Genomic DNA, 57,671 nt, shown 5'->3' on the forward strand with positions numbered 1-57,671 from the left:
GGCGGTGGCGAGCCAGCGGGCCACGTGCCCGCCCAGCGCAACCGTGGCACCGGTGATCGGCACCGTGCCGCGCGGCGGCCAGCCCTGTCCGGCCTCGGCGGCGCGGCCGGCCCGGACGAGCCGGCGCCCGAAGACGCCCGAGGCGCGGACCGCCACCTGGTCCTCGGCCGACTGGCCGAGGACGGCGGCCACGCGGGCCGCGGTGCGGGCGTCGAGCAGCTCGGGGAGGTCGAGGAGACCGCCCCAGCGCTGCGGGTACTCCAGCGCCGCCGCCCGGCCGAAGCCCCACACCTGCGCCTGCAGCGGCCGGTCCACGCGGTCGGAGCGGCCGGTGGCCACCGCGCCGCGGGTGGCGCACCACAGCGGCCCGTCGATGCCCGCGTCACCGAGCGCCTGCACCAGGCAAAGCGTCGCGGCGAGGCCGTGCGACAGGCCGGGGTGGCCGGCCGAGGCGCTCTCGTCCTCGGCGAGCAGCGACAGCACGCCGGCGACGGGGCCGGTGCCGGCCAGGTCGCGGGCCAGCGTCCCGCGGTCGGTGCCGGGCCCGGCGACGAGCGTCACCAGCTCCAGGCCACGCTCGGCGAGCGCGGTGCGCACGGAGCCGGCCCACTCGCTCTCCCCGGCCGTCACGAGCAGCCAAGTGCCGGACGCGTTCGGCTCCGGGAGCGTGCCGAGCGGCTTCCAGGTGACGCGGTAGCGCCAGCCGTCGACCACGGACTGCTCGCGGCGCTGCCGGCGCCACGCGGACAGCCGGGGCAGGATCGCGCTGAGCGAGGCGTCGGCGCCGACGCCCAGGGTCGCGGCGAGGGACTCCACGTCCTCCCGCTCCACGGTGTCCCAGAACCCTGAGTCCGCCGGGTCGGCCGCGGTGCCGCCGGCGGCGGCCAGGTCCTCGTCCCCCTCCAGCCAGAAGCGCTCGCGCTGGAAGGCGTAGGTGGGCAGGGCGACGCGGTGGGCGCCGGGGAAGAGCGCCCGCCAGTCCGGGGAGACGCCGTGCACGTGCAGTTCGGCGAGCGCGGCGGTGAGGGCCTGCCGCTCGGGCCGGTCGGCGCGCAGGACGGGCACGGCGGCCACGCCGTCCGCGCAGGCCTGCGCCAGGGCACTGAGGACGCCGCCGGGGCCGATCTCGACGAAAGTCGTCACGCCCAGGCCGTGCAGGGTCTGCACGCCGTCGGCGAAGCGGACGGCCTCGCGGACGTGGCGGACCCAGTACTCGGGGGTGTACGGGTCGGCCAGGCGGCCGGTGAGGTTGGAGACGACGGGGAGCTGCGGCTCGCTGAAGGTCAAGGCGCGGACGACCTGCGCGAACTCCTCCAGCATCGGGTCCATCAACGGCGAGTGGAACGCATGGCTGACCTTCAGACGGGACGTCTTACGACCCTGCTGTGCGAAGACCTCGGCGATCTCCAGCACGGCAGCCTCGGCCCCGGAAATCACCACGGACTGCGGACCGTTGATCGCCGCGATGCCGACGCCGTCGGTCAGGTGCGGCAGCACCTCGTCCTCGGTCGCCTGCACGGCGACCATCGCGCCACCGACGGGCAGAGCCTGCATCAGCGCGGCACGCGCCGACACCAGCTTCGCCGCGTCGTCGAGCGACAGCACGCCCGCCACATGAGCAGCCGCGATCTCGCCTACGGAGTGACCCGCCACGTAATCAGGCCGGATGCCCCACGATTCGAGCAGCCGGAACAGCGCCACCTCGATGGCGAAGAGCGCGGGCTGCGTCGCCCCGGTCCGGTGCAGCGCCTCCGAGTCGACGTCGACCGGCGCGTCCAGACGCGCGCACACCTCGTCGTACGCGTCGGCGAAGACAGGGAACGCCTCGTACAGCTCACGGCCCATGCCGATGCGCTGCGAGCCCTGACCGGAGAACAGGAACCCGGTCTTGCCCTCGGATCCGGCGCGACCCAGCGTCACGTTCGCCGCCGGCTCGCCGGCCGCGAGCGCGGCGAGTGCCTGCCGGAACTCGTCCGGGCTCTGCGCCAGGAGCACGGCGCGGTCCTCGAACGTCTCGCGGGAGGCCAGGGAGAGGCCGACGTCGGCGGCCGTCCAGCCGTCCGTCGCGTCGAGGTGGCCGGCCAGCCGGGTCGCCTGCGCGCGCAGCGCCGCCTCGCCCTTGCCCGAGAGCACCCACGGCACGACCGCGCCGGAGTCAGGCGTGGAGGGCAGCTCGGCTGCTTCGGGGGCCTGTTCGATGATGGTGTGGGCGTTGGTGCCGCTGACGCCGAACGACGAGATCGCGGCGCGGCGCGGGCGGTCCGACTCCGGCCAGTCGACGGCCTCGGTCAGCAGGCGCACCTCGCCCGCGGACCAGTCCACGTGCGGCGTCGGCTCGTCCGCGTGCAGCGTCCTCGGCAGCACGCCGTGGCGCATGGCCATGACCATCTTGATGATGCCGGCGACACCGGCGGCGGCCTGGGTGTGGCCGATGTTCGACTTCAGCGAGCCCAGCCACAGCGGCTGCCCCTCGGGACGCTCCTGCCCGTACGTGGCGAGCAGCGCCTGCGCCTCGATCGGGTCGCCCAGCGTCGTACCGGTGCCGTGCGCCTCGACGGCGTCGACGTCGGCCGGCGCGAGTCCGGCCGAGGCGAGGGCCTGGCGGATCACGCGCTGCTGCGCCGGGCCGTTGGGGGCGGTCAGGCCGTTGGACGCGCCGTCCTGGTTCACGGCGCTGCCGCGCACGACCGCCAGGATTTCGTGGCCGTTGCGCACGGCGTCGGAGAGGCGCTCGACGAGCACCACGCCCACGCCCTCGGACCAGCCGGTGCCGTCCGCGTCCGCGCCGAACGCCCGGCAGCGGCCGTCGGGCGACAGGCCGCGCTGGCGGCTGAACTCGACGAAGACGTTCGGGCTGGCCATGACGGTGACGCCGCCGGCCAGGGCCATGGTGCACTCGCCGTTGCGCAGCGACTGGATGGCCAAGTGGAGGGCCACCAGCGACGACGAGCAGGCCGTGTCGATCGTGACGGCCGGGCCTTCGAGGCCGAAGGTGTAGGCCACCCGGCCGGAGACGACGCTGGACGCGCCGCCGACCAGCCGGTGTCCTTCGACGCCTTCCGGCGTGCGGCGCACGTCGGCTCCGTAGCCCTGGTAGGCCATGCCGACGAAGACGCCGGTCCGGCTGCCGCGCAGCTGTGCGGGGGTGATCCCGGCCCGCTCGAAGGCCTCCCACGAGGTCTCCAGCAGGAGCCGCTGCTGCGGGTCCATGGCGAGGGCCTCGCGGGGGCTGATGCCGAAGAAGCCGGCGTCGAAGCCGGTGGCGCCGTAGAGGAAGCCGCCGTCGCGCGCGTAGGTCTTGCCGGGGCGGTCGGGGTCGGGGTCGTAGAGTCCGTCGACGTCCCAGCCGCGGTCGGCCGGGAATGCGGAGATGGCGTCGCCGCCGGACGTCACCAGGTCCCACAGGGCCTCGGGCGAGTCGACGCCGCCGGGCAGGTGGCAGCTCATCGCCACGATCGCGATGGGCTCGTCGTCGGCGGCCGCGTGCTGCTCCTGCAGGGCGGCGGCCTGCGAGCCGAGGAGCTCGCTCTGCAGGAAGCGGGCGAGCGCCGTGGCGTTGGGGTAGTCGAAGACGAGGGTGGGCGGCAGCGAGAGGCCGGTCGCCGCGTTGACCTTGTTGCGGAGTTCGACGGCGGTCAGGGAGTCGAAGCCGAGGTCCTTGAACGCCCGTCCGGGCTCGATCTCCGCGGCGGAGGAGTGGCCGAGGACGGCCGCGACGTGCCCGCGGACCAGGTCGACCAGGGTCTCCGTGCGCTTGGCCTCCGGCAGGGCGGCGAGCTGAGCCGCCAGGGGCGTGGCGCCGCCGGTGGCATCGGCCGGTGCGGCGGCGGCCCCGGCGCGGAGCACCTCGGGCAGCTCGGACAGCAGGGCGCTCGGGCGGCCGAGGGTGAACGGTCCGATGAACCGCTCCCAGTCGATGTCGGCCACGACGGCCGCGGTGTCGCCGCAGTCGAGGGCGCGCTGGACCGCGGTCACGGCGAGCGCGGCGGGCAGGGTGACGACGCCGCGGCGGCGCAGGTGCTCCTCGTCGGCGTCGGTGACCATGCCGCCGTCGGCCCAGGGGCCCCAGGCGATGGCGGTGGCGGTCAGGCCCCGCGCCCTGCGCCGGGCGGCGAGACCGTCGAGGAAGGCGTTGGCGGCGGCGTAGGCGGTCTGCATGCCGCTGCCCCACACGCCGGCGATGGAGGAGAAGAGGACGAAGGCGTCCAGCTCGCGGTCGCCCAGCAGCTCGTCCAGGTGCGCGGCGCCGCCGGCCTTCGCCGCGAGGGTGCGGGCGAAGTCGGCCGGGGTCAGCTCGTCGAAGGCGGCGAACTGCTCCACGCCCGCGGCGTGGAAGACCGAGGTGAAGGCGTGCTCGGCGAGCAGCGCCGCCACCGCGTCGCGGTCGGCGACGTCGCACGCGGCGAGGGTGACGCGCGCGCCCAGCTCCTCCAGTTCGGCCTTGAGCGCGGCCGCGCCGGGCGTATCGGCGCCGCGGCGGCCGGCGAGCACCAGGTGCTCGGCGCCCGCGCCGGCGAGCCAGCGGGCGACGTGCCCGCCCAGCGCACCCGTACCACCGGTGATCAGCACCGTGCCGCGCGCCGTCCAGGGCCGGCCGGTGCCGCTGCGGGCGTGGGTGAGCCGGGCGGTGAACACGCCGGAGGCGCGGACGGCGACCTGGTCCTCCGGGGTGCCGGTGTCCTGGTTCAGCACGGCGGCGATGCGGCCGGCGGCGCGCTCGTCGACCGTCGTGGGCAGGTCGATCAGGCCGCCCCAGCGCCGGGCGTGCTCCAGGGCCAGGGCGCGGCCGAGGCCCCACACCTGGTGCTGCACCGCGCTGAGCGGCGCGTCGTCCGAGCGGCCGGTGGCGGCCGCGCCGCGGGTGGCGCACCACAGCGGCGCGTCGATGTCCGCGTCGCCCAGAGCCTGGGCCAGGGCGATGGTCTGTGCGAGGCCCTGGGAGAGCTCCGGGTGCTCCGGTGCGGCGCTCTCGTCGGTCGCGAGCAGCGACAGGACGCCGTCGACGGCGCCGTTTTCGGCGGCGATCCGGGTCAGCTCGCCGGCCAGGGACGCGCGGTCGGCGTCCGCGCCGGCCGTCAGCGGGATCAGGTGCGCGCCGCGTCCGGCGAGGGCCGCGCGGACCGTCCCGGCCCACTCGTCGCCCTCGGGTGCGGCGAACAGCCAGGTGCTGCCGGTGAGGTCACCGGCGGGCAGGCCGTTCAGCGGCTGCCAGGTCAGCTGGTAGCGCCAGCCGTCGACGACGGACTGCTCGCGGCGCTGCCGCCGCCAGGCGGACAGCTTCGGGACCACGACGTCCAGCTCTTCGGGGCTCAGGCCCAGCGTGGCGGCGAGCGACTGGGCGTCCTCGCGCTCGACGCTCGCCCAGAACTCGGCGTCGACCGCGTCCACGACGGCGGCCTCGGCCTCGGGGGCCTCCAGCCAGTAGCGCTGCTGCTGGAACGCGTAGGTGGGCAGGTCCACCTTCCGCGCGCCGGGGAAGAGCGTCTGCCAGTCCGGGGAGACGCCGTGCACGTGCAGTTCGCCGAGCGCGGTCACGACGGCCTGCTGCTCGGGGCGGTCGGCACGCAGCAGCGGGACGGTGACGGCCTCGTCGACGCAGCCCTGTGCCATGCCGCTCAGGACCCCGCCGGGGCCGATCTCCACGAAGGTCGTCACGCCCAGGCCGCTGAGGGTCCGGATGCCGTCGGCGAAGCGGACGGCCTCGCGGACGTGACGGACCCAGTAGTCGGGGGTGTAGGGCTCGGCGAGACGGCCGGTGAGGTTGGAGACCACGGGGATCCGCGGCTCGCTGAAGGTGAGACCGCGGACGACCTCGGCGAAGTCCTCCAGCATCGGGTCCATGAGCGGCGAGTGGAACGCGTGGCTGACCTTCAGCCGGGACGTCTTACGGCCCTGCTGCTTGAAGATCTCGGCGATCTCCAGAACGGCAGCCTCAGCACCGGAAATCACCACGGACCGCGGGCCGTTGATAGCCGCGATGCCGACGCCGTCGGTCAGATGCGGCAACACCTCGTCCTCGGTCGCCTGGACGGCGACCATCGCACCGCCCGCGGGCAGCGCCTGCATCAGCGCGGCGCGCGCCGACACCAGCTTCGCCGCATCCTCAAGGGACAGCACGCCCGCCACATGAGCGGCAGCGATCTCGCCCACCGAATGACCGGCCACGTAATCGGGCCGGACGCCCCAGGACTCCAGGAGCCGGAACAGCGCCACCTCGATGGCGAAGAGCGCGGGCTGGGTGCAGCCGGTCTGGTCAAGCTGCTCCGCGTCGGCGTCGAGCGTGACGTCGAGGTGGGCGCGGACCTCGTCGTAGGCGGCGGCGAAGGCCGGGAAGGCGGCGTACAGTTCGCGCCCCATGCCGGCCCGCTGCGAGCCCTGGCCGGAGAACAGGAACCCGGTCTTGTCACCGAGGTGCGCGGCGCTCCGGACCACGGCCGCGGACGGGGTGTCCGACGCCAGGGCCCGTACGCCCTCGGCGAGTTCCTCCAGGCTCTCGCCGATGACGGCCGCCCGCCGGTCCCAGGCGGAGCGCGTCGTGGCGAGGGAGAAGCCGATGTCGGCCGGAGAGGCGCCGGAGCCGTTCTCCAGGAAGGAGAGCAGGCGCTCGGCCTGGGCCCGCAGCGCGGCGTCGCTCTTGGCCGAGAGCACCCACGGCAGCGCGCCGGCGGCGGGGGCGGGGGCGGCGGTCTCGCCGTCGGGCTCCTCGTCGAGGGCCGGGGCCTGTTCGAGGATCGTGTGGGCGTTGGTGCCGCTGACGCCGAAGGAGGAGACGGCGGCACGGCGGGGGTGGTCCGACGCGGGCCACTGGACGGCCTCGGTCAGCAGCCTGACGCCGCCGGCCGACCAGTCGACCTGGGTGGTCGGCTCGTCGACGTGCAGCGTCTGCGGCAGCACGCCGTTGCGGATGGCCATCACCATCTTGATCACACCGGCGACGCCGGAAGCGGCCTGCGTGTGACCGATGTTGGACTTGATGGATCCCAGCCACAGCGGCCGGTCCCCGGAGTGCTCCTGGCCGTACGTGGCGAGCAGGGCGTCGGCTTCGATGGGGTCGCCGAGGGTGGTGGCCGTGCCGTGCGCCTCGACCGCGTCGACCTGGGAGGCGGTCAGCCGGGCGTTCTCCAGCGCCTGCTGGATCACGCGGACCTGCGACGGGCCGTTCGGGGCGGTGAGGCCGTTGGACGCGCCGTCCTGGTTGACGGCGCTGCCGCGGATGACGGCGAGCACGTCGTGGCCGAGGCGGCGGGCGTCGGAGAGCCGCTCCAGGAGGAGCACGCCGACGCCTTCGGACATGCCCGTGCCGTCGGCGGTCGAGGAGAACGCGCGGCAGCGGCCGTCGGGCGACAGGCCGCGCTGCGCGCTGAACGCGATGAACGTGTTCGGCGTGGCCATCACGGTCACGCCGCCGGCCAGGGCGAGCGAGCACTCGCCGCGGCGCAGCGCCTGCGCGGCGAGGTGGAGCGCGACGAGAGAGGACGAGCAGGCCGTGTCGACGGTGACGGCGGGGCCTTCGAGGCCGAGGGCGTACGAGATGCGGCCGGAGACCACGGCGGCGGTGTTCGCGGTGACGAGGTGGGCCTCGATGTCGCTGTCGCCCTGCCGCTGGAGGTAGGCGTGGTCCTGGCCGTTGGTGCCGACGAACACTCCGGCGCGGGTGCCGCGTGCGGTGGCGGGGTCGATGCCCGCGCGTTCGAAGGCCTCCCACGAGGTCTGCAGGAGCAGCCGCTGCTGCGGGTCCATGACGAGGGCTTCGCGGGGGGAGATCCCGAAGAACGCGGGGTCGAAGTCGGCGGCGTCGTGGAGGAAGCCGCCCTCACGCACGTACGTGCGGCCCGTCCGCGCGGGATCGGGGTCGTAGATCGCGTCCAGGTCCCAGCCGCGGTCGGCGGGGAACTCCGTCACGCCGTCGCCGCCCGAGGAGACCAGCTGCCACAGGTCCTCGGGGGAGCCGACCCCGCCCGGGTAGCGGCAGGCCATTCCGACGATGGCGATGGGCTCGGTGTCCTTCGCCTCCAGCTCACCCAGCTGCCTGCGGGTGTGGCGCAGGTCCACCATCACGCGCTTGAGGTAATCCCTGAGCTTGTCGTCGTTCGACATGTTTTACGTCCTCGGTAGCAGTGCGTGAGAAGAGTTAGAGAGACCCGAGCTCTTGGTCGATGAGGTCGAACATCTCGTCGTCGGTGGCGGCGTCGATCCGGTCGAGGTCGAAGTCGCGGTCGGTGCCGGATCCGGTGCCGGCGTCGGCGGTGTTCGCGGCGGCGTCCTGGTGGGTGTCGGTCCACTTCCAGAGGAGCGCCTTGAGCCGGGCGGTGACCTTGTCCCGTACCGCGTCCTCCGGGGCGAGCGCGGCGAGCCGGGCTTCCAGGCGGTCCAGCTCACCGAGCACGGGCGGGGTCTCTGCGGCGAGGTCGAGGACCAGGTCCTTGTGCAGGAGCCTGGCGATCGCGACCGGGTTGGGGTGGTCGAAGACGAGGGTGGGCTTGAGCCGGAGCCCGGTCGCGGCCTTGAGCCGGTTGCGGAGCTCCACCGCGGTCAGGGAGTCGAAGCCGATGTCCCGGAAGGCCGTGGTGGGCTCGATCCGGGCCGCGTCGGCGCGGCCGAGGGCGGCGGCGGCCTGGTTGCGGACCAGGTCCAGCAGCACCTTCTCCTGGTCGGCCTCCGGCATGCCGGCGAGGCGGCGGGCCAGGGCGGGGGTGCCGGAGGCCGCGGCCTCCTCGGCCGGGCCGCCGGTGTCCCCCACGAGGCCGCGGAAGATCGCGGGCAGCACGCCGGCGCGGGCCATGGAGCGCAGGCCGGGGACGTCCAGCCGGACCGGCACGATCACCGGCCGGTCCACGGCGAGGGTGGCGTCGAACAGGGCCAGGCCCTCCGCGGAGGTGAACGGCACGACCCCGGACCGGCCCATGCGGTTGCGGTCGGCGTCGGTGATCCGGTCGCCCATGCCGCCGTTCTCGGTCCACAGGCCCCAGGCCAGCGAGGTGCCGGGCAGACCCGCGGCCCGGCGCTGCCGCGCGAGCCCGTCCAGGAAGGAGTTGGCCGCGGCGTAGCTCGCCGCGCCGGCGCTGCCCAGGACCCCGGCCAGGGAGGAGAAGAGCACGAACGCGGAGAGGTCCAGTTTCTTGGTCAGCTCGTGCAGGTGCAGCGCGCCGTCGGCCTTCGGCCGCAGCACGGTGTCCAGGCGCTCCGGGGTCAGCGCGGTGATCACGCCGTCGTCCAGGGCCGCCGCCGCGTGGACCACGGCCACGAGCGGGTGTTCGGCCGGGACCGAGGCCAGGAGCCGCGCGAGGGCGTCCCGGTCCGCGATGTCGCAGGCGGCCACGTCGACGTGCGCGCCCAGCTCGGAGAGGGCGGCGACGAGTTCGCCGACGCCTTCGGCGGCGGGGCCGCGGCGGCTGACCAGGAGCAGCCTGCGCGCGCCGCGTTCGGCGACGAGGTGGCGCGCGAGGGACAGTCCGAGGCCACCGGTCGCGCCGGTGAGCAGCACGGTCCCCTCGGGGTCCCACGCGTGGTCGGCGGGCTCCTCGGGCGGGGCGGTCCGGGCGAGGCGCGGCACGAACAGCCTGCCGCCGCGCACCGCGGCCTGCGGTTCGTCCAGGGCGGTGAGGGCCGCGGCGAGCGCGGGGGCCCCGTGCGCCACGGAGTCGTCGGCGTCGACGAGCAAAAGCCGGTCCGGGTGCTCGGCCTGCGCCGACCTCACCAGGCCCGCCACCGCGACGTGGGCGAGGTCCGGCGCCGTACCGTCCAGGTCGGCGGCTCCGCGCGTCATCACCACGAGCCGCGCGTCGGAGAACCGCTCGTCGGCGACCCACTCCTGGACGGCCGACAGCACACCGGCCAGCAGCGCACGTGTCGCCGAGGCGGCGTCGCCCTCGCTCGGGGCGCAGGGCAGGAGGACGTGGCCGGGCACGGCCGCGCCGTCGTCGACCGCCTTACGGAGCGCGTCGATGCCGGCGTACGGGCCGTCACCGCCGAGGACCGCCCACTCGGTCTCGGGAGCGGAAGCGGCGGCAGGAGCGGCAGCAGCAGGAGCAGCAGGAGCAGCAGCGGTGTGCTCGACCCAGTCGACCTCGAACATCCAGTCCTGGTGCGCCACGCGCGACGCCAGAACCTGCTGCGGGGACATCGCCCGCGTCCGCACGGACGCCACCGAGGCGACGGGAGCGCCGTCGGCGTCGGCCAGCTCGACCGCCACCGCGTCGCCACCGCCGGCGGCGGGCCGGACCCGCACGCGCACGGCCCCTGCTCCCGGGGCGTGCACGGACGTGCCGCTCCAGGCGTAGGGCATGAGCACAGCACCCGGGTCGCCGGCGCGGTCGAGCGCCAGGGTGTTCAGGACGGCGTCCAGCAGTACGGGGTGAAGGCCGTAGCGGTCGGCCCTGTCGCGCTCCGCGGCAGGCAGCGCGGCCTCGGCGTACAGCTCGTCCCCGGCGCGCCAGGCGGCGGACAGTCCCGGGTGCTCCTGGACGTCCAGCGGTTCGGCGCCCGCCGGGGGCCAGATCACCATGTCGAAGTCGGCCACCGGGGCGTTCCGGGTGAGTTCACCCGTGGCGTGGCGGACCCACGGCTCGTCGGCACCGCCGGCGGCGGCCCGGCTGAAGACCCGCACCGACCGCCGGTCGGCGTCGTCGCCCGCGCCGATCTGCACCTGGATGCGGACGGCGCCCTGTTCCGCCAGGACGAGCGGGGCGTCCACGTCCAGCGCTGCCAGCTGCGGGAACCCGGCCTGCCGGCCCGCGCCCAGCGCGAGCTCCACGAACGCGGCGACCGGAAGCACCGGCACACCGCCGACCGTGTGCTCCGCGATCCAGGGCAGGTCGGCCGCGGACAGCCGGCCGGTGAACAGCAGGTCGTCCGCCCCGGCGGCCTCCACCACGGCGCCGAGCAGGGGGTGCCCGGAGGAGTACAGGCCCGCCGAGGAGACGTCGAGCGCGGCCGTTCCTTCAAGCCAGTAGCGCTCGCGCTGGAAGGCGTACGTGGGCAGGTCGACGCGGCGGGCGCCGGGGAAGAGCGCCTGCCAGTCCGGGGAAACGCCGTGGGTGTGCAGCTGACCGAGGGCGAGGGTGATCGCCTGCGGCTCGGGGCGGTCGGCGCGGAGGGCGGGGATGGTGACGACGGCTTCATCGTCGAGGCAGCCCTGGGCGAGGGCGCTGAGGACGCCGCCGGGGCCGATCTCCACGAACGTCGTCACGCCCAAGTCGTGCAGAGTCTGCACGCCGTCGGCGAAGCGGACCGCCTCGCGGACGTGCTGGACCCAGTAGTCGGGGGTGCAGGGCTCGGCCAGGCGGCCGGTGAGGTTGGAGACGACCGGAATCTGCGGCTCGTTGAAGATCAGGCCGCGGACGACCTGCGCGAACTTCTCCAGCATCGGGTCCATCAGCGGCGAGTGGAACGCGTGACTGACCTTCAAGCGGGACGTTTTACGGCCCTGCTGCTTGAAGACCTCGGCGATCTCCAGCACGGCACCCTCGGCACCGGAGACCACGACGGACTGCGGACCGTTAATCGCCGCGATACCGACCTCGTCGGTCAGGTGCGGCAGCACCTCGTCCTCGGTCGCCTGAACCGCCACCATTGCACCACCGGTCGGCAGCGCCTGCATCAACGCAGCACGCGCCGACACCAACTTCGCCGCATCCTCCAGAGACAACACACCCGCCACATGAGCAGCAGCAATCTCACCTACGGAGTGCCCCGCCACATAATCCGGCCGCACACCCCACGACTCCAACAACCGGAACAGCGCCACCTCAACCGCGAACAACGCAGGCTGCGTGCACCCCGTCTGATGAAGCGCTTCCGCATCGACATCAACCGGCGCGTCCAGCAGCGCACACACCTCGTCATAAGCCGCAGCAAAAACGGGGTACGCCGCATACAGCTCACGCCCCATCCCCAGCCGCTGCGACCCCTGACCCGAGAACAAGAACCCGACCTTGCCCCGGGCCGCCTCGGCGCACCCCGTCACCACATGTGCCGCGGGTTCGCCCGCTGCCAGTGCGGTCAGCCCCGCGCGCAGTTCCTCCGCGTCGGCGCCGGTCACCGCGGCGCGGTGTTCCAGCGCCGACCGGGTGGCCGCCAGGGAGAAGCCCACGTCGGCCGGCGACGTGGTCGCGAAGTCCACGGACGACAGCAGCCGCTGTGCCTGTTCCCGCAGTGCCTCCTCGGTCTTCCCGGAGAGCACCCACGGCACCACCGAGGTCCGCGGCCTCAGCGCCTCCTCGGCTTCGGCCGCGGCCCCTCCCCCGGCCTCGTCGCCGGCGGCTTCCTCCGCCTCCGGCTCCGTGGCCTGCTCAAGGATGACGTGCGCGTTGGTGCCGCTGATCCCGAAGGAGGAGATCCCGGCCCGGCGCGGGTGGTCCGACTCCGGCCACGCGGCCGCTTCGGTGAGCAGCTCGACCGAGCCGGAGGACCAGTCGACCTGCGGGGTCGGCCGGTCCACGTGCAGGGTCTGCGGCAGCACTCCGTGCTGCATCGCCAGCACCATCTTGATCACGCCGGCGACACCCGCGGCGGCCTGCGTGTGGCCGATGTTCGACTTGAGCGAGCCGAGCAGGAGCGGCCGTTCGCGGTCCTGTCCGTAGGTCGCGAGCAGGGCCTGTGCCTCGATCGGGTCGCCGAGGTTCGTGCCCGTGCCGTGTGCTTCGACGGCGTCGATGTCCTCGGCGGACAGCCCGCCGCTGGCCAGCGCTTCGAGGATGACGCGCTGCTGCGAGGGGCCGTTGGGGGCGGTCAGGCCGTTGGACGCGCCGTCCTGGTTGACCGCGCTGCCCCGGACGACGGCGAGGACCTGGTGGCCGAGCCGCCGGGCGTCGCGCAGGCGCTCCACGAGCAGCAGTCCGGCGCCTTCGGACCACGAGGCGCCGTCCGCAGCGGCCGCGAAGGACTTGCAGCGGCCGTCGGGGGCGAGGCCGCGCTGGCGGCTGAACTCGACGAACGCGCTGGGGCCCGCCATGACGGTGACCCCGCCGGCGAGCGCCATGGTGCACTCGCCGTTGCGCAGGGCCTGCACGGCGAGGTGCAGGGCGACCAGCGAGGACGAGCACGCCGTGTCGATGGTCACGGCCGGGCCTTCGAAGCCGAAGGTGTAGGCGATGCGCCCGGAGGCGACGCTGCCGGAGTTGCCGGTGCTCATCAGGCCTTCGACGCCGTCGGGGAGGACGCCGGGCGTGAAGCCGTAGTCGTGGTACATCAGGCCGGCGAAGACGCCGGTGCGGCTGCCCTTGAGGGGGGCGGGGTCGATGCCCGCGTGTTCGAAGGCCTCCCACGCGGTCTCCAGCAGGAGGCGCTGCTGCGGGTCCATGGCCAGGGCCTCGCGCGGCGAGATCCCGAAGAAGTCCGCGTCGAAGTCGGCGGCGCCGTGCAGGAATCCGCCCTGCCGGGTGTAGACCTTGCCCGGCCGCTCGGGGTCGGGGTCGTAGAGGGAGTCGACGTCCCAGCCGCGGTCCTCGGGGAACTGCGAGATCGCGTCGCCGCCGCCGGCCAGCAGCCGCCACAGCGCCTCGGGCGAGTCGACGCCGCCGGGGAACCGGCAGCTCATGCCCACGATGGCGATCGGCTCCTGGTCGCGGGCCTCCAGCTCGCGCACGCGCCGCCGGGCCTGGCGCAGGTCGGTGGTGGCCCGCTTGAGGTAGTCCCGGAGCTTGTCTTCGTTCATCATCGGTGTTGCCCGCCCCTTTTGGCCTGCGCTGTTCGGGAGATGCCGCGTTCGTCGTTCAGGAGATGCCGAGTTCGTCGTCGAGGAGCTCGTACAGCTCCTCGTCGCTCGCCGAGCTGAGGTCGTCTTCGTCCCCGGCTCCGCCGGCGCCTCCCGGGTCGGCCGGCTCGTTCCCGTTCCAGCGGGCGAGCAGCGCCTGGAGACGCATGTTGATCTTGGTTCGGGTGACGTTGTCGACGCCGTCCGCTCCGGCGCCGTCGAGGGCGGTGGCGAGGCGGTCGAGCTCGTCGAAGAGCGGCACTGTGCCGCCCGTCCCGCCGGGCAGGTCCTTCAGGACCCGCTGGGCGAGCACTGCCGGCGTCGGGTAGTCGAAGACCAGCGTCGCGGGGAGCCGCAGCCCGGTGGCCTTGTTCATCCGGTTCCGGAGCTCCACCGCGGTCAGCGAGTCGAAGCCCAGGTCACCGAAGGCCTGGTCGGGCTGGACGGCCTTGGCCGAGCTGTGCCCGAGGACGGCGGCGACCTCGGACCTCACGAGGTCCAGCACCACCTCTTCGCGCTCGCTCTCGGGCAGGTCCGCGACCCGCTGCGCCAGCGGTACGGCGGCCGTCCGGTCCGTGCGCCGCGGCCGGCCGCCGACGAGGGGCCGCAGCAGCGGCGGCACCGGCGCGGTCGCGTTCCGCAGGGCGGCGAGGTCCAGCCGTGCCGCCACCACCAGGGGCTCGTCCAGCGCGAGCGCCGCGTCGAGGAGTCCGAGGCCGTCCTCGTCGGACAGCGGCAGCACGCCGCCGCGGGCGAGCCGGTTCCGGTCGGTGCCGCCGAGGTCCTCGGTCATGGTGCCGGTCCGCTGCCACAGGCCCCACGGCAGCGACACCGCGGGAAGGCCCTGCGCGCGGCGGTGCCTCGCGAAGGCGTCCAGGAAGGCGTTGGCCGCGGCGTAGTTGGCCTGGCCGGGGGTGCCGAGGGTGCCCGCGAGCGAGGAGAAGAGGACGAACGCCGAGACGTCGCCCGCCAGCTCGTGGAGGTTCAGCACCGCGTCGGCCTTGGGGCGCAGGACCGTGTCCAGGCGCTCCGGGGTGAGCGAGCCGATGACGCCGTCGTCGAGGGCGCCGGCCGTGTGCACCACGGCCGTCACCCGCGTCCCGTCCAGCGCCGCGGCGAGGGCGTCGCGGTCGGCGACGTCGCAGGCGGCCCAAGTGACCTCGGCGCCCGCGGCGGTGAGCTCCGCCCCGAGCTCCGCAGCGCCGTCGGCGTCCGCGCCGCGCCGGCTCAGCAGCAGGAGGCTGCGGACGCCGTGCCCGGTGACGAGGTGCCGGGCGACGAGTCCGCCCAGGGCGCCGGACGCGCCGGTCAGGAGCACCGTCCCGGTGCCGAAGTCCGGGGTGGTCCGCGGGGCGTCGGCGGCGGCCCTGGCGAGCCGGGGCAGCAGGAGCGTGTCGCCGCGCAGCGCGGCTTGCGGCTCCTCGGAGGCGACGAGCCGCCGTACCGCCGCCGCGGCCCGCTGCCGGTCGGTGTCCTCGTCGGTGTCGAGGAGGACGATGCGGTCCGGGTTCTCGGACTGCGCCGACCGCACCAGGCCCCACACGGCCGCCTGCGCCGGATCGTCCTGGGCCCCGTCGCCGGTAGCGACCGCGCCCCGCGTCACGAGCACGAGGCGGGCGGCCCGGTCCTCGGACAGCCACCATTGCACCAGCCCGAGCACCTCGGCCAGGACCTCCCGGACCCGCTCGGCGCCGGTGCCCGACCCGGCCGGGCAGGGCACCACGACGGCGTCCACGTCCGCCTCCGTGCCGGTCTCCGTCTCCGGGGCGGAGCGGAGGGAGGCGATGTCGTCGTAGGCGCGGACGGTCGTGCTCGTGCCGTTCGCCTCGGACGGTCCGGCGAGCGGCGCCCACTCCACAGTGAACAGGGAGTCCCGGGAGCTCGTACGGAGCTGGTCGGCCGACACCGGGCGCAGCGTGAGCGACTCCACCGAGACGACGGGCCGGCCCGTGCCGTCGGCGGCCTCCAGCCGTACCGCGTCCCCGCCGGCCTGCGAGAGCCGTACGCGCAGGCCGGCCGCTCCGGTTCCGTGCACCGTGACGCGGGACCACGCGAAGGGCAGCAGGGGCCCGTCGGCCGCCGGCACGAGGCCGCCCGCGCCCAGGGCGTGCAGGGCGGAGTCGAGCAGGGCCGGGTGCACGCCGAAGGACTCCGCGTCCGCGTGCGCTTCGCCGGGGACGGCCAGTTCGGCGTAGACCCCGTCGTTGCCGCGCCAGACGGCGCGCAGCCCCTGGAAGAGCGGGCCGTAGCTCAGGCCGAGGTCCGCGAGCCGGTCGTAGAAGCCGTCGAGGTCCACGGGCTGGGCGTCGGCCGGGGGCCAGCTGCTCAGGTCCGTGGCGGCGGGGGTGGCGCCGGTGGCGAGGGCGCCGGTGGCGTTGCGGATCCAGGGGCCTTCCCCGGCGCGCGAGTGCACGCTCAGCGGGCGGCGGCCGGAGTCGTCCCGGGCGCCCACGAGGACCTGGAGCTGCACGCCGCCGTGCTCGGGCAGCAGCAGCGGTGCCTGCAGGGTGAGTTCCTCGACGAGGTCGCAGCCGGTCTCGGCCGCGGCGTGGGCGGCCAGTTCCACGAACGCCGTTCCCGGCAGGATCACCGTGCCCAACACGGCGTGGTCGGCCAGCCAGGGCTGGGCCTGCAGCGACAGGAGCCCGGTCAGCAGGTGGCCGCCGGCGTCGGGCAGTTCCACCGCCGCGCCCAGGAACGGATGGTCGGCGGAGTCCAGCCCGGCGGCCCGTACGTCACCGGCCGGCGCGCCGGCCTCCAGCCAGTACCGCTCGTGCTGGAACGCGTACGTCGGCAGGTCCACGCGGCGGGCGCCCGGCAGGACGGCGTCCCAGTCGACGGCGACGCCGTGCACGTGCGCCTGTGCCAGCGACAGCATGAGCCGGTGCCGGCCGCCGTCGCCGCGGCGCAGCGTCGGTACGGCCACGGCTTCGGCCTCGGCGGCCTCGATGGCGTCCTGGATGCCCGCCAGCTGCACGGGGTGCGGGCTGACCTCGACGAACACGTCGTGACCGTCGGCCAGGGCGGACCGGATCGCGGCGTGGAACCGCACCGTCTGCCGCATGTTGCGGTACCAGTAGCCGGAGCCGAGCTCGGCCGCGTCCAGCTTCCCGCCCGTCACCGTGGAGTAGAAGGGCACGGCGCCGGGGAGCGGGCTGATGCCGGCGAACCCCTCGGCGGCCTGCGCCTCGACGCGCTCGATCTGCGGCGAGTGCGCGGCGTAGTCGACGGCGACCTTGCGGGCCTGGATGCCCTCCTGCTCGCAGTGCGCGAGGAGTTCGTCCAGGGCGTCGGTGTCGCCGGAGACCACGACGGTGCCGGGCCCGTTCACGGCGCCGATGCCGAGGCGGCCGGTCCAGCGGCCGATCAGCTCCTGCGCCTCCTCGTCCGGGAGCGTCACCGAGGCCATGCCGCCGAGGCCCTGGAGCTCGCGCACCGCGAGGCTCCGCCGCGCCACGATGCGGGCGCCGTCCTCCAGGGAGACCGCTCCGGCGATCACCGCCGCGGAGACCTCGCCCTGGGAGTGCCCGACGACCGCGTCGGGGGTCACCCCGAACGAGCGCCACACCTCGGCCAGGGCGATCGTCATCGCCCACAGCACGGGCTGCAGCACGTCGACCCGGTCCTGCTCGACGTCGGAGGTGCCGCGCAGCACCGCGGTCAGCGACCAGTCCACGTGCGGTGCGAGGGCGCGCTCGCAGGCGTCGATCCGGTCGCGGAAGACCGGTGAGGTCTCCAGCAGTTCGGTGGCCATGCCCACCCACTGCGACCCCTGTCCGGGGAAGACGAAGACGGTCTTGCCGCCGGTGCGTGCGGTGCCGGTCACCACGTCGGTCGGCGTGGAGCCGTCCGCGACGGCGGCCAGTCCCTGCCGGAGCGCCTCGGGGGTGTCCGCGACCACTGCGGCGCGGTGTTCGAAGGCCGCCCTGGTCGTGGCCAGCGCGTAGGCGGTGTCGGCCGCCGGGACCGCGTCGCTGTCGCCGCTGTCGCCGCTGCCGCCGCTGCCGAGGAAGGAGGCGAGGCGGGCGGCCTGCGCCCGCAGGGCCGCTTCGGTCCGGCCGGACAGCACCCACGGCACGACGGCGCCGGAGTCAGGGGCGGAGGGCGACTCGGCGGCCTCAGCGGCTTCGGGAGCTTCGGCGGCCTCGGGGGCCTGTTCGATGATGGTGTGGGCGTTGGTGCCGCTGACGCCGAAGGACGACACGGCAGCCCGGCGCGGACGGTCCGCCTCCGGCCAGTCCACGGCCTCGGTCAGCAGCCGGACGTCACCGGCCGACCAGTCCACGTGCGGCGTCGGCTCGTCCACGTGCAGCGTCTGCGGGAGGACGCCGTGACGCATCGCCATGACCATCTTGATCACACCGGCGACACCGGCCGCGGCCTGCGTGTGGCCGATGTTCGACTTCAGCGAGCCCAGCCACAGCGGCTGACCCTCCGGTCGCTCCTGCCCGTACGTCGCGAGCAGCGCCTGCGCCTCGATCGGGTCGCCCAGCTTGGTGCCCGTGCCGTGTGCCTCGACGGCGTCGACATCGGCCGGGGTGAGTCCGGCGGAGGCCAGGGCCTGCCGGATCACGCGCTGCTGCGAAGGCCCGTTCGGCGCGGTCAGGCCGTTGGACGCGCCGTCCTGGTTGACCGCGCTGCCCCGGACGACCGCCAGGACCTGGTGGCCATTGCGCTCGGCGTCGCTGAGCCGCTCCACGAGCAGCATGCCGACGCCTTCGCCCCAGCCCGTGCCGTCCGCGCCGGCGGCGAACGCCTTGCACCGGCCCTCGGGCGACAGGCCGCGCTGACGGCTGAACTCGACGAAGACTGTCGGACTGGCCATCACCGTGACGCCGCCGGCCAGGGCCATCGTGCACTCGCCGCTGCGCAGCGCCTGGACGGCCAGGTGCAGGGCGACCAGCGAGGACGAGCACGCCGTGTCGATGGTCACGGCCGGGCCCTCGAGGCCGAAGGTGTAGGACACGCGGCCGGAGGCGACGCTGCCGGAGCCGCCGGTGGTGAGCAGGCCCTCGACGCCCTCGGGCAGTTCGCGCGGGCCCTGGCCGTAGTCGTGGTACATCAGGCCGGTGAAGACGCCGGTGCTGCTGCCCCGGAGCGTCGCCGGGTCGATCCCGGCGCGCTCGAAGGCCTCCCAGGACGCCTCCAGCAGGAGCCGCTGCTGCGGGTCCATGGCCAGGGCCTCGCGGGGGCTGATGCCGAAGAAGCCGGCGTCGAACTCGGCCGCCTCGTGCAGGAATCCGCCGTCGCGCGCGTAGGTCTTGCCGAGGCGCTCGGGGTCGGGGTCGTAGAGTCCGTCGACGTCCCAGCCGCGGTTGTCCGGGAACCGGGTGATGCCGTCCCGGCCGGAGGCCACGAGCCGCCACAGGTCCTCCGGCGAGCGCACCCCGCCCGGGAGGCGGCAGCTCATGCCGACGATGGCGATCGGCTCGTCGTCGGCGGCGGTCCGCCGGTCCGTGGCTGCGGCCGTGGCCGCCGGGGCGTCGCCGAGGAGTTCGGTGCCGATGTGCCGGGCCAGGGCGGCGGGCGTGGGGTGGTCGAAGACGAGGGTGGCGGGCAGGCGCAGGCCGGTGGCCGTGGACAGCCGGTTGCGCAGTTCGACGGCCGTCAGGGAGTCGAAGCCCAGGTCCTGGAAGGCGTGCGCGGGCTGGACCGCCCGGGGCGAGGCGTGCCCGAGCACGGCGGCGACCTCGGACCGGACCAGGTCCAGGACGGCCTCGTCGCGCTCGTCCGGGGCCAGCCCGGCGAGGCGGTCGGCCAGGGAGCCTGCGGCGGCGCGCTGGGCGGTGCCGCGCGTGGTGACGCGGACGAGTCCGCGCAGCAGCGCCGGTACGGTCCCGGCCGCCCGGCCGCGCAGGGCGGCGGTGTCGAGGCGGACCGGTACGAGCACGGGCTCGTCCGAGGCGAGTGCCGCGTCGAACAGCCGCAGGCCGTCCTCGGTGGAGAGCGGCAGCACGCCGGAGCGCGCCATGCGCGACCTGCCCGCCTCGTCGAGGGCGTCGGCCATGGCGCCTTCCTGCTCCCACAGGCCCCACGCGAGCGAGAGCGTGGGCCGGCCCTGGGCGCGGCGGTGCCGGGCGAAGGCGTCGAGGAAGGCGTTGGCCGCGGCGTAGTTGCCCTGGCCGGGGTTGCCGAAGGCGCCCGCGGCGGACGAGAACAGCACGAACGCCGTGTCTTCGCCGGCGAGCTCGTGCAGGTTGAGCACGGCGTCGGCCTTGGGCTTCAGGACGGCGTCCAGGCGCTCCGGGGTGAGCGCGGCGATCACGCCGTCGTCGAGGACGCCGGCGGTGTGCACGACGGAGTCGACCGGAGTGGCGGCCAGCAGCCGGGCGACGGCGTCGCGGTCGGCGAGGTCGCAGGCGGCCCACGTCGCCTCGGCGCCGAGCGCGGCGAGTTCGGCTTCCAGGTCGGCGGCGCCCGGGGCGTCCGCGCCGCGGCGGCTGACGAGCAGGAGCCGGCGCACGCCGTGACCGGTCACGAGGTGCCGGGCGAGGGTACCGCCGAGCGCGCCGGAGGCGCCGGTGAGCAGCACGGTGCCGAGGTCACCCAGGGCGGCGCCCTGGGTGACGGCGGAGGTGTCGCCCTCGGCGAGGCCGGAAGCCGTGTCCTCGGCCAGGCCGAAGGCAACGCCTTCCATGGCCGGAGAAGCGGGGTTCTCCGCAGCCGGAGCGGCAGCTCCCCTCGCGGCCGGGGAAGCGGTCTTCTCCGGCGTGGAAGAGACGACGCTCTCCGCCGCCGCAGAGGCAGTGATGCCAGTCGCCGGAGAGGCGACGCCCTCCGCGTTCGGCAGCGCATGCCGCTCCCCCGCCGGGGATGCCGGGTGCTCCGTCACTTCGGACGCGGCGCGGGCCAGGCGCGGTGCGCTCGTCTCCCCGTCGCGGGCGATGACGTGCGGTTCGCCGGTGTGCAGAACTCCGGGCACGAGCCCGGAAACGTCCGCCGGGCGGTCGGTTTCGAGGAGCACGATCCGGCCGGGGTTCTCCGCCTGGGCCGAGCGCACGAGTCCGCCCGCGGCGGCGTGGGCGAGGTCGTCGCAGCGCGCCACGAGCACGAGGCGCGGCGTCCGGTCCTCGGCGAACCACCGCTGGATCAGCCGCAGCACCTCGGCGGTGACCGCGCGGACCCGCTCGGCCTCGGGGGCCCCTTCCGGGCCGTCGGGGCACGGGACCACGACCGCGTCAGGCTGCGACGGCGCGTCGGCGCCGGGCAGCGCGGCGGTGTCCGCGGCGTACGCGACGGTCGTCCCGTCCGTGTCGTCGGAGGACGGCAGGGTCAGCGGCGCCCGTTCGATCGCGAACATCGCGTCGCCGGAGCTCTTGCGAAGCTGGTCGGGCGACACCGCGCGCAGCGTCAGCGACTCCACGGAGGCGACCGGTTCGCCGGCGGCGTCGGCCACGAGCAGGGACACCGTGTCCGTACCGGCCGGCGACAGCCTCACTCGTACGGTGGAGGCGCCCGTGGCACGCACGGACACGCCGGACCAGGCGAACGGCAGGAGCGGCCCGTCCGCCGCGGCCACCAGGGAGCCGTTCGCACCGGCCGCGCCGATCGCGTGCAGCGCCGCGTCCAGCAGCGCCGGGTGGAGGAGGAAGGAGCCGGTGTCCGTGCCGTCGGGCAGGGCGATCTCGGCGAAGGTCTCCGCGCCCGCGCGCCAGGCGCTGCGCAGACCGCGGAACGCCGGGCCGTAGGCCAGGCCGAGGCCGGCCAGCCGGTCGTAGAAGCCGTCGAGGTCGAGGGGTTCGGAGCCCGCCGGGGGCCACGCCGTGAGTGCCTGGCCGGCGGCCGGGGCGGCCGCTTCTTCGGTGACGAAGCCGGTCGCGTGGCGGACCCAGGGCAGGTCGGTGTCGTCCTCGGGGCGCGAGTGCACGGTCAGCGGGCGGCGGCCGGAGCCGTCGGCGGCGCCGACCCAGACCTGGACGGCGACGCCGCCCCGCTCGGGCAGGAGCAGGGGAGCTTCGAGGGTGAGGTCTTCCAGGAGTTCGCAGCCGGCTTCGTCGGCGGCGCGCACGGCCAGTTCGACGAACGCGGTGCCCGGCAGCAGCACGCTTCCGAGGACGGCGTGGTCGCTCAGCCACGGGTGCGTGCGCAGGGACAGCCGGCCGGTCAGCAGCCGCTCGTCGCCACCGGCCAGGGAGACGGCGGCGCCCAGCAGCGGGTGGTCGGCGGAGCCCAGGCCGGCAGCGCGGACGTCGCCGGGCGCGGCCGCCGAGGCGTCGAGCCAGTAGCGCTCGTACTGGAAGGCGTAGGTGGGCAGGTCGACGCGGTGGGCGCCGGGGAAGAAGGCGTGCCAGTCCGGAGAGACGCCGTGCGCGTGCAGTTCGGAGACCGCGGCGACGACGGCGGCCCGCTCGGGGCGGTCGGCGCGGAGGACGGGGACGGTGGTGATGTCGTCGTCCAGGCAGCCCTGGGTGAGGGCGCTGAGGACGCCGCCGGGGCCGATCTCGACGAAGGTCGTGACACCCGACTCGTGCAGGGTCCGCACGCCGTCGGCGAAGCGGACGGCCTCGCGGACGTGGCGGACCCAGTAGTCGGGGGTGTACGGGTCGGCCAGGCGGCCGGTGAGATTGGAGACGACGGGGAGCTGCGGCTTCTCGAAGGTCAGCCCGCGGACGACCTGCGCGAAGTCCTCCAGCATGGGGTCCATGAGAGGCGAGTGGAAGGCGTGACTGACCTTCAGGCGTGAGGTCTTACGGCCCTGCTGCTTGAAGACCTCGGCGATCGCGGTGACGGCGTCCTCGGCACCGGAAATCACCACGGACTGCGGCCCGTTGATCGCCGCAATGCCTACGTGCTCGGCCAGATGCGGCAGCACCTCGTCCTCGGTCGCCTGAACAGCCACCATCGCGCCACCGGTCGGCAGCGCCTGCATCAACGCAGCACGCGCCGACACCAGCTTCGCCGCATCCTCCAGAGAGAGCACCCCGGCCACATGAGCAGCCGCGATCTCGCCTACGGAGTGACCGGCTACGTAATCCGGCCGGATCCCCCACGATTCGAGGAGACGGAACAGCGCCACCTCGACCGCGAAGAGCGCGGGCTGGGCGGTGCCCGTGCGGTGCAGTTCCTCCGAGTCGACGTCGAACGGGGCGCCGAGGTGCGCGCAGACCTCGTCGTAGGCGGCGGCGAACGCCGGGTAGGACGCGTACAGTTCGCGCCCCATGCCCAGGCGCTGGGAGCCCTGGCCGGAGAAGAGGAAGGCGACGCGCCCGCCGGTGCCGGAGTGGCCGCGTGCCACGCCCGGGGCCGGGGCGCCGGAAACCACGGCTCGCAGCCCCTCGGCGAGCTCCGCCGGGGTCTCGCCCTGCACCACGGCGCGGTGTTCCAGGGCCGTGCGCGTCGTGGCGAGCGAGAACGCCACGTCCAGCGGGGAGAGGCCGGCGTCGTCCGCGCGGGACAGCAGGCGTTCGGCCTGGGCGCGCAGGGCCTCTTCGGTCTTGCCGGAGATCACCCACGGCACGGGCCCGCCCTCGGCCGGCCGTGCGACCTCCGCGGCGACAGCCTGGGGGCTTCCGGCGGCCTGGGCGCTTCCGGCACCCTCTTCCGGGGCCTCCGGAGCGTCCGCGTCCTGGGTGAACGCTTCGGCCGACGGGGCTTCTTCGATGATCGTGTGCGCGTTGGTGCCGCTGATGCCGAAGGAGGAGATGCCGGCCCGCCGCGGCTCGTCCGACGCCGGCCAGGGCGTGGTCTCGGTCAGCAGGCGTACGGCGCCCGCCGACCAGTCGACGTGCGGGGACGGCGCGTCGACGTGCAGCGTGCGCGGGAGTTCGCCGTGGCGCATGGCCATGACCATCTTGATGATGCCGGCCACGCCGGCCGCGGCCTGGGTGTGGCCGATGTTGGACTTGATCGAGCCCAGCCACAGCGGATTGTCGTCGCTGCGGCCCTGCCCGTACGTCGCGAGCAGCGCCTGTGCTTCGATCGGGTCGCCGAGCCGCGTGCCCGTGCCGTGCGCCTCGACCGCGTCGACCTGTGCGGTGGTCAGCTGAGCGGCGGCCAGGGCCTGGCGGATCACGCGCTGCTGCGAGGGGCCGTTGGGGGCGGTCAGACCGTTGGAGGCGCCGTCCTGGTTGACGGCGGAACCCCGTACGACGGCGAGGACTTCGTGCCCGTTGCGGCGGGCGTCCGAGAGGCGCTCCACGAGCAGCAGGCCCGCGCCCTCGCCCCAGCCGGTGCCGTCCGCGCCCGCGGCGAACGCCTTGCAGCGGCCGTCGGGGGCCAGTCCGCGCTGGCGGCTGAAGCCGACGAAGGTGGCGGGGCCGACCATGGCGGTGACGCCGCCCGCAACGGCGAGCGAGCACTCGCCGTTGCGCAGCGACTGGATGGCCAGGTGCAGGGCGACCAGGGACGACGAGCAGGCCGTGTCGACCGTGACGGCCGGGCCTTCGAGGCCGAAGGTGTAGGCCACGCGCCCGGAGGCGACGCTGCCCGAGGTGCCCGTGCCCAGGTAACCCTCAAGGTCTTCCGGTGAGTTCTGCAGGGCGGCGAGGAACTCGTGGTTCATCACGCCGGCGAACACGCCGGTCCTGCTTCCCGCCAGGGAGGCGGCGTCGATGCCGGCCCGCTCGAAGAGCTCCCAGGAGGTCTCCAGCAGCAGCCGCTGCTGGGGGTCCATGGCGAGCGCCTCACGGGGCGAGATCCCGAAGAGGCCGGCGTCGAACTGCGCGAGGTCGCGCAGGAAGGCGCCTTCGCGGGCGTAGCTGGTCCCGCGGTTCTCCGGGTCCGGGTCGTAGAGCGCGTCCAGGTCCCAGCCGCGGTCGGCGGGGAACTCCGAGACGGTGTCCCGGCCGCCGGCGACCAGCTCCCACAGGTCCTCGGGCGAGTTGACCCCGCCCGGGTAGCGGCAGCTCATCCCGATGATGGCCACCGGCTCCCCGGCGGCGTCCTCGTAGTCACGAAGGCGCCGCCGGGTCTCCTGGAGATCTGCGGTGACTCGCTTCAGGAAATAGCGGAGCTTGTCCTCGTTCGCCACCGAAATCGTCCCTCACCCTTGCGAAGACTTACCGGAATTCGGCAAGGGGTCGCCGGGACGCACCGGAACCTGAACCGGAACGGTCAGGAGATCCCGAATTCCTTGCCGAGCAGATCGAATACTTCGTCGTCCGTGGCCGATTCCAGATCGCTGTTCGTTCCAGGGCCTTCCGTTACCGGCGATGCCTTGCCGGATTCACCGGCAATCGCCAATACGGCCTGGAGCTTTGACAGGATCCGGTCGCGAGCTTCACTCTCTGACAACTTCGTGACCAATTCTTGTTCGAGCCTGTCCAGGTCGGCAAGTAGGGAATCCACTAGGGCCGGTTCGGCCGCCCCGACCGTCTCCGTGAGCACGTGCCGGGCGAGGAGAGCGGGTGTCGGATAGTCGAAGACCAGGGTCGCGGGAAGCCGCAGCCCGGTCGCCTTGTTCAGCCGGTTGCGCAGTTCCACGGCCGTGAGGGAGTCGAACCCCAGGTCCTGGAAGGCGTGTTCCGGCCGGACCGCGTGGGCCGACGCGTGGCCCAGGACCGCAGCCACCTCCGCCCGCACCAGGTCCTCGACCGCCTTGTCCCGCTCGCTCTCCGGCAGCCCCTCCAGGCGCTCGGCCAGCGAGGACACGGAGGGCACGGCAGCGGCCTGCGCGGTCCTCCGGGCCGCGGCCGGCACGAGAGCGCGCAACACCGCCGGCGCCTCACCGGCGCGCAGCGCACCGGTGTCGATGCGGACCGGGGCGAGCAGCGCCTCTTCCGACGCCAGTGCCGCGTCGAAGAGCCGCAGCCCCTCCTCCGGCGGCAGCGGCAGCACGCCGCTGCGCGCCATCCGCGCCCGGTCGGCCTCGGCGAGGCCGTCCGTCATCGCGCCGGACTGCTCCCACACGCCCCACGCCAGCGAAACGGCGGGCAGGCCCTCACGGCGGCGGTACGAAGCGAACGCGTCGAGGAAGGAATTCGCCGCCGCGTAGCTCGCCTGGCCGGCGCTGCCGACCAGTCCGGCCACGGACGAGAACACCATGAAGGCGGCCGGGCCCATTTCGCGGGTGCAGTCGTGCAGATTCAGCACGGCGTCCACCTTGGGCCGGAAGACCTCCCTCATCCTTTCCGGCGTGACCGAGCTGAGGACCCCGTCGTCGAGAACGCCCGCGGTGTGCACGACGGCCGACAGCGGATGACCGCCGAGCCCGTCCAGCATTCCGGAGACAGCACCCCGGTCCGCCACGTCACAGGCCGCCCAGGTGACCTCCGCGCCCCACGCCGCCAGCTCGGACTCCAGCTCGGCCGCGCCGGGGGCCTCAGCGCCACGGCGGCTCGCCAGCAGGAGCCGGCGCACCTTGTGCTCGGACACCAGGTGCCGGGCGACGAGCGCGCCCAGCGAGCCGGAGGCGCCGGTCACGAGGACGGTGCCGTCGGCGAGGCCGGGTATGCCGGCAGCGGAGTCGGGCGTGCCGGAGTCGGGCGTGCCAAAGGCAGTTCCGGTGGCCTTCGTCAGGCGCGGGACGAGGACGTCCTCGCCGCGCACCGCGAACTGCGGCTCACCGGACGCGACCGCGGCAGGCAGCACGCGAACCGCCTCGTCGATGTCCTCGGCCTCCACCAGCACGATCCGGTCCGGATGCTCCGACTGCGCGGACCGCACGAGACCCCAGACCGCAGCATGAGCCAGATCGCCGGGGCGCGTCACCAGCACCAGCCGCGCCGGGCGCTCCTCCGCCAGCCACCACTGCACCAGCTCCAGGACCTCGCTCGCGATGCCGTGGACCTGCTCGGCACCGTAGGTACCGGATGCACCGGATGCGTCGGCGACCACCGGGCACGGCACGACGGCGATGTCGGGAAGGACCGTTTCGGCGGACAGAGCGGCCAGGTCCGCGTAGCTCCGTACGTCACTCCGTACGTCGAGCCCGGCGGCAGCCTCGGTGAGGGCCACCGGCTGCCACGCGAGGCCGAACAGCGAGTCGTCGGCGCCCCTGCCGGAGCCGCCGGCCCTGAGCAGCTGCTCGCGCGACACCGGTCGCAGCGACAGCGAGCCGACCGTGGCCACCAGGCCGCCCGCGGCGTCGGCCACGGTCAGCGACACCGCGTCGCTGCCCGTCCGCGAGACCTTGACCCGCAGCGCCGTCGCCCCTGCGGCCCGGACACTCACCCCGGACCAGGCGAAGGGCAGCAGCGGCCCGTCGCCGACGGGGACGAGCCCGCCCGCGCCGATCGCGTGGAGCGCCGAGTCCAGCAGCGCGGGATGGAGGGCGAACGCGCCCGCCTCCGTGCCCTCGGGCAGTGCCACCTCGGCGAAGACGTCGTCCCCGCCGCGCCACACCGACCGCAGGCCCTGGAAGACCGGACCGTAGCCCAGGCCGAGCCCGGCCAGGCCCTCGTAGAAGGCCGTCAGGTCGACGGCCTCAGCGCCCGCGGGCGGCCACGTACCGATCTCCGCAGCGGCCGGCGCCTCCGTCGACGACAGCACACCCGTCGCGTGCCGCACCCACGGCGCGTCGTCCGGCGCGTCCTCCAGCCGCGAGTGCACGCTCAGCGCGCGCTTGCCCGGCTCCTCTTCCTCGGCGCCGACCCACACCTGCACGGCCACACCGCTGCGCTCCGGGACGATCAGCGGCGCTTCCAGCGTCAGGTCCTCGATCTGCGCACAGCCGGCTTCGTCGCCCGCACGGACCGCCAGCTCCACGAGCGCTGTGCCCGGCAGCAGCACGCTGCCCATGACCGTGTGGTCGGCGAGCCAGGGGTGGGTCTTGAGCGAGAGCCGCCCGGTGACCAGGTATCCCCCGGCGCCCGGCAGCGCGACGGCCGCACCCGCCAGTGGGTGTTCGGCCGCACCCAGGCCGAGTCCGGTGGCAGCAGCGCTACCGGTGAACTCTTCGGGTGCTTCGAGCCAGAAGCGCTCGTACTGGAAGGCGTACGTGGGCAGATCGACGCGTTGGGCGCCCGGGAAGAGCGCCTGCCAGTCCGGGGAGACGCCGTGCACGTGCAGCTCACCGAGCGCGGTGACGACGGCCTGCGGCTCGGGACGGTCGGCGCGGAGGACGGGGATGGTGGCGATGTCGCCGTCGAGGCAACCCTGGGTGAGGGCGCTCAGCACGCCACCCGGGCCGATCTCGACGAAGGTGGTGACGCCCATGTCGTGCAGGGTCTGAATGCCGTCGGCGAAGCGGACGGCCTCGCGGACGTGCTGGACCCAGTAGTCGGGGGTGTAGGGCTCGGCCAGGCGGCCGGTCAGGGTGGAGACCACCGGGATCCGCGGCTCGCTGAAGGACAGACCGCCGACGACCTGCGCGAACTCCTCCAGCATCGGGTCCATCAACGGCGAGTGGAACGCGTGACTGACCTTCAGACGGGAGGTCTTACGACCCTGCTGCGTGAAGACCTCGGCGATCGCGATGACGGCGTCCTCGGCGCCGGAGACCACGACGGACTGCGGACCGTTGATCGCCGCAATACCGACCTGCTCGGTGAGGTGCGGCAGTACTTCGTCCTCGGTCGCCTGGACCGCGACCATCGCGCCACCATCCGGCAGCGCCTGCATCAGCGCAGCACGCGCCGACACCAGCTTCGCCGCGTCCTGCAGTGACAACACACCCGCCACATGAGCAGCCGCAATCTCCCCTACGGAGTGACCGGCTACGTAGTCCGGCCGGATCCCCCAGGAATCGAGGAGCCGGAACAGCGCCACCTCGATCGCGAAGAGCGCGGGCTGCGTCGCCCCGGTCTGGTTCAGCTCCTCAGAGCCGACATCCACCGGCGCGTCCAGCAGTGCACACACCTCGTCATAAGCCGCAGCAAAAACGGGGTAGGCCTCGTACAGCTCACGCCCCATGCCGATCCGCTGCGACCCCTGGCCCGAGAACAAGAATCCGACCTTGCCCCCGGCGCCCGGCTCGCCCACGGCGACGCGGGTGGACGGGGAGCCTGCGGCCACCGCACGGAGCTCTGCCAGGAGTTCGTCCCGGCTCTCCCCCACGACTGCCGCTCGGTGCTCCATCGCCGAGCGCGTAGTGGCGAGCGAGAAGCCGATGTCGGCCGGCCGCAGGTCCGCAGCGGCATCCGAGAGGGACAGCAGGCGCTCCGCCTGTGCCCGCAGCGCCGCTTCCGTCCTGCCCGACAGCACCCACGGCACCACCGCATCGGACACCGGAGCCGCAGCCGGAGTCGGGGCCTTTTCGGCGGTGGCGGGCGGTGCCTGCTCGACGATCACGTGGGCGTTGGTGCCGCTGATGCCGAAGGACGACACCGCCGCGCGGCGCGGCAGGTCGCTCGCAGGCCACTCCACCGCCTCGGTCAGCAGCCGCACCGCGCCCGCCGTCCAGTCCACGTGCGGCGTCGGCTCGTCCACGTGCAGGGTCTGCGGCAGCACACCGTGCCGCATCGCCATCACCATCTTGATCACGCCGCCGACACCGGCAGCCGCCTGCGAGTGACCGATGTTGGACTTCAGCGAACCCAGCCACAGCGGCCGGTCGCCGGCCCGCTCCTGCCCGTACGTGGCGAGCAGCGCCTGCGCCTCGATCGGGTCACCCAGCTTCGTGCCCGTGCCGTGCGCCTCGACGGCGTCGACCTGGTCCGGGGACAGGCCCGCGTTCGCCAGCGCCTGACGGATCACCCGCTGCTGCGAGGGACCGTTGGGCGCGGTCAGGCCGTTCGAGGCACCGTCCTGGTTCACCGCGGTGCCGCGGACGACGGCCAGCACCTTGTGCCCGTTCCGGCGGGCGTCGGACAGCCGCTCGACGAGCAGCATGCCCGCGCCTTCGGCCCAGCCCGTACCGTCCGCACCGGCCGCGAACGCCTTGCACCGGCCGTCCGCCGACAGACCACGCTGACGGCTGAACTCCACGAACGTGGAGGGGGTCGCCATGACGGTGACACCGCCGACCAGGGCCATCGAGCACTCGCCGGTGCGCAGCGCCTGGGTCGCCAGGTGCAGCGCCACGAGCGAGGACGAGCACGCCGTGTCGACCGTGACCGCCGGGCCCTCCAGGCCGAAGGTGTACGAGACGCGGCCCGAGGCGATGCTGCCCGCGCTTCCGCTGCCCAGGTAGGCGTCCATGCCCTCCGGGGCCGTCTTCACGCGCCCGCCGTAGTCGTGGTACATCACGCCGGCGAACACGCCCGTCTTGCTGCCCCGCACCGAGGCCGGGTCGATGCCGGCCCGCTCGAACGCCTCCCACGACGTCTCCAGGAGCAGGCGCTGCTGCGGGTCCATCGCCAGCGCCTCGCGCGGCGAGATCCCGAAGAAGGCCGGGTCGAACTCGGCCGCCTCGTGGAGGAAGCCGCCGTGGCGCACGTAGGACTTGCCGGAGCGGTCGGGGTCGGGGTCGTAGAGGTTCTCGACGTCCCAGCCGCGGTCCTCGGGGAAGCCGGAGATCGCGTCGCCGCCGGACGCGACGAGGCGCCACAGGTCCTCGGGCGACCGCACGTCGCCGGGGAACCGGCAGGCCATGCCCACGATCGCGATGGGCTCGTCCGTCCCGGCGACCGCGGCGACCGCGGCCTCGGAACTCTCCTGGACGCCGAGCGTCTCGGCGAGCACGAAGCGCGAGAGCGCGGCGGGCGTCGGGTGGTCGAAGACCATGGTCGCGGGGAGCCGCAGCCCGGTCGCCGTGTTCAGGCGGTTGCGCAGTTCCACCGAGGTGAGCGAGTCGAATCCGGCGTCCTGGAAGGCGTGTTCCGGCTGTACGGCCTGCACGGAGGCGTGCCCGAGCACGGCGGCGACCTCGGTACGGACCAGGTCCAGCACCACCTGCTCGCGCTCGGCCTCCGGCAGCCCGGCCAGCCGCTGCCCCAGCGTGCCCTTCGGCGCGGTCTGCGCCGCGCGCCGCGCGGTGCCCCGTACGGGTCGCAGCCCTCGCAGGACCGGGGGCACCGTGCCCTGCAGCCCGCTCAGGTCCAGCCGCAGCGGGGCGACGGTCGCCCGGTCCAGGGTCAGCGCCGCGTCGAACAGGCGAAGTCCCTCGTCGACGGCGATCGGGGCCAGGCCCACCCGCTTGAGCCGGGTGAGGTCGGCCTGGTCGAGCCGGTCGGCCATGCCGCTGCCCTGCTCCCACAGGCCCCACGCGAGGGAGGTCGCGGGGAGGCCCTGGGCGCGCCGTGCTTCGGCGAAGGCGTCGAGGAACGTGTTCGCCGCCGCGTAGTTGCCCTGACCTGCGCTGCCCAGGATCCCGGACACGGAGGAGAAGACCACGAACGCCGAAAGGTCGCTCGTCAGCTCGTGGAGGTTCAGCACGGCGTCGGCCTTCGGGCGCAGCACCGCGTCCATGCGCTCCGGGGTGAGCGCGGCGATCACGCCGTCGTCGAGGACGCCGGCGGTGTGCACGACGGCCGTCACCGGGGTCTCGGCGAGCACGGCGGCGAGGGCGTTCCGGTCGGCCGCGTCGCAGGCCGCCCAGCGCACCTCGGCGCCCCGCGCGGCCAGCTCGGACTCCAGCTCGGCCGCGCCGGGGGCGTCCGCGCCGCGCCGGCTGAGCAGCAGCAGGCTGCGGACGCCGTGGGCGGCGACCAGGTGCCGGGCGACGATGCCGCCGAGCGCACCGGACGCACCGGTCAGCAGGACGGGGCCGGTGCCGAAGCCGGGCGTGCCGGAGCCGGGCGTGCCAAAGGCAGCTCCGGTGGCCTTCGTCAGGCGCGGGACGAGAACGTCCTCGCCGCGCACCGCGAACTGCGGCTCACCGGACGCGACCGCGGCAGGCAGCACGCGAACCACCTCGTCGATGTCCTCGGCCTCCACCAGCACGAACCGGTCCGGATGCTCCGACTGCGCGGACCGCACGAGACCCCACACCGCAGCATGAGCCAGGTCACCGGGGCGCGTCACCAGCACCAGCCGCGCCGGGCGCTCCTCCGCCAGCCACCACTGCACCAGCTCCAGCACGGCATGGGTAACCTCGCGGACCCGGGCGGCGACGTCCTCGCCGGTGCCTGCCGGGCACGGCACGACAACGACGTTTGAGGTCCCTTCCGACTCCCGCAGCGCGTCGAAGTCCGCGACGGACTCGATCACCAGCGCTTCGGAGCCGGAGGGTGCGGAGGGCAGCGAGAACGGCGTCCACTCCAGCCCGTACAGCGGGCTGCCGTCACCGGCGCCCCGCAGTTGCTCCGCCGACACGGCCCGCAGCGACAGAGACTCGACCGAGGCCACCGGTTCGCCGGCGCCATCGGCCACGGCCAGGGTCATCGAACCATTGGCCGTCCGCGACAGCTTCACCCGCACCATGGCCGCGCCGGTGGCGTGAACGGCGACACCGGACCATGCGAACGGGAGGGCCGGACCATCGTCCAGCGAGACCAGCCCACCGGCGGCCAGGGCGTGCAGCGCGGCATCCAGCAGCGCCGGGTGGAGGGCGAACGCGCCCGCCTCCGTGCCCTCGGGCAGTGCCACCTCTGCGAAGACGTCGTCCCCGCCGCGCCACACCGACCGCAGGCCCTGGAAGACCGGACCGTAATCCAGGCCGGAGGCAGCCATGCCGTCGTAGAAGGCCGTCAGGTCGACGGCCTCAGCGCCCGCGGGCGGCCACGTACCGATCTCCGCAGCGGCCGGAGCTGCTGCCGAGGACAGCACACCCGTCGCGTGCCGCACCCAGGACCCCTCTTCGACGCGCGAGTGCACGCTCAGCTGCCGCCGGCCCGACTCGTCCTCGGGGCCGACCGCCACCTGAAGGGTGACGCCGCCGCGCTCGGGCACGACCAGGGGGAGTTCCAGGGTGAGGTCTTCGATCCATCCGCAGCCGGCCTCGTCGCCCGCCCGGACCGCCAGCTCGACGAACGCAGTACCGGGCAGGAGCACGGTCCCGTTCACGGCGTGGTCGGCGAGCCACGGGTGGGAGTCGAGGGAGAGCAGCCCGGTGAGCAGGACCCCGTCGCTGTCGGCAGTCGCGATCGCGGCACCGAGCAGCGGGTGGTCAGCCGCCCCCAGACCCGCGGCCCGGACGTCACCGGATGCCCGGGGCACATCAAGCCAGTAGCGCTCGCGCTGGAAGGCGTACGTGGGCAGGTCGACGCGGCGGGCGCCGGGGAACAGCGCCTGCCAGTCCGGCGAGACGCCGTGGGTGTGGAGCCGGCCGAGGGCGGTGGCGATGGCGTACGGCTCGGGGCGGTCGGCGCGGAGTGCGGGGATGGTGACGACGGACTCGTCGTCGAGGCAGCCCTGGGCGAGGGCGCTCAGCACACCGCCCGGGCCGATCTCCACGAACGTCGTGACGCCCAACTCGTGCAGGGTCTGCACGCCGTCGGCGAAGCGGACCGCCTCGCGGACGTGCTGAACCCAGTACTCCGGGGTGTACGGGTCGGCCAGACGGCCGGTCAGGGTGGAGACCACCGGAATCTGCGGCTCGCGGAAGGTCAGGCCGCGGACGACCCCGCCGAACTCCTCCAGCATCGGGTCCATCAGCGGCGAGTGGAACGCGTGACTGACCTTCAGGCGAGACGTCTTACGGCCCTGCTGCTTGAAAGCTTCGGCGATCTCCAGCACGGCACCCTCGGCCCCAGAGATCACCACGGACTGCGGCCCGTTGATCGCCGCAATGCCTACGTGCTCGGTCAGATGCGGCAGCACCTCGTCCTCGGTCGCCTGAACAGCCACCATCGCGCCACCGGTCGGCAGCGCCTGCATCAACGCAGCACGCGCCGACACCAGCTTCGCCGCATCCTCCAGAGAGAGGACCCCGGCCACATGAGCAGCCGCGATCTCGCCCACCGAGTGACCCGCCACATAATCCGGCCGGATCCCCCACGATTCGAGGAGACAGAACAGCGCCACCTCGATGGCGAACAGCGCGGGCTGCGTCGAACCCGTCTGGTTCAGCTCCTCAGAGCCGACATCCACCGGCGCGTCCAGCAGCGCACACACCTCGTCATAAGCCGCAGCAAAGACGGGGTACGTGGCATGCAGCTCACCTCCCATGCCGATCCGCTGCGAACCCTGGCCCGAGAACAAGAACCCGACCTTGCCCCCGGCGGCACCGCCCACCGGCGCAGCGCCCGAGGCCAGCGCCTCCAGGCCCTGCCGGATCTCGGCGAGATCCCCGCCCACGACGGCCGCGCGGTGCTCCAGCACCGCGCGCGACGTGGCCAGCGAGAAGCCCACGTCAGCCAGGTCCACCTCGGCGCCCTGGGCGCCCTCTGCACCGTCCGCGTCCAGGAAGGACAGCAGCCGGCCCGCCTGGTCCCGCAGCGCCGCCTCGTTCTTTGCTGACAGCACCCACGGCACCACCGCATCGGACACCGGAGCCGGAGCCGGAACCGGGGCCTTTTCGGCGCCGGCGAGCGGTGCCTGCTCGACGATCACGTGCGCGTTCGTGCCGCTCACGCCGAAGGAGGAGACCGCCGCCCGGCGCGGGGCGTCGCCCGCAGGCCACTCCACCGCCTCGGTCAGCAGCCGCACCTCACCGGCCGACCAGTCCACGTGCGGCGTCGGCTCGTCGATGTGCAGGGTCTGCGGCAGCACACCGTGCTGCATCGCCATGACCATCTTGATGATGCCGCCGACGCCCGCAGCGGCCTGCGAGTGGCCGATGTTGGACTTCAGCGAACCCAGCCACAACGGCCGGTCCTCGGCCCGCTCCTGGCCGTACGTGGCGAGCAGCGCCTGCGCCTCGATCGGGTCGCCGAGCCGCGTGCCCGTGCCGTGCGCCTCCACCGCGTCGATCTGGTCCGAGGACACACCGGCGTTCGCCAGCGCCTGACGGATCACGCGCTGCTGCGCCGGGCCGTTCGGGGCCGTCAGACCGTTGGACGCACCGTCCTGGTTCACTGCCGTGCCACGTACGACGGCCAGCACCCTGTGCCCGTTCCGGCGGGCGTCGGACAGCCGCTCGACGAGCAGCATGCCCGCGCCCTCGGCCCAGCCCGTACCGTCCGCACCGGCCGCGAACGCCTTGCACCGGCCGTCCGCCGACAGACCACGCTGACGGCTGAACTCCACGAACACGGACGGTCCGGCCATCACCGTGACACCGCCGACGAGCGCCATCGAGCACTCGCCGCTCCGCAGCGCCTGGGTCGCCAGGTGCAGGGCCACGAGCGAGGACGAGCACGCCGTGTCGACCGTGACCGCCGGGCCTTCGAGGCCGAACGTGTACGAGACGCGGCCGGAAGCGACGCTGCCCGCGCTGCCGTTCACGAGGTAGCCCTCAAGGCCTGCGGGCGAGGTGTGCACGCGCCCGCCGTAGTCGTGGTACATCACGCCGGCGAACACGCCGGTCCTGCTGCCCCGCACCGAGGCCGGGTCGATGCCGGCCCGCTCGAACGCCTCCCACGACGTCTCCAGCAGCAGGCGCTGCTGCGGATCCATCGCCAGCGCCTCGCGCGGCGAGATCCCGAAGAACTCGGCGTCGAAGTCGGCCGCGTCGTGCAGGAAGCCGCCTTCCCGGGTGTAGCTGGTGCCCCACTGGTCGGGGTCCGGGTCGTAGAGGTTCTCGACGTCCCAGCCGCGGTCCTCGGGGAAGCCCGACACCGCGTCGCGGCCGGAGAACACCAGCTGCCACAGGTCTTCGGGCGACTGCACGCCGCCGGGGTACCGGCAGGCCATGCCCACGATCGCGATCGGCTCGTCCGCCGCGCCGGTGGCCGTGGAGACGGTCGCCGGCACGGCCGCCGCCTCGCCGGAGCCGGCGGCTTCGGCGGTGAGGAAACGGGCGAGGGTGAGCGGGTTCGGGTAGTCGAAGATCAGCGTGGCGGGCAGGCGCATGCCGACGGCCGCGTTGAGCCGGTTGCGGAGTTCGACGGCGGTCAGCGAGTCGAACCCGATGTCCTTGAAGGAATCGTCCGCGCCGACCGACTGGGCGCCGGCGTGCCCGAGCACGGCGGCGACCTCGGTACGGACCAGGTCCAGCACCACCTGCTCGCGCTCGGCCTCCGGCAGCCCGGCCAGCCGCTGCCCCAGGGAGGACGAGGCCGCCTTCGCCGCCGCTGCCGCGCGCCGCACCGGCGCGAGCCGGACCAGTCCGCGCAGGACCGGTGGAACGGGCTGCTGCCCCTGCCCGTCGCGGAAGGCGGAGGTGTCGAGCCGGATCGGGACGGCCGCCGCCCGCCCGGTGGCGAGTGCCGCGTCGAACATGCGCAGGCCCTCCGCCGGCGGGATCGCGGCGAGGCCCATCCGCTTGATGCGCGTGAGATCGGTGTGGTCGAGGCCGCCGGTCATCGCGCTGTCGCTGTCCTGCGCCCACAGGCCCCAGGCCAGCGAGGTGGCGGGCAGGCCCTGGCCACGGCGGTGCTCGGCGAGGGCGTCGAGGAAGGTGTTGGCGGCGGCGTAGTTGCCCTGACCCGGCGTGCCGAGGGTCCCGGCCACGGAGGAGAAGAGCACGAACGCGGCCAGGTCGCCGGACAGCTCGCCGGCCAGTTCGTGCAGGTTCAGGGCCGCGTCCACCTTGGGGCGGAACACGCCGTCCAACCGCTCGGGAGTCAGCGAACCGATGATTCCGTCGTCCAGGACGCCGGCGGTGTGAATGATCGCGGACAGGCTCCGCCCGGTCAGGAGTTCGCGGACGGCATCGCGGTCGGCCACGTCGCACGCGGCCCACGTGACGTCGGCGCCCTGCTCGGTCAGCTCGGCGGCGAGCTCGGCCGCACCGGGTGCGTCCCCGCCGCGGCGGCTGACGAGCAGCAGGCTGCGGACACCGTGCTCGGCGACCAGGTGCCGGGCGAACAGCCCGCCCAGCCCGCCCGACGCGCCGGTCAGCAGGACGGTGCCGGAGCCGAGGCCGGGCAGCTCCGCCGCCGCGTCCGGCGCGGCGATGCGGACCAGCCTCGGCACCCGGACCTCGCCCGCGCGCACCTCGGCCTGCGTCTCGCCGGAGGCGATCAGGCCGGGCACCAGCCGGGCAAGGCGGGCGGCGCCGGCGGCGTCGTCACCGCTGCCGGTGTCGGTGTCGGTTTCCACCAGGACGATGCGGTCGGGGTTCTCGGTCTGTGCCGAGCGCACCAGTCCGCGGACCGCCGACTGGGCCAGGTCTCCCGTACGCGTCACCAGCACCAGACGCGACGGCCGCTCCTCGGCCAGCCACCACTGCACCAGCTCCAGCACGGCGTTGGTGACCTCGCGGACCCGGGCGGCGAGGTCCTCACCGGTCCCCGTCGGGCACGGCACGACCACGGCATCGGCGCCGGCGCGGGCGCCGGCATCGGCATCGGCATCGGCCGGCAGATCAGCGGCAGCCTGCAGAGCGGCGAGGTCTTCGTACGTCTCGACCCTCATGCCGTCCGGCGCGGCCGGCAGGCTGAGCGGCGTCCACTCCAGGGCGAAGACCGCGTCGTCGCCTCCGGAACCGGCGCGCAGTTGGTCGGCGGGGACCGGGCGCAGCGTCAGGGAGTCGATCTGTGCGACCGGCTCGCCGGTGCCGTCGGCCAGCACCAGCGACACCGTGGAGGTGCCGGTGCCGGCGCGCGAGACCTTCACTCGCAGCACGGAGGCCCCGGCGGCCGCCAGGCGCACACCGCTCCAGGCGAACGGCAGCAGCCCGTTGCCCGTCCCGGCCTCGGGCTCGACCGCACCCAGCCAGACGGTGTGCAGGGCGGCGTCGAACAGCGCCGGGTGCAGACCGTACGCGCTCGCGGCCGTCCGTTCCGTGCCGGGCAGTTCCACCTCGGCGAAGAAGTCGTCGCCGCTCCGCCACGCGGCGCGCAGCCCCCGGAAGACGGGGCCGTAGTCGAGCGCCATGCCCGCGAGGCGGTCGTAGAACCCGTCGACGTCGACCGGTTCCGCGCCCACGGGCGGCCACGCGGCGAGCGAGCCGTCCACCGGGGCCGTGGCGACGGCCAGGGAGCCGGAGGCGTGACGGATCCACGGCCGCCCGGACTCGTCCTCGTGCGCGTACGCGTCCCCGTCGTCGATCCGCGAGTGCACGGTCAGCGGCCTGCGGCCCGATCCGTCGTCGGCGCCGACGCGCACCTGCAGGGCGACGCCGCCGCGCCCGGGCACGAGCAGCGGTGTCTCCAGCGTCAGTTCTTCCAGCAGGTCGCAGCCCACGGCGTCGGCAGCGGTGATCGCCAGCTCGACGAACGCGGTGCCCGGCAGCAGGGCGACCCCGCTGACGGCGTGGTCCACCAGCCACGGGTGCGTGTGCGCCGACAGCCGCCCGGTGAGCAGGTGCCCGTCGCCGTCGGCCAGCGGCACGGCGGCGCCGAGCAGCGGGTGACCGGCCTCGCCCTGGCCCACGGCGCGCATGTCACCGGCGGAGGCGGGGGCGTCGAGCCAGTAGCGCTCGCGCTGGAAGGCGTACGTGGGCAGACCGATGCGGCGGGCGCCGGGGAAGAAGGCGTGCCAGTCCACTTCGACGCCGGTGATGTGCAGCTGGGCGTACGCAGTGGTGATCGCCTGCGGCTCGGGGCGGTCGGCGCGGAGTGCGGGGATGGTGACGACGGCTTCGTCGTCGAGGCAGCCCTGGGCGAGGGCGCTCAGCACACCGCCCGGGCCGATCTCCACGAACGTCGTGACGCCCAGGTCGTGCAGGGTCTGCACGCCGTCGGCGAAGCGGACCGCCTCGCGGACGTGACGGACCCAGTACTCCGGGGTGTACGGGTCAGCCAGGCGGCCGGTCAGGGTGGAGACCACCGGAATCTGCGGCTCGCGGAAGGTCAGGCCGCGGACGACCCCGCCGAACTCCTCCAGCATGGGGTCCATGAGAGGCGAGTGGAAGGCGTGACTGACCTTCAGGCGGGAGGTCTTACGACCCTGCTGCTTGAAGACCTCGGCGATCGCGGTGACGGCGTCCTCAGCCCCGGAAATCACCACGGACTGCGGACCGTTGATCGCCGCAATGCCTACGTGCTCGGTCAGATGCGGCAGCACCTCGTCCTCAGTGGCCTGAACCGCCACCATCGCACCACCGGTCGGCAGCGCCTGCATCAACGCAGCACGCGCCGACACCAACTTCGCCGCATCCTCCAAAGAGAGCACCCCGGCCACATGAGCAGCCGCGATCTCACCCACCGAGTGGCCCGCCACGTAATCCGGCCGCACACCCCACGACTCCAGCAACCGGAACAGCGCCACCTCAACCGCGAACAACGCAGGCTGCGTGCACCCCGTCTGATGAAGCGATTCCGCATCGACATCAACCGGCGCATCCAGGAGGCCGCACACCTCGTCATAGGCCGCGGCAAAGACGGGGTAGGTCTCGTACAGCTCACGCCCCATGCCGATGCGCTGCGAGCCCTGTCCCGAGAACAGGAACCCGACCTTGTCCGCCGAGTGTGCGCGTCCGGTGACGGCGTTCGCCGTCGTTTCGCCCGCGGCGAGGGCCTTCAGCCCCGCCCGCAGCTCGGCCGCGTCGGTGCCGATCACCGCGGCCCGGTGTTCCAGTGCCGAGCGCGTCGTGGCCGACGAGAAGCCGGCGTCGACGGGCGACACGTCGTCGCCCGCGAAGGCCAGCAGGCGCTCCGCCTGCGCCCGGAGCGCCGCCTCGCTCTTTGCTGACAGCACCCACGGCACGGGCACCGGGCGGTGCTCCCCTGCCGGCTCGGCCTCGGCCGTGGCGGGCGCCTCCTCGATGATCGTGTGCGCGTTGGTGCCGCCGATTCCGAAGGAGGACACCGCCGCCCGGCGGGTTCCCTCCGTGGCGGGCCAGTCCACCGGCTCGGTCAGCAGGCGCACGGCGCCCGCCGACCAGTCGACGTGCGCGGTCGGCTCGTCCACGTGCAGGGTCTGCGGCAGCATTCCGTGCTGCATCGCCAGCACCATCTTGATCACACCGGCCACGCCCGCGGCGGCCTGCGTGTGACCGATGTTGGACTTGATCGAGCCCAGCCACACCGGGCGGTCGTCGGAGTGCTCCTGCCCGTACGTGGCGAGCAGCGCCTGCGCCTCGATCGGGTCGCCCAGCTTGGTGCCCGTGCCGTGCGCCTCCACCGCGTCCACGTCAGCCGGCGTGAGCCCGGCCGAGGCCAGGGCCTGGCGGATCACGCGTTGCTGCGAAGGACCGTTCGGCGCCGTCAGGCCGTTGGACGCGCCGTCCTGGTTGACCGCGCTGCCGCGCACGACCGCCAGCACCTGATGACCGTGGCGCCGGGCGTCGGACAGCCGCTCGACCAGCAGCAGGCCGACGCCTTCGCCCCAGCCGGTGCCGTCCGCGCCCGCCGCGAACGCCTTGCAGCGGCCGTCGGGCGACAGGCCGCGCTGGCGGCTGAACTCCACGAACAGGTCCGGCGTGGTCATGACGGTGACGCCGCCGACCAGGGCCATGGAGCACTCGCCGCTGCGCAGCGCCTGCGCGGCGAGGTGGAGGGCCACGAGCGACGACGAGCAGGCCGTGTCGACCGTGACCGCCGGGCCTTCGAGGCCGAAGGCGTACGAGATGCGGCCGGAGACGACCGAGGCCGCCTTGCCGGTGAGCGCGTAACCCTCGATCTCCTCGGGGGCGTTGCGCAGCCCGTTGGCGTAGTCCTGGCCGTTGGTGCCGATGAAGACACCGGTCCGGCTGGCGCGGACGGACGCGGGGGCGATGCCGGCGCGCTCGAAGGCCTCCCACGCGGTTTCCAGCAGGAGGCGCTGCTGCGGGTCCATGGCGAGGGCCTCGCGCGGCGAGATCCCGAAGAGGCCGGCGTCGAAGCGGTCGGCGCCGTCGATGAAGGCGCCGTCACGCGCGTACGTCCGGCCGGACCGGTCGGGGTCGGGGTCGTAGAGCGAGTCGATGTCCCAGCCGCGGTCGGTGGGGAAGCCGGTGACCGCGTCGCGGCCGGAGCGCAGCAGCTCCCACAGGTCCTCCGGCGACTGGACGCCGCCCGGGAAGCGGCAGCTCATGCTGACGATCGCGAGGGGCTCGTCCGTCGCGACGGCGACCGTCGCCTGTGCGCCTTCCGCCCCCGGCCCGTGCCCGCCGAGGAGTTCCTCGCGCAGGTGACGGGCGAGGGCGGTGGGGGTCGGGTGGTCGAAGACGAGGGTGGTGGGCAGCTTGAGGCCGGTGGCCGTGTTGAGCCTGTGGCGCAGTTCGACGGCGGTGAGCGAGTCGAAGCCGGTCTCGCGGAACGTCCGGTCGGCCTCGAAAGCACCCTTGCCCGCGTGGCCGAGCACCGTGGCGGCCTGCTCGCGGACCAGGTCCAGCAGAGCACGGTCCTGCTCCCCCGGCGCGGCGCCCAGGAGGCGCTGGACCAGGGCGGACGCGGGCACTTCGGCGCTCTGCGCGGCCCGGGCGCGCGCTTCGAGGGCCTCACGGGCCTCGGGCACGCCCAGCAGCAGCGGGCAGGGGCGCGTGCCGGCGAAGGCCGGGACGAAGCGGTCCCAGTCCACGTCCGCGACGGTCACGGAGGTCTCGCCGTGGGTCAGCGCGCCGTGCAGCACGGAGATCGCGGGCCGGGCCGCGATCGCCCGGACGCCGCGCCGCCGCAGGTGGTCGCCGGCGGCGCCGTCGGCCATGCCGCCGTCCGCCCAGGATCCCCACGCGACGGCCAGTGCGGGCAGGCCCTGCGCGCGGCGCTGCTCGGCGAGGGCGTCGAGGAAGGCGTTCGCGGCACCGTAGGCGCCCTGGCCGCCGTTGCCCCAGACGCCGGTCATCGACGAGAAGAGGACGAAGGCGTCGAGGTCCCGGCGGTCCCGGGTGAGCTCGTGCAGGTGGAGTGCGGCGTCCGCCTTGGGACGCAGCACGTGGTCCAGGCGCTCGGGCGTGAGCGATTCGACCAGGCCGTCGTCGAGCACGCCGGCGGTGTGCACCACGGCGTTCACGGTGTGCTGCTCGAACAGCGTGGCGAGCGCGTCGCGGTCGGCCGCATCACACGCGGCGATGGTGACCTGGGCGCCCAGTTCCTCCAGCTCCGCCTTGAGTCCGGCGGCGCCGGGGGCGTCGGGCCCACGGCGGCTGGTGAGCAGGAGGTGTCCGGCTCCGGCGGTGGCGAGCCAGCGGGCCACGTGCCCGCCGAGCGCACCCGTACCACCGGTCACGAGCACCGTGCCGCGCGGGGACCAGGGCGCGTCCACCGGGGCCGCGCTCTGCGGCGCGCGGACGAGACGGCGGCCGGACACGCCGGCAGCGCGTACGGCGAGCTGGTCCTCGTCGGCCCGGGTCAGCAGGCCGGCCAGCCGCTCCAGCGAGCGGGAGTCGAGTTCGGCGGGCAGGTCGACGAGGCCGCCCCAGCGCTGCGGCTGCTCCAGGGCGACGACCCGGCCGAGGCCCCAGAGCCGGGCCGCGGCGGGGTCGGCGAGCGGGTCGGAGGCGCCGGTCGACACCGCGCCGGTCGTCAGGCACCACAGCGGTGCCTCGATCCCGGCGTCGCCGAGGGCCTGGACGAGCAGGACGAGCCGGTGGAGGGCGTCCGTCCCCGCGCCCTTCCCCGCCTCGGTCCCTGCTTCGGCCCCTGCTTGGGCCCCTGCCGCGGCGAACACGATGCCGTCGGCCTGCCCGTGCCCGGCGTCGGCCAGGGTCCGGGCCAGGGAGTCGCGGTCGGCGTCCTCGTCGACGACGAACGGAACGATTTCGACGCCGAGTTCCGTGAGCCCGGCGTGGATCGCCGCGGTCCACGCGGTCTCCTCGGAGACCACGTAGAGCCAGGTCCCCGCCGGCACGGCGCGCTCGATGTCACCGAGCGGCTGCCAGGTGATCCGGTAGCGCCAGCCATCGGCGGTGGACTGCTCGCGACGCTGCCGGCGCCAGGCGGAGAGCCTGGGCGCGACCACGTCCAACTCGTCGGGAGCCAGCCCCAGGAGCGCACCGAGAGAGGCACGGTCCTCGCTCTCGACGGAGTCCCAGAACTCGGCGTCCATCGCCTCCGGGGCACCGGCGACCGCCGCCTGGGGCGCGTCGAGCCAGTAGCGCTCACGCTGGAAGGCGTACGTGGGCAGGTCGACGCGGCGGGCGCCGGGGAAGAGGGCCTGCCAGTCCGGGGAAACGCCGTGGATGTGGAGCCGGCCGACGGCGGTGACGAACGCGTGGGGCTCGGGGCGGTCGGCGCGGAGGGCGGGGATGGTGACGACGGCTTCGTCGTCGAGGCAGCCCTGGGCGAGGGCGCTGAGGACGCCGCCGGGGCCGATCTCCACGAACGTCGTAACGCCCAGGTCGTGCAGAGTCTGCACGCCGTCCGCGAAGCGGACCGCCTCGCGGACGTGACGGACCCAGTACTCCGGGGTGTACGGGTCAGCCAGGCGACCGGTCAGGGTGGAGACCACCGGAACCTGCGGCTCGCTGAAGGACAGACCGCCGACGACCTGCGCGAACTCCTCCAGCATCGGGTCCATCAGCGGCGAGTGGAACGCGTGACTGACCTTCAGACGGGACGTCTTACGGCCCTGCTGCGCGAAGACCTCAGCGATCTCCAGCACGGCACCCTCGGCCCCGGAGACCACGACGGACTGCGGACCGTTGATCGCCGCGATACCGACCTCGTCGGTCAGGTGCGGCAGCACCTCGTCCTCAGTAGCCTGAACAGCCACCATCGCACCACCAGTCGGCAGCGCCTGCATCAACGCAGCACGCGCCGACACCAGCTTCGCCGCATCCTCCAGCGACAACACACCCGCCACATGAGCAGCAGCAATCTCACCTACGGAGTGACCCGCCACGTAATCCGGCCGCACACCCCACGACTCCAGCAACCGGAACAGCGCCACCTCAACCGCGAACAACGCAGGCTGCGTGCACCCCGTCTGATGAAGCGATTCCGCATCGACATCGACCGGCGCGTCCAGCAGCGCACACACCTCGTCATAAGCCGCAGCAAAAACGGGGTACGCCGCATACAGCTCACGCCCCATCCCCAGCCGCTGCGACCCCTGACCCGAGAACAAGAACCCGACCTTGCCCCCGATGGCACCGCCCACCGGGGCGGCCCCGGAAGCAATCGCCTCCAGCCCCCGCCGGAACTCGGCAAGGTCCTCACCCACGACCACCGCGCGGCGCTCCAGCACCGCACGGCTCGTGGCCAGCGAGAAGCCCACGTCTACCGGGTCCGTCGCGGCGCCCTCGGCACCCTCGGCACCGTCCGCGTCCAGGAAGGACAGCAGCCGGCCCGCCTGGTCCCGCAGCGCCGCCTCGCTCTTCGCCGACAGCACCCACGGGACCGGTCCCGCAGGATCGGCCGCCTCACGGGCGGGCTCGTCGCTTCCCTGGAGCTGCTCGACGATGACGTGCGCGTTGGTGCCGCTGATGCCGAACGAGGACACCGCCGCGCGGCGCGGCAGGTCGCCCGCGGGCCACTCCACCGCCTCGGTCAGCAGCCGTACGCCGCTCGCCGACCAGTCCACGTGCGGCGTCGGCTCGTCCACGTGCAAGGTCTGCGGCAGCACACCGTGCCGCATCGCCATGACCATCTTGATCACACCGGCGACGCCCGCGGCGGCCTGCGTGTGGCCGATGTTGGACTTCAGCGAGCCCAGCCACAGCGGCCGGTCGTCGTCGCGCCCCTGGCCGTAGGCGGCGATGAGGGCTTCCGCTTCGATCGGGTCGCCCAGCTTGGTGCCCGTGCCGTGCGCCTCCACCGCGTCGACGTCGGCGGGCGCGAGTCCGGCGGAGGCCAGGGCCTGCCGGATCACGCGCTGCTGCGAGGGGCCGTTCGGGGCGGTCAGGCCGTTGGACGCGCCGTCCTGGTTGACCGCGCTGCCGCGCACCACCGCCAGGACCTGGTGGCCGTTGCGCTCGGCGTCGCTGAGCCGCTCCACGAGCAGCATGCCGACGCCTTCGGCCCAGCCCGTACCGTCCGCGCCCGCCGCGAACGCCTTGCAGCGGCCGTCGGGCGACAGGCCGCGCTGACGGCTGAACTCCACGAACATGCCGGGCGTGGACATCACGGTGACGCCGCCGGCCAGGGCCATCGTGCACTCGCCGCTCCGCAGCGACTGGATGGCCAGGTGCAGGGCGACCAGCGACGACGAGCACGCCGTGTCGACCGTGACCGCGGGCCCTTCGAGGCCGAACGAGTAGGCCACGCGGCCCGATGCGACGCTGGTCGTCGTGCCGGTCAGCAGGTAGCCCTCGATGCCGTCGACGGGCTCGTGCAGCCGGGGGCCGTAGTCCTGTGCCGTCGCGCCGATGAACACGCCCGCCCGGCTCCCGCGCAGCGTGGCCGGGTCGATGCCGGCGCGCTCGAACGCCTCCCAGGCGGTCTCCAGGACCAGCCGCTGCTGCGGGTCGACGGCGGCGGCCTCGCGGGGGCTGATGCCGAAGAATCCGGCGTCGAACTCGGCCGCCTCGTGGAGGAAGCCGCCCTGCCGCGTCGAGGACTTGCCGGGGGTGCCGGGCTCGGGGTCGTAGAGGGCTTCGACGTCCCAGCCGCGGTCCGTCGGGAATCCGGAGACGGCGTCGCCGCCGGAGGCGACCAGCCGCCACAGGTCCTCCGGCGAGCGCACCCCGCCGGGGAGGCGGCAGCTCATGGCCACGATGGCGATGGGCTCGTCGGGGTCGGCCGCCGCCGTGGCCTCGGAGACCGCCGCGCCCCCGCCGAGGGACTGCGCGCCGAGGTGGCGGGCGAGCGCGGCGGGGGTCGGGTGGTCGAACAGCAGGCCGCTGGGCAGGCGCAGGCCGGTGGCCTCGCCGAGCTGGTTGCGCAGCTCCACCGAGCTGAGCGAGTCGAAGCCGAGGTCCTTGAACGTCCACTCGGTCTCGACCTGGCGGGCTTCGGAGTGTCCCAGGACGGCGGCGATGTGCGCGCGGACCAGGTCGAGGACGGCTTCGTCGCGCTCGGCCTCGGGCAGGCCGGCGAGCCGCTGCCCCAGGGCGCCGACAGGCGCGCTCGCGGTCCCGGCAGTCCCAGCGGTCCCGGCGGTCTCGTCCGGCTGCGGGGCGGCAGGGGCCCGGGTGGTGGTTGCGGCGACGGGGGACGAGGACGTGGTGGCCCCGTCCAGCCAGTACCGCTGACGCTCGAACGCGTAGGTGGGGAGCGCGACCTTACGGCGTGCGCCCGGTCCGTCGAACAGGGCGGTCCAGTCCGGCTCCAGGCCGTGGACGTGCAGCGAGGCGACCGCCGCGAGCAGGGCCCGGGCCTCGGGGCGGCGGGCGCGCAGGGCGGGTACGAACAGGGCGTCGTTTCCGGCCGCGGCGCCGGCGCGGGCCATGGAGGTGAGCACGCCGCCGGGGCCGAGCTCCAGGTACGTGCGGACGCCGTGCTCGTCGAGGCGGGCGACGCCGTCGGCGAAGCGGACCGCGTCGCGGACGTGGCGGACCCAGTACGCGGCCGAGCAGCCTTCGTACGCCGCGGGCTCCTCGGACAGCCGGCCCGTCACGTTGGACACGATCGGGATGCGCGGGGCGTGGAAGGTCAGGCCCTCGGCCACGCGGCGGAGCTCCGCCAGCATGGGTTCCATGTGCGGGGAGTGGAAGGCGTGGCTGACCCGCAGCCGGCTGGTCTTGCGGCCCAGGGCCGCGAAGGCGTCGGCGATCTCGGTGACGAGGTCCTCGTCACCCGAGACGACGACGGAGTCGGGGCCGTTCAGCGCGGCGATGCTCACGCGGTCGGTGCGGTCCGTGCCGTCCGTGCGGTCGCCGATGCGGGCGCGGACCTCGTCCTCCGTGGCCTGGACCGCGATCATGGCGCCACCGGTGGGCAGCTCCTGCATCAGGCGGCCGCGCGCGGCGACCAGGGCGCAGGCGTCGGCGAGGGAGAGGACACCGGCAGCGTGCGCGGCGGCGAGTTCGCCGATGGAGTGGCCCATCAGCACGTCGGGGGTGATGCCCCAGCTCTCCAGGAGCCGGAACAGGGCGACCTCGACGGCGAACAGCGAGGTCTGCGTGTAGAGGGTCCGGTCGAGCTCGGCCGCCTCCTCGGATCCCTCGGGGGCGAACATGACCTCGCGCAGCGGCCGCGGCAGCCGGGGGTCGAGCTGTGCGCACACCTCGTCCAGTGCGGCGGCGAACACCGGGAAGGTCTCGGCCAGTTCGCGGCCCATGCCGGCCCGCTGGCTGCCCTGGCCCGAGAAGAGGAAGGCGAGCCGGCCGCGCGGGCCGGTGCGGCCCGTGGTGAGTGCGGCGTCGATGCCGCCGGTGGACAGCTCGCGCAGGGCGCGCAGGAAGTCGTCGCGGTCCTCGCCCACGACGACGGCGCGGTGCTCGAAGGCGGTGCGGCCGGTGGCGAGCGACCAGCCGGCGTCGGGCAGGGCGAGACCGGGGTGCGCCTCGGTGTGCGCGAGCAGGGCGGCGGCCTGGGCGCGCAGTCCGGAGGCGGTCTTGGCGGACAGCGGCCACAGCGTCGGAGCCGGTCCCGTGCTCGTGCCCGCGCTCGATCCCGTACCCGCACCTGATTCCGCACCTGATTCCGTACCGGGACCCGCCTCCGCACCCGCGCGGTGTTCCGCCAACACGACGTGGCAGTTGGTGCCGCCCATGCCGAACGAGCTGACGCCGGCGAGCAGCGGGCGGTCGTCCTGCGCCTCCCACGCGGCGTGCTCGGTCTGCACCTGGAGGTTCAGCCGGGTCAGCGGGATCGCCGGGTTCGGGGTCTCGAAGTTGAGGCTGGCGGGCAGGGCGCGGTGGCGGAGCGACAGGGCGGCCTTGAGGAGGCCGGTGATGCCGGCGGCGCCCTCCAGGTGGCCGACGTTGGTCTTGGCCGAGCCGACCCGCAGCGGCCGGCCGGGGTCGCGTCCCGTGCCGAGCACCGCGCCGAGCGCGGCCGCCTCGATGGGGTCGCCGACCTTGGTGCCGGTGCCGTGCAGTTCCACGTAGCCGACGTGGGCGGGGTCGACTCCGGCCCGTTCGTAGGCGAGCCGGAGCACCTGCTCCTGACCGGACTGCAGGGGTACGGTCAGGCCGTCGCCGCCGCCGTCGTTGTTGACCGCGCTGCCGCGGATCACGCAGTAGACCGGGTCTCCGTCCTCGATCGCCCGGGCCAGCGGCTTGAGGACGACGATGCCGCCGCCCTCGCCGCGGACGTAGCCGTTCGCGCGGGCGTCGAAGGTGAAGCAGCGGCCGTCCGGGGAGAGGCCGCCGAACTTGGCGGCGCCCAGGGTGCTCTCGGGGACGATGTTGAGGCTCACGCCGCCCGCGAGGGCGATCGTCGACTCGCCCTTGCGGAGGCTCTCGCACGCGAGGTGGACGGAGACCAGGGAGGAGGACTGGCCGGAGTCCACGGTCAGGCTGGGGCCGTTGAGGCCGAGGAAGTACGAGACCCGGTTGGCGATGATGCTGCGGTGCAGGCCGGTGACGGTGTGCGGGGAGATGGCCGTGAGCCCGGAGCGGTGGTGCAGGGTCGCGTAGTCGTCCCAGATGGCGCCGACGAACACGCCGGTGCGGGTGGAGCGCAGCGTCCCGGCGCGCACGTGCGCGTCCTCCAGCGCTTCCCAGGCCAGCTCCAGGACGAGCCGCTGCTGCGGGTCCATGGCCGCGGCCTCCTTGGGGGAGAGCCCGAAGAACCCGGCGTCGAAGTGGCCGATGCGGTCGACGAACCCGCCCCGGCGGATGTCGGTCCGGCCCGGCTCGGTCAGGTCGGCGTCGGCCACGGCGGCCCCGTCCCAGCGGTCCGGGGGGACGTCGGTGATCGCGTCCGCGCCCTCGCTGAGCAGCCGCCAGAAGGCAGCCGGATCGGCGGCACCCGGCAGCCGGCAGGCCAGACCGATGACGGCTATGTCCTCGGCCGGAGCCGTCGAAGCCTTGGCATCCGCCGAGGCCTTCGCATCCGCCGGAGCCTTCGCGTCTCCCGAAGCCTTCGCATCCGCCGGAGCCTTCGTATCCGCCGAGGCCGCCGAAGCCTTCGAAGCCGAACCGGCCCGATTCCCCGTTCCGTTGAGCCCGGACTCGACCATATTGCGCTCCACCCACCCACACAGAGAACGAAAAGGCACCGCGCACACGGCGGTGTGACCCTAGTTAAGGCCCTGGGGCCGCGTTTCCGGCGTGGTATGGGATCAGGTCTAGGGGAATCCCAAAGGGACGGCGCATGCGGTGCCACCGGGCAAACCGCCGGCGGCCGACGCGCATCACTAAGGAGAACACTAGGGGCAGTTGTAGGAGAGTCATGGGCCGTATAGCCTTTCTCCTTTTTCCCCTCCGGCGAAGAGGTTTCATCGTTCATGACGCAATCGCGAGAATCCGGGAATCGCTTAGCACGGACCTTCCCGACGGCGCGCCCCGCGGGCTGCCCCTTCGACCCGCCGGCCCCTTTCGCGGAAGCGCGCGAGGAATGCCCGGTGACCCCGTTGCAGTACCCCGACGGGCACGTCGGCCGCCTGGTCACCGGGCTGCAGAGCGCGCGGGCCGTGCTGGGCGACACCCGCTTCAGCTCGCTGCCGGCCGGGAAGCGTTCTCCGGTCAAGGTGCCCGGCTCCGAGCTGAGCACCGACGCGCTGCCGGCAGGCATGTTCGTCAACATGGATCCGCCCGACCACACCCGCTACCGCCGCCTGCTGAGCAAGCACTTCACCATCCGGCGGGTGCGGGAACTCCGGCCACGCATCCAGGAGATGACGGACCGTCTGCTGGATGAGATGGAAGGCAAGGGCGGGCCCGTCGACCTGGTGGAGGCGTTCGCCAAGCCGCTGCCCACGCTGGTCACTTCCGAGCTGCTCGGGCTGCCGGAGGAGGACCGCGCGCAGTTCGGGCACCACGTCGACGTCCTCTTCAGTCTCTCCAGCAGCGGCGAGGAGATGCAGCAGTCGATGGTGCTGCTCGGCGGCATGCTGCACGCCCTGATCGACGCCGCGCGCAAGGACCCGGGCCAGGACATCCTCGGCCGGCTCACCGTCGAGACCGACCTGACCGACGAAGAGCTCCTCGGCATCACGATCGTCCTGCTCATCGCCGGCCTTGAAACCACCACCAACATGCTGGCGCTGGGCACCTACGCCCTCCTGCGCCACCCCGAGCAGCTGGCGGCCCTGCGCGCCGACTGGTCGTTGATGGACGATGCCGTCGAAGAGCTGCTGCGCTACCTGAGCGTGGTGCAGATCGGCCCGATCCGGGTGGCCGCCGAGGACTTCGCGTTCGAGGGTCAGTCCATCCGCAAGGGCGAGGTCGTCACGGTGTCGCTGCCCGCCGCCAACCGCGACCCGTCCGCCTTCGAGGACCCTGACGTCTTCGACATCCGCCGCGGCACCTCCCGGCACCTCGCCTTCGGCAGCGGCCCCCACCAGTGCATGGGCCACCACCTGGCCCGCCTGGAGCTCTCCATCGGCTACGAGTCGCTGCTGCGCCGCTTCCCCGGGCTGGAGCTGGCTGTTCCGGTGGACGAGGTCGGCACCCGGGAGATGATGGTGACGTACGGCGTCCTGGGCCTGCCGGTGCGCTGGTGAGGAGGCGGCCCTGATGCGGATCGAGATCGACAAGGACGTGTGCTGCGGCGCGGGCACGTGCGTGCTCGTCGCCCCCGGCGTCTTCGACCAGGACGACGAGGACGGCACGGTGATCCTCCTCGACGCCACGCCCGGCGCCGAGCAGCGGGAGGCGGTGGAAGAGGCCGCCGAGCGGTGCCCGACGGCGGTCATCAGAATCGTCTGACCACGGGCCCCGCCCGGTGGCGGACGGCCTCCGGGCCGGGGCCGGCCGATTCCGGGCGATTCCGGCCAATTCCGGGCGGGGCCGGTCGGCTCCGGGCGGGCTCGGCCGGCTCCAGGCAGGATCGGCCGGCTCGGCCGGCTCCGGGCCGGGGCTGCGGTGCGCCCCGCCGCGGGTCAGGCCGCGGAGGCCCGTCGTCGTGCGGCGAAGGCGTCGAGGCAGGCGTTGACGCCGGCGCGGGCGGTGGCGTGGTCGTCCCGGGCGGCGTTGCCGACGGCGCCCGCCACGGAGCCGAACAGGAGGAGGAAGTCCAGGCCGAGCCCGCGGGTCGCGGCATCGATGCGGGCGGCACCGTCCACCACGGGCGAGAGGCCGGCGCCCGTGCTCGCGAGCGGCCTGTTGGCGAGGCGGCCGTCGTCGGGGACGTCCGCCGCGTGGAACACCCCGTCGAGCCGGCCGTACTGCATGCGGATGTCGGACACCGCGGCGCGTACGGCGTCCTCGTCGGTGAGGTCGGTGGGCCGGTACGTCACCTCGCCGTGCGGCAGACGGACCTGCAGGGCGTCGACCGCCGGACTGCGCGCCGCCCGGCCGCCGACGACGACCGTCGCGCGGTGGCGCTCGCACAGCCGCTCGGCCAGGAGCAGGCCGATGCCGTCCGCGTCACCGGTGACCCAGTAGATGCCGCCGTCGCGCAGCAGGCTCTCCCCGGTGGTCGCCGGGGGCGGCTCGGCGGTCGTGCGGCGCGGCCGGCGGCCGTCGCGGCCGGGGGCGGGCTCCTCCGCCCTGCCGTCCTGCTCGCAGGCGCCGAGGAGCACGAGCTTGCCGGTGTTCGACGGGGCGGTCTCCTCGCGCGCGGCTTCGTGATGCGCGGCCTTCAGGAGCGCCGCGAGCGGGGCGTGGGCCGGGGAGTCCGGCGCGCCGGGCGCGACGACGGCCCACTCGGCCTCTTCGTCGCCGTCGTGCCGGAGCCACGCCCACGTGGCCGGGGCGGGGGCGGGGGCGGGGGCGGCATGCGCTTCACGGCCGTTGATGACGGACGGGACCGCGGGTGCGGCCGAGTCTCGTCGGCTGCCTCCACCGTCCCGGCATGCGGCATCCAGCGGTGCGCGCCACGCGTAGCGCCCTTCGTCCGGCGCGGCCTGCGGGGGCGTGGCGGTGGCACCGGCTTCCGGGGTCTCGGCGGGCGCGAACCGGTGCGGGGTCCGTGCGAAGGCGTAGCCGGGGAGGTGGACGCGGCGGCCGTGTTCCGGCAACTGCGCCCAGTCGACGGACAGGTCCCGGACCCAGGCGGCCGCGAACTCGCCGAAGCGGTCCTCCTCCGGGCTGCGCGCAGCGCGGGCAGCCCGTGCGGCCGGGTTGTCCGCGGCGGGCCCGCCGGGAGTGTGCGCGCGGGCCCGGCCGCGGAGGCAGCCGGCGGGCGGCTCCTCCCCCGCGGCGACGCGCTCCAGCTGGGCCGCCCACTCGGCGAGGCCGCCCGCGCGGAACACCACGCGCTCGCGCATCGGCACGCGGCCCTGTCGCAGGGTCCGGGCGATGTCGGCCAGGGCGGGGGCGTCGTCGCGTTCGATGCGGGTGCGGGCCCAGCGGGCGAGCCCGGCGCACGTCTCGCGGAGCCGGTCGTCGTCCTTGGCGGAGACCGGCAGCCACTGCTCTCCGTGCTCCGCGCCGGCCGCGGCGACGGGGTCGCCGGACTCCAGCAGCACGTGGGCGTTGGTGCCGTCGAAGCCGAAGGAGCTGACGCCCGCGCGCAGCGGTGCCGCCGGGCCGGCGGCGGGCCCCGAGGCCCCGGCGGTCCAGTCGGTGAGGCGGTCCACGACGTACAGCGGGCTGTCGTCCAGCTCGATGAGCGGGTGGAGTTCCTCGAAACCGACGGTCGCGGGCAGCTTGCGGTGGCGCATGGAGAGGATCACCTTGAGCATGCCCGCGATGCCGGCGGCCCCCTCCAGGTGGCCGATGCTGGTCTTCACCGAGCCGACTCCGCAGCGGTGCCCCTGCGCGGCCTCGGGCCGGGCCTTGCCCGCCTCCGGCCGGACCTTGCCGGCGCCACGCGGTCCCTTGACGGCGCCGGGCAGACCGGCTCCGGTCCCGGGCAGACCGGCTCCGGCCCGGCCGGGGAACCCCGTGCCGGTTCCGGGCGGACCGCCGGCCGCCCCGGCCCGGTCCGCTCCCTCCTCCGGCCGGTTCTCGTGCAGGTCGGCGAAGGCCTGTTTGAGGCCGCGGATCTCGATGGGGTCGCCGTCGGGGGTGCCGGGGCCGTGCGTCTCGACGTACGTGACGGTCTCGGGTGCGACGCCCGCCCGGCGGTGAACTTTGGCGATCAGCTCGGCCTGGGCCGCCGGGTCGGTGACCGTCAGGGAGCTGGTGCGGGCGCCGTGGTTGCTGCCGGCGCCCTTGATGAGCGCGTGGACGGCGTCGCCGTCGCGGCGGGCGTCCGCGGCCCGCTTGAGCAGGAGGACGCCGCCGCCCTCACCGCGCACGTAGCCGTTGGCGTTCGCGTCGAAGGCCCGGTACCGGCCGTCGGGCGAAACCATGCCCGCCTTGGCGAAGGCGATGAAGTGCCGGGGCGACAAGGACAGGTTGACGCCGCCGGCGAGGGCGTGGTCGCAGTCGCCGCGGCGCAGCGCCCGCACGGCCTGCTCGACGGCCACCAAGGAGCCCGCGCACGCGGTGTCGTTGGCGGCGGCGGGGCCGTGGAAACCGAAGTGGTAGGACACCCGGTCGGCGATGACGGCGCGGGCGGCCCCGGCCGGGGGGAAGGCGCCGGTCTCCTCGGTCTCGCGCTCGATCAGCTCGGCGTAGTCCCAGCGGTGGACGCCGATGAAGACGCCGGTGCGGGAGCCCGCCATCCGGTCGGCCCGGAATCCGGCGTCCTCCAGAGCGTGCCAGCTCAGTTCGAGGGCCAGCCGCTGCTGCGGGTCCATGGACCGCGCTTCGTGCGGGGGGATCCAGAAGAAGTCCGCGTCGAAGCAGTCCGCGTCGTCGACGAAGCCGCCCCAGACGCTGCCGGTCCCGTCGGGCTCGGGGCGCGGCCGGCCGGGGCGGTCCTCCCGGCGCCGGCGGCGCTCGGGCACCTCGCTGATCAGGGAGCGGCCCCCGGCCAGGTGGTCCCAGAACTCGTCGGGCGTGCGCGAGCCGGGCAGCCGCAGGGAAAGGCCGACGACGGCGATGTCCTGGTCGTGGCCGGGGACGCCGGTTCCGTTGTTCATGACGCGTTCTCCGTCCTAGGCCGACGCGGCGCTGCGGCGCACCGGTCGACGACGTTCAGGGGGACGCCGGCACGGGGACGCCGAGCAGGCCCGGCGGCCGCGCCGGGCCTCGTCCCGCGCAGGGTCAGGTGCTCGCCCGTGAGGATCCGCGCGACGCCGTGGTCGCGGCCCCGGGCGCCGTGGTCGTGGCCCCGAGGGGGCCGGGGACCGGGACCGCACGCGACCGGGTGGCGGAATGCGTCACGCCACCGCCGCGGCGGTGTGCTTTTGCGTCATGTTCCTGTGTCCCCCGGGTGAGCAGTGGTCTCCGATGACGTGCATCGTGCGCCACCGTCCTTGCGGGTGGCCTGACCATGCCGCTGTGGATTCCTTGCCGTCGCCCGCACCCGCTTTTCACCGATCTGACGAAATCCTTGCGAAGGCCTTGCGGTTCGCTTGCCGTTGGCTGGTCGCGATCTTGGAATGCCCCTGTTCCTTATGCAAGGATCCGATTTGGAAGGCGCCGGCAGTGCAGTGCCGGCTGCCGTCAGCGCCGTCGCGCGTGCCAGACCGATTGGGACCGACATGCCCGCATCCCCCGCGCCGGGTCCGTCCCCGGCGGATCAGCCGGCGGCAACCGTCCCGATCGAGCCACTTCTGAGCGTGCTCGGCCCCATGTCGGCCCGCCACGGCGGGCAGGATCTCCCGCTCGGACCGCCGCGCCGGAAAGCGCTGCTCGCCCTCCTCCTCGTCCGCCTCGGCCGCGTCGTGCCCACGGAGTTGCTCGTCGAGGAGCTGTGGGGCGGGGAGCCGCCCCGCCAGGCCGTCGCCACGCTGCAGAGCCACGTCTCGCACCTGCGCCGCGCCCTCCAGCCGACGGCCGGGCCCGGCGGCGCGTCCGTCCTGCGCCACCGGGCCGGCGGCTACGTCCTGGAACTCGCCCCCGAACAGATCGACACCTTCCGCTTCGAACTCCTCGTCGCCGAGGGGCGCCGGCTGCTGGACCGGCCCGATCCGCTCGCCGCGCGCGACCGGCTCACGGAGGCGCTGGCGCTGTGGCGGGGCACGCCCTACGGGGAGTTCGACGGCCATCCGCCGCTCAGCGACGAGAGCACCCGGCTCGAACACGTCCGGCTCACGGCCGTCGAGTCCTGCGCGGAGGCCCGGCTGGCCCTCGGGGCGGCCGAGGAAGTGGCCGCGGACCTCGACCGCGAGGCACGCCGCCATCCGGCGCGGGAGCGCCTCGTCGGCCAGCTGATGACCGCCCTCTCCCGGCTCGGGCGGCAGGCCGAGGCGCTGGAGGTGTACGAACGGACGCGCAGCCACCTGGCCGAGGAGTTCGGCGTCGGCACCACCGCCGCGCTCCGCCGTGTACGGACCGCGATCCTCCGCCATGAGCCGGGGACGGAGGAGCCGACGGGCGGCCCGACGCCTCGCGAGACAGCTGCCGGGGGCAAGGCCCGGGAGGAGGAACAGCCCGATGCGGTCGTGACGGGCGAGGCCACCGGGGCAGGAGCCGGGGCCGAAGCCGGAGGGGGCGACGCCGCCGGAAGAGCCGCTGCCGCCACTGCCGCCGCCGCTGTCACCGCCGTTGCAGGTGGCAGGACCCTCCGGCCGGACGACTCTACGCGCGTCATAACCGCCGTGCAGGACGCCGGGACCAGGCATGCCGTCACAACTGGAACGCCTGCGGTGCCTGGGACGCCTGGAACGCCTCCGATGCCTGGGACGACGGAGGCACCCGGCACAACGGGCGCGGGCGAAAAGGCCGACGGAGCGAACCCCGCCGGCAGGGCCGACGAGACCGACGGGGCCGGCACAGCCGGACACAGGCCACGGCCGGCGGGCCAGTCCCCCTTCACCGGCCGCGGCGAGGAGCTGGAACGGCTGACCACCGCGGCCGCGGGCGCACTGGCCGGCCAGGGGTACGTGGCCGGAGTGCTCGGCCCCGCGGGGGTCGGCAAGACGCGGCTGCTCTTCGAACTCGCCCCGCGCCTGGAGGCCGCCGGCAGCGGCGGCGAGGGGCTGGAAGTCATCTGGAGCTACTGCTTCCGAAGCGAGGGCGTGCCGCCCTACTGGCTGTGGACGCAGGTGCTCCGGCGGCTGTCCGTCAGCCGCCCCGATGCCTTCCAGGCCGCAACGAAACCTTTCTGCCATCTGCTCGCCCCGCTCATGCCCGAGTGGTCGGGCGGCGCCGGCCGCGCCCCGGGCAACGAGGCCGACTGGGGCCAGGCCCGGTTCCTCGCCCACGACGCGGTCTGCGAGGTCCTGCTCGCCCTGGCCGCCCGGAGCCCGCTGGTCCTGTTCCTGGAGGACCTGCACTGGGCCGACGCCCCCTCCCTCGACCTGCTCAGACTCCTCAGCACTCGCTGCCACGGCCACCCGCTCGCCATCGTCCTCACCGCCCGCGAGTTCGAGGTCGAGTCCGACGCCACGCTGCGCCGCATGCTCTCCGAGGTCCTGCGCGGCCCCCGGACGGAGACCCTGCGGCTGGACGGGCTCTCCCGGCAGGCCGTCGCCGACCTGGTCGTGGCCCAGGCCGGGCCGGGCGTGGACGCCGGGGTCGTCGAAGCGCTGCACCGGCGCAGCGAGGGCAACCCGTACTTCGTCATGCAGCTCCTCTCCCTCCTGGGGGACGCCCGGAGCCTGCGCAGCCCGGACGCGGTCGAGGTGCTGCTGACGCGCGTGCCCAGCGGGGTGCGCGACGTGCTGCACCAGCGGTTCGCCGCGCTGCCCGAACCGGTCCTGCGGGTGCTGCGGCTGTGCGCCGTCATCGGCGCCGAGGTCGACACCGACCTGCTGCGGCGCACCGCCACCGAGGACGAACCGGTCGCCGAGGCGCTGGAGTCGGCGATCCGCGCCGGGCTGCTCGGCGAGGACCTCCAGCACCCGGGGCGGCTCCTCTTCGCCCACGCCCTGGTCCAGGAGACCTTCATCGAAGAGCTCACGCGCGAGGAGCGGCAGCGGCTGCACGCCAGGGTCGCCGAAGCGCTGAGCACCCGCCGGCACGGGCGCGCCGGGGACACGAGCGCCGAGCGCGTCGCCCACCACACGTGGCACGCGAGGAACACCCTCTCCCCGGCGGAGGCGCTCCCCCGGCTGCTGCGCGCCGCCGAGCAGGCCGAGCAGCAACTGGCGTACGAGCGCGTGGAGACATGGCTGCGGCGCGCGGTGCAGCTCGTCGACCTGCTCCCCCAGGACGACCCCACCGTCGTGCCCCTGGAACGGCGGCTCCACGTCCAGCTCGGCCAAGTGCTGGCCACGACCCGGGGTTACGGCCACCCCGAGGCCGAGCGGGCCCTCGCGCACGGCCGGGCCCTGAGCTCGGCCGCCCAGGCCCCCGAGGACCCTTCGGTGCTGTGGGCGCTGTGCGCCGCCTACCTGGTCACCGGCCGCTACGACGCCTCCCGGCGGTTCTCCGGCCTGCTGCGCGACCTCGCGGGACGCACCGAGGCGCCCGTGGCGGTGCTCGGCGCCGCGTACGGCGAGGGCATCGTGCTGCACGTCCGAGGCCGTCTGTCCCAGGCGCTGGCCGAACTGGAGCACGGCGTCGACATGGCGGACCGCTACGCCGGCGAAGGCCACTCGCTGGCGCGCACCTTCCAGCACGACCCGCGCGTCTCCTGCCGCTCGTACAACACGTTCACCCACTGGCTCCTCGGCAACCGGCGGACCGCCAGGGCGCGCCGCCACCAGCTGCTGCACCTGACCGAGTACGACAGCAGGCCCTCCGACCGGTCCTTCGCCCTCTACGTGGACGCGGTCGTGGCGGCCTGGGAGGGCGACGCCCAGCGGGCGCGCTTCTCCGGTGCCGAGGGCGTCCGGGTGGCCGGCGAACACGGCCTGCTCTACTGGAAGGGCATGCTGGGCGTGCTCGAAGGATGGGGCCTGACCCACTCCGGCCTCGAAGAGGACGGCCTCGCCCTGATGCAGACGTCCCTGGCCGAACTGCGCCGCTCCAGCACCCTCCTGCGTCACCCCCTCCATCTGGGGCTCCTCGGCCAGGCCCAGTACCACGCCGGCCGGCCCGAAGAAGCGAAGGCGACCTTCCGCACCCTGCTCTCGGCTGTCGAACAGCGCGGAGAACACGTCTACTTGCACGGGTCGCTCCCCGCCACCCGGCTGCTCCGCGACCTCCTGGGGGCCGGCGCGGCCGAGGCGGCGTCGGCCGCGGTGTGACCTCCGGCCGGCCCCGCCCCCGCCTCATCCGCTCAGCCGAAGAAGACCGAGGACACGTCGTTGTCGAAGCCGATGGCTGCGAGATCGGCGACGTCACCGGTCACGACCTTGGACCTGCCGGTGCAGTTGCGTTCGGACCAGATCTTCAGGCTGCCGCGGGCCTGCAGGGACGACGCCACGTTGTCGCGCGCGACGTTCTGGCAGCCCTTGCCCGCCAGCCCCTGGGCCGGTTCGCCGAAGTTGCGCTCGTCGAAGAGGACGACACTGGAGGCGGGGCCGGTCTGAGCGCCACCGCCGACCCCGCCCCCTC

Annotated in this window: 9 protein-coding genes (1 of these 9 running past the window's edge); 3 read left to right on the top strand and 6 right to left on the bottom strand. The window is 74.2% G+C overall.

The genetic code is table 11. The annotated features are described in order from the left end of the window. The 4 genes from B7P34_RS39375 to B7P34_RS13245 form a co-directional block, all read right to left on the bottom strand. Positions 1–8,097, bottom strand: an 8,097-nt coding sequence (locus tag B7P34_RS39375) for a type I polyketide synthase (RefSeq protein WP_146166809.1), incomplete at its 3' end; no start/stop codon positions are given. 34 nt (positions 8,098–8,131) lie between these two features. Beyond that, a complete protein-coding gene (locus B7P34_RS13235) occupies positions 8,132–13,657 on the bottom strand; it encodes a type I polyketide synthase (protein WP_223267809.1) in 5,526 nt (1,841 codons plus the stop codon). Between the two features lie 55 nt (positions 13,658–13,712). Further along, positions 13,713–24,662, bottom strand: a complete 10,950-nt coding sequence (locus B7P34_RS13240) for a type I polyketide synthase (RefSeq protein WP_106676120.1) — start codon at positions 24,660–24,662, stop codon at positions 13,713–13,715. Positions 24,663–24,745: 83 nt separating this feature from the next. Beyond that, a complete protein-coding gene (locus tag B7P34_RS13245) occupies positions 24,746–48,307 on the bottom strand; it encodes a type I polyketide synthase (protein ID WP_106676122.1) in 23,562 nt (7,853 codons plus the stop codon). Positions 48,308–48,691: 384 nt separating this feature from the next. On the opposite strand from B7P34_RS13245, the gene B7P34_RS13250 reads away from it, so the two are divergent. Continuing rightward, on the top strand, positions 48,692–49,792 hold the full coding sequence (locus tag B7P34_RS13250; RefSeq protein ID WP_223267810.1) for a cytochrome P450: 1,101 nt from the start codon (positions 48,692–48,694) through the stop codon (positions 49,790–49,792). A 13-nt stretch (positions 49,793–49,805) separates the two neighbouring features. Continuing rightward, entirely contained in the window at positions 49,806–49,997 is a 192-nt protein-coding gene (locus B7P34_RS13255) for a ferredoxin (protein WP_106676126.1), read from the top strand. 173 nt (positions 49,998–50,170) lie between these two features. Here the strand turns inward: B7P34_RS13255 and B7P34_RS13260 are convergent, their stop codons facing one another. Next, positions 50,171–53,203: an SDR family NAD(P)-dependent oxidoreductase gene (locus B7P34_RS13260; protein WP_106676128.1), complete on the bottom strand. Its 3,033-nt coding sequence runs from the start codon at positions 53,201–53,203 to the stop codon at positions 50,171–50,173. Between the two features lie 654 nt (positions 53,204–53,857). Here B7P34_RS13260 and B7P34_RS39380 point away from each other — a divergent pair. Continuing rightward, positions 53,858–57,361 carry a BTAD domain-containing putative transcriptional regulator gene (locus tag B7P34_RS39380; RefSeq protein WP_106676130.1) on the top strand — a complete coding sequence of 1,168 codons (3,504 nt, stop codon included), beginning with the start codon at positions 53,858–53,860 and terminating at the stop codon, positions 57,359–57,361. A 32-nt stretch (positions 57,362–57,393) separates the two neighbouring features. Here B7P34_RS39380 and B7P34_RS13270 read toward each other — a convergent pair whose 3' ends face one another. Then, positions 57,394–57,671, bottom strand: the 3' portion of a protein-coding gene (locus B7P34_RS13270; protein ID WP_106676131.1) for a hypothetical protein. The gene runs 616 nt beyond the window's last position; 278 of the gene's 894 nt are visible here — the last part of the coding sequence; its start codon lies beyond the right edge, outside the window; the stop codon is at positions 57,394–57,396.

This window comes from Streptosporangium nondiastaticum (genome assembly GCF_003011965.1).
Lineage (GTDB): Bacteria > Actinomycetota > Actinomycetes > Streptomycetales > Streptomycetaceae > Streptomyces > Streptomyces nondiastaticus.

What these genes read in the sequence shown, in the direction of transcription:
- B7P34_RS13245 (WP_106676122.1), bottom strand. Translation starts at nt 48,307, where the DNA reads ATGGTCGAGTCCGGGCTCAACGGAACGGGGAATCGGGCCGGTTCGGCT.
- B7P34_RS39380 (WP_106676130.1), top strand. Translation starts at nt 53,858, where the DNA reads ATGTCGGCCCGCCACGGCGGGCAGGATCTCCCGCTCGGACCGCCGCGC.
- B7P34_RS13260 (WP_106676128.1), bottom strand. Translation starts at nt 53,203, where the DNA reads ATGAACAACGGAACCGGCGTCCCCGGCCACGACCAGGACATCGCCGTC.
- B7P34_RS13255 (WP_106676126.1), top strand. Translation starts at nt 49,806, where the DNA reads ATGCGGATCGAGATCGACAAGGACGTGTGCTGCGGCGCGGGCACGTGC.
- B7P34_RS13235 (WP_223267809.1), bottom strand. Translation starts at nt 13,657, where the DNA reads ATGATGAACGAAGACAAGCTCCGGGACTACCTCAAGCGGGCCACCACC.